The sequence below is a fragment of the Cupriavidus sp. IK-TO18 genome (assembly GCF_015549295.1).
In the GTDB taxonomy this organism is placed as follows: Bacteria; Pseudomonadota; Gammaproteobacteria; order Burkholderiales; family Burkholderiaceae; genus Cupriavidus; species Cupriavidus oxalaticus_A.
In genome coordinates this window covers 1-55,766 of record NZ_JADGMP010000025.1, presented here as the reverse complement: position 1 = coordinate 55,766, position 55,766 = coordinate 1, and the positions used below count along the sequence as shown (strand labels likewise).

Sequence of the window (55,766 nt, the reverse complement as noted above, 5' to 3'; positions counted from 1 at the left end):
GGGGAGGGATACCTGTCTCTGGATGGCAGTATGGAAAGGCGAATTCACGCTGGTTTCCCTCAAATCTCAAATATTCGTCACAAGGCACGGGCGAGAGCGGTCGAGGTTGGGGGCGGGCGGCGGGGGACGACGGGAGAGCAGGCGAGGCCGGCCGCCACGCCGACGGATGGCTTTCCATCCACGAAATGCGTTCTAGAATGATCTAGTGTCTGACGTCTGACGGACACGCGGGGCTGCGCGGGCCGCAAGCCAGGAGGCCCGCGACGGTCTCGCCGACATGCCGCACGTTTTCAACGATGAGGTGACACCATGTCGCGCCAGGTGCTGGTGATCGAGGACGACGCGGATATCGCCGAGCTGGTACGCCTGCAGGTGAGCGGCCTGTCCTGCGACGTGAAGGTGATCAACCACGGCCGGGCGGGACTGGACGAAGCGCTCAGCCATCCCTATGACCTCGTCATCCTTGACCTGATGCTGCCGGGTGCCGACGGGCTGGAGATCTGCCGGCGCCTGCGCGCGGAGCCGCGCTATACCCCGATCCTGATGCTCACGGCACGCTCCACCGAACTCGACAGGGTGCTGGGACTGGAGATGGGCGCCGACGACTACCTGACCAAGCCGTTCAGCGTCCTCGAGCTGACCGCACGGGTCAAGGCGATCTTCCGTCTGGTCGACACCCTGGTCAATCCGCCATCGGATCGTCCCAGAACGGTGCAGGTCAAAGCCCTGCACATTGATATCGACAAGCGCGAAGTGAACGTGCGTGGCGCGCCTATCTGCCTCACCGCCAAGGAATTCCAGCTGCTGCTGTACTTTGCCAGCAATCCGGGACGCGTTTTCAGCCGTGCCCAACTGCTGGACCAGGTCTGGGGCTATAGCCATAGTGGCTACGAGCACACTGTCAGCTCACATATCAACCGGCTGCGCGCCAAGATCGAGCTCGATCCCAATGCGCCGGAGTACATCCAGACCGTATGGGGCGTGGGCTACAAGTTCAGCAACACGTAAGGGGCAGGGGGCCTCATGTTCCGAACCCTGTACGGGAGAGTGGCAATCGTGCTGATGGTGGTGTTCATCACCATTGGCGCGCTGATGATCCTTGCCTCACAGAAGATGATCGAGACGCAGCGCCTGCTCGAACTGGCGACCGACCTCATCATCGGGACGGTTGCCTTCAGCCTTGTGGCGGCGCTGATCGTGTTCCGGCTGTTGACGGTGCGTTTGCGCGTGCTGTCCGACGCCATTGAGGCATTCCGCGCGGGCGGGTTTTCCACGCCGGTGCGACTGGCGCAGGGCAGCCGTGCGGACGACGAGATCCAGAAACTCAGCACGGCCTTCGAGGAGATGTCCGAGCGCATCGTCACCCAGCTTGCGCAGTTGGGACAAGTGGATCAGCAACGGCGCGAACTGCTTGCCAATGTTTCGCACGACCTGCGTACGCCGCTCGCGTCGATGCAAGGTTACCTGGAAATGCTGCTGCTGAAGGCAGAAGAAATGACGCCCGATGACCGCAACCGCTACCTGCAGGTGGCCACCAGGCACTGCGAGCGCCTTGGCAAGCTGGTGCAGGACCTGTTTGACCTGACCAAGCTCGAAGCTCAAGAAGTCCAGCCGCGGCTGGAACGCTTCCCGTTGTCTGAACTGGCGCAGGACGTGGTGCAGAAGTTCGCCCTGGCGGCAAACAAGCGGGGGCTGGCCTTGCTGGCGACGTCGGGTCCGGGCTGCCCTCCGGTGAACGCCGACATCGGCATGATCGAGCGGGTGCTGGAGAACCTGATCGAGAATGCCATGCGCTATACGCCTGCCGGCGGCAAGATCAGCGTCGATGTGCAGCCGGTGGGGGAGCGTGTGGAACTGACCGTGCGAGACACCGGCGAGGGCATCGACGCGAGCCAGGTGCAGGGTGTCTTTGACCGTTACTATCGCGTGGAGCGTACGGAGTCCGATAATGGCAGCCATGTCGGCCTGGGCCTCGCCATCAGCCGGCGTATCGTACAGTTGCACGGCGGCGAGATCCGCGTGTGCAGCGCGCTCGGCCAGGGCACTGCCTTCACGATCGACCTGGAACGAGGATAAGGTCAGGCGGCGCGTACTTCAAAATCATGGATCGTCGCGTCCAGGATGCGACGCTCAAGAAAGCCGGCCAGCGCGAAGTCGGGCGCGACTTGCAGCGCCTGTCGATAAGCCGGCTCCAGCGCGGCACCGCCATGCAGCGCTTCGAGCATGGCGTATTCCCCAACCTCCAATGACTGCGCTTCAACCGCAAAGCCGCTGCGCCTGACCAGCAACCAGTCGCCGCCGCTGCCGGCGTCGATCTCTGCGTCCTCCTCGGCGTCCGGCTGGTTCGACTGCCAGATGCGCAATACGGGGAACGGCGACGCGAGCAAGCGGCAGGCCGGGGCCAGCCGCAGCTGCAGGCACGTCGCCTCGGCCTCGGCGAGTGTGCCTAGGGTGGCGAGGCGATCGAGCGTCAGCGGCGCCGCGTCGGCAGCGTGAAAGGCTTCATGCATGAGCCACTCCAGCCTAGCCACATCAGGCAGGTAGCGCAAGCCAGCAGCCGGCTCGAATTGTGCGAGGAAATCTGGAAAGCTCTGGCCGAAGCGCTGGATATCACCGCTGGTGGAGGGGCAGGCCCGGATATACCGGCCAGCCGTGGCATCAAAGAACCGCTGGCCCACCAGGCACGAAATCACGGGGAATACGGCGCCCAGGGCCTCGCACAGGTTCTGGTGTACGTTGCCCGCGTAGACGTCGAGGCATCGTTGCGCGTCAATGGCCCCATCGACGATATAGCCGGCGAGAGCTGTCGGGTCCTGCCCGAACAGCGCCCGGGCAAAGCGGGTCTGGATCTCATGCAATGAAGGCATCTTCAATCTCCAGCATCTGATCGGCCCTGCGGGCTTCGTCCAGCAGCACTGAGAGCGCGGGAATGTCGGTATCCCACTCGATCAGCGTGGGCAGCGGGCCAAAGCGGGCGAGCGCATGGCGGTAGAGATGCCATACGGGCTCGGCCACGCGCTGGCCGTGGGTATCGATCAGCATGCCATCGATGACGTCAAAGCCAGCCAGGTGGATCTCCCTCACCACGCCCAAAGGGATCGCATCGATATAGCTCAATGCATCGCTACCGTGGTTCATCGCGTTCACGTAGATGTTATTGACGTCGAGCAGGATGCCACATCCTGTCCGCGCTACCAGCGCCGCCAGGAATTCGGGTTCGGCAATCGTGGAGTGAGTGAATCGGAGGTAGCTGGTGATGTTCTCCACCAGCAACGGCTGTTGCAGGTAATCCTGGACTTCCGCCACATGGGCGCACACGATCGCGAGCGATTCTTCGGTGTAGGGGAGGGGCAGCAAGTCATTGAGGTAGCGATCACCGATGCGGCCCCAGCTCAGGTGTTCGGATACCAGCCCTGGCTCGAAGCGCCGGATCAGGGCCGCCAGACGACGCAGGTGATCGCGATCGGGCCGATCCGTCGCGCCCAGGCACAGGCCTACGCCATGCAGGCTCAGCGGGTAGGCGGCGCGCACCTGCGCGAGGTAGTGCAGGGGCTGGCCGCCGTCACCGAAGTAGTTCTCACTATGGACTTCGAACCACCCTGTGCGCGGCGTTTGCGCGAGGACCTGGCGATAGTGTGGTGCGCGCAGGCCGATCCCGGCCCGGGGCGGGACGGCGGCGCCGAAGTCAGGCAAGGGGCTGGTGGATCGCATCGCAAGTCCTGTCGGTCGTGGTTGTCCTCCGTACCACTCTCGCCGACAAAGATCACGAAACCCTCACGGCGCCTTCAATTAACTCCGCCGATCGCAGGGGGAAAGGGCGCTGGCGATGCCGCCGCACTGGTTGGTGACGAATTCGTGGACTATGTTAGGTAGGGCTTGCGGCGACGCGTCACGAGGTACGGAGCCGGCATCGCGTGTTTCCACTGAGGCCGCTTAAGCTGTCAAGCAAAAAGCACTTGTTGTGGATGCCAGGCCGCACCGGTTGGCGCCACAGAAAGAGAGCCAAGATGGGCCTGAAAGCAAAGCTGCTGCTGCCGCCGGCATTGATCAGCCTGGCGCTGGTGGCTTATCTTCTGGTCGGCTGGGTGCCCGGAGCCGGCCCTCCCGGCACGCGTTCGGGCATTGTGCTGGTGGTTGCGGTCGGCTTGGCACTTATGCTCGGCATCCTCGCGCTTGCCGTTCACGCCTTCTGGCGACGTCCGCTGGACGCGTTGTTACGCACTTGCGTCACCTCCGTGGCCTCACGCAATGCGGGCGCCGGGCAGGACAGGTTCCCTGATGAGTTCGAGCAGATTCGCCAGGTCGTTACGGATTTGCGCGCGTGCGTCGAAGCCGCGCAAACCGAACTGGCGTTGTCCGTGCAGCAGCGCCGGCAGCAGGAGGTCGCGCTGCGCTCGAGCGAGGAGCGCTACGCCCTGGCCATGCGTAGCGCCGACGATGGCATGTGGGAATGGAATCTCCAGACCAACGAATTCCATCTCTCCGAGCGCTGGAAGGCCATGCTCGGCTTTGAGGACGACGAACTGCCAGACACCCTGCAGGCCTGGACGGAACGGCTTCATCCCGCCGATCGGGTCGCCGTTGAGCAGGCAATCGCGCGGCACGTCGAGGGTGCAAGCCCGCGCTATCAACAGCAGTGCCGGTTGATGCACAAGGACGGACACTACCGGTGGGTCAATTCCCTGGGCAGCGCCATCCGTCATGCCAACGGCAAGCCATTGCGGTTAATCGGCATGGATACCGACGTGACGCGCATCAAGCGTGTCGAGGACATACTCAGGCACATCGTCGAGGGGACTTCCGGCACTTGTGGCGACGAATTCTTCCGCGCGCTTGTCCGCCATTTCGCTGCCGCGCTCGATGTCCCGTGCGCTTTCGTGACGGAATGCACAGGGTGGCCACCGCGGCGGGTCCACACGCTGGCCTTCTGGTTCAAGGACGCGTTCCGCGACAACGTCGAGTACGACCTGGCCGGCACCCCTTGCGAGGCGGTGTTCGAGCAGGGCTTGCCTGTGTTCTACCCAGAGGGTATCGGCAAGCTGTTTCCGCGGGAGCAGGGCTTCGAATGCTATTACGGTCTGCCGATTCAGGACAGCCAGGGCAAGGTCATCGGCCACATGGCCTTCCTCAACATTCGAAAGATGCATGAGGAAGAAGTCCTGATGGACTACGTGTACCGCATCTTTACCGCGCGCGCCGCCGCAGAGATAGAGCGCAAGGCGGTTCTCGAACACCTGACCCGCACGCAGGTGGCGTCCGCTGACCGGTAGCGCAGCGACGCACTCGCGCGCGCGATGTCCGAGCGCCAGACGGCCCCCGCTAGCGCAGGCTTAAGTCCGTTCTTGCCACCGTCCCACGCCCACGTCGCATGGCAGCCCGTTGATCGCTCCTGGAACGCGATGCGGTGGCACCTCGCATGCCATGGTGCGCCGTGACAAAAATTTGATCTTTAACGGACAAAGCCGTGAGGTCCGTTGCGCACACTACGTACCAAGGACAGGCGATTAGCCTGTTCGAGGCTAAACCCGTCGCGGATCGTCATCAGGCTATCCCAGGCTGCTTGAGTTGCAGCGCACTGATCATATCGGACGGCACTAGGTAGTTGCCTGAAAAGGAGATGGAAAATGTCAAAGCAAATCTTGTTGCTGATGTCGGCGGTTGCCGCCTTCGGCGGCGCCGGTGTCGCGCATGCTGGCATCGGCATGCGTGATGTCTATACCGATGGCGCCAGGATTGGGACGCAAGATATCTATACCAATGGCGGCAGAGCAATCATCGATCGCCCAGACGTGTTCCTGGATGGCGCGAGAATTACTAACCGCGATGGCTTGATCGAGGAAGGCGCTCAAAGGTAATTGCCGCCTGATCAGAACAAACTACGGGGCGCTCCGCATGAGCGCCCCGCGTTGCTACGCAGTTATCACTGCAGAGCAGCCAGGCGCTGACGGCACAGGCTTACGAACTGCTGGGCCGCAGTGGATTGGCCTTGGGTCGGATGAAAGGCAAGGATTGCCCGGAACCGAACGGGCGCGGTGAGTGGTACGCTTCGCAGCCCGAGGGCTACGTAGATACGGGCCACCAATGGATTGGTGATCGCGAGGCCAGCGCCGGCCAAGGCGAGGGAACACTGCGTGTGGCTATAAGGTGTGGTTGCCACGAAACGCGGCTCGATGCCGAGCTCGGCAAAGCACGCTTGCAGCCGGCGTTGCGCAGGATCCGCAGCGTCCAAGCCGATTAACGGTACGTCGATCAGATCCTCGATTCCGACCTTTGCGCGCGTCGCGAAAGGATGCGTCGCGGGCGCGACGCAAACGGCCTGCACTGAATAGAATTCGGACGCAGTCAGACCACTGGTGTCCGCCTCGTCGCCCATGAACGCGATATCGAGTTCGCGTTGAAGCAAGCGTTCGCGCAAGCCCCGCGAGCTGTCGACCTCCAGCTGGCAACGAACGCGGGGATAGCTGTAAATGAAATCGGCCACCGAAGACGGCATCACGCTGGACGCCATGGCGTGCAAGGCCCCCACGCGCAGGACCGTGTCTTCGTGGGAACGCAATTGATCGATCTTGCGTTGCACAGCGTTAAGCCCGACATAGACGCGCTCGACTTCGTCCATCAGCGACGCCGCCTCCGGTGTCGGCACCATACGGCCTTTGGTTCGATCGAACAGTCTTAACCGCGCTGCGTTTTCCAGTTGTAGCACGATCTGTGTCACGGCGGGCTGGCTGATGTGCAACGCTTCGGCGGCCCGGCGCGCCGATCCCAGACGCATCACCATGCGAAACACCTCGATTTGCCGAGCGCTGATCACGATGTCGGCGGCTGTTCCCATATCCACCCTATAAGTTTTACTTAACTTGATTATCGAAACGCCCGCGTTGCCCCAGGGTGCCTTCGCATAGACTCAGGTCACTATCACCTGGGCTTCTACCATGCGCGCCAGCCACTCTCCGCATCTCACCGAACCGCTTGTCAACCCGGCGATGCACGCCCTGCAATGCATTACGTGTCACGCCCAATATCCGGTCAGTGACATGCCGGAAGGGTGCACGGCCTGCGCAAGCGCTGGCCGGCCAAGCAGTCTCGAAGTGGTCTACCACCTCCAGGCACTGGATTTTGCACCAAAAAGCGGAAGTTATATGTGGGGGCATTGGCAGCCCTACCTGGAAGGCGTGTCGCTGGGAGAGGGCGCCACGCCATGCGTGCCGGTTCGGACCCTTGCTTCGCTAGCAGACGTGGCCTCCATCTGGCTCAAGAATGAAGGCGCAAATCCTACGGGATCGCACAAGGATCGCATGTCGGCGCAGGCCGTAAGCCGGGCTCTCGATATTGGCGCGAGCGAGGTGGTACTGGCGTCAAGCGGCAACGCCGCAGTCTCGGCCGCGGCCTATTGCGCCGCCGCGGGTCTGGCCTGCGAAGTCGCGACCTACCAGGCGCTTCCATCCGTGTTTGACGCGGCGTTGCGCTATTACGGCGCACGGCGTGTTATTTGCGACAACGGTCACGCGCGATGGGAACATGTCCGCCGCCGCGTCAAGGAGGCGGGAGCCTTTGCGCTGACCAACTATAGCGTGCCCGCAGTGGGCAGCCCGGTATTTGGTGTTGAAGGTTACCGCGCTGTCGCACTGGAGTGGGTGGTTCAAGGATGCCGCCCCGACCATGTCATGGTGCCAACAGCGCGGGGGGATTTGTTGTGGGGCATCTATAGCGCGCTGCGGGACCTCGTCGCCCTGGGGCACGTCTCGAAGATGCCTCGCCTTTGGGCGATCGAGCCGTTTCCACGGCTTTCGCGCGTGCTGGCGGGCGCGTCGCAGCAGTCCGACTTCCCAGGCGCGACCCAACAATTTTCCACCGCCGGGTCAACCGTTACTGCCCAGCAGGTCCACGCAGTCAGGCAATCGGGAGGTGGCGCGGTGGTCATCGATGACGCTGCAGCACGCGCGGGCACCCGCCAACTCGCTGCCGCCGGTTTTTGGGTCGAACTGTGTGCGGGGGCGGGGCTGGCTGCCGCGCAAGCGCTGCGTGCCGACGGGCGCATCGACAAAGCGGAAGCCGTCATGCTGATGCTGACTGCACGCGGCGAACGCGATCCGGGACAAGCATGATTTCCAAACAACCTGCGGGGCCACTCATGAGCTTGCGTTCTCCATTTATTGCCATCACTTTTTGCCTCTCCTCGCACGTGCCGTCGGCCCTGGCCGCCTATCCTGAAAAGCCGATTCGATTGATCGTGCCCTGGGCTGCCGGTGGCAGTACCGATGCACTGGCCCGTGCGTTGGCACAACGCATGAGCGAAACGATGGGCCAGCCTGTCGTTGTCGACAATCGCGCGGGCGCTTCCGGCCGCATCGGCGCCGACATGTTGGCAAAGTCGGCCCCTGACGGCTACACGCTGGGTGTCATTGAACTGGCGCATACCGTTGCACCGTCCGTGTTCCGCCAGATTTCATACGATGTGTTGCGCGACTTTGCGCCCGTTTCATTGCTTGGCGAGGCACCCCTTGTCTTGTTCGTGGATAGCACGCACTATCGAGCAGGCGACATCCAACGGTTCCTTGCGGACTCACGCAAGGCAGGAATGCCCCTGCAGCTTGCCACAAGCGGGAACGGCACAATTAGCCATCTGGCCGCCAAGATGCTGGAAACCCAGACTGGGATCCCGGTCGATGCCGTGCCATATCGGGGCTCGGCGCCGGCGCTGACCGATGTGTCTGCGCAACTGGTCAAAGGCCATTTCGCAACCCTGGCAAGCGGCAGCAGCCTCCTTGGTGGCAGTAAGATCTCGGCGCTGATGGTGACTGGTCCGGCGCGTGTGTCTTCGCTTCCTGGCGTTCCCACTGCGGCAGAAGCCAAGCTTCCGGGATTGCAGGTCAGCCAATGGTGGGCCCTGGTGGCACCCGCGCGAACACCCTCGACCGTCGTGAGCAAGCTGGCGGGCGAAGTCCGCTCGGCATTGGCGAGTCCGCAGGCCAAAGCACGGCTCGACAGCCAGGGTATCGATCTCAAAGCATCGTCACCTGCTCAACTCGGAGATCGGCTTCGCGAAGAGGTGGATCGTTGGGCGAGCCTGGTGAAACAAGCTGGCATTCAACCCGAATAAGCGGCGTCGGCTGCTTCGTCGCACCCGCCCCCCGCCCCAAGTGATGGACCGCGTCCCGGGGGTAGCTGGCCGCAACCTACCGGGTTCCGTGCCCGGCCAGCACTAGAACGGGAAGCGCGCACAGCGGCCGTGGTGCCTGGGCTGGGCAGGCCACGATGGTGGAGGGCGCCCTTGAAATCCCCCGCGAATGCCTGGCGACTCACCGGTATGCCTGCGGGGCGCCAGCGGCGGAACAGCCGACGTCGTGCATTGAGAGTGGCGTGCTTCACCGTCGGTTGCCGGCCGCGTTGCCCGGCATGCCTGTTGCGAACATCGGACCGGGATGTTCCCGAGCGCTTTGAGCACTGATGGGATTAAGTCCTTATAAATGCAATTAACTGCCCACTAGCGAGTTCTCCAGACTTTGTGTTGCGTCAGGCGAGCTGCGGACCGCCTGACTCTCGGAGTCACATACAACGCGTGGCAACAATCTCAACAAGGCAGTCGACGAGCTGCCGCGACGATCAGCGTCGAAGCCGGCGCGCCGTGTTTGCGCGTCCTGGACGCGACGTCAGGCAGCGTTAGTGCTTGGATGTTTCAGGTGGTCTGTCACGCAAAAGGCTGGTGGGTTCGCCGAGGGCGAAGCCGAAAGCGCGTAGCGGCAGGGCGGCGCACCCATTTTTTGGTCAGTCCTCGCCTGGCTCAACCGGGCGACGGCCATTGCTGCGCGGCATGGAGTACCCGCAGGATCCGGATGGAGGTGGCATCCACGGCGTACACGACCAGGTAGTTGGCCGCCACGACCATCTCGCGCGTGCCCGCGACGCGGCCGGCTCGGTAGAGCTCGGGGTGTTCCGGCAGCCGTGCCGCTTTCGCTTCGAGGCGTCCTTCAGGCTCTGGGCCGCATCCGGATTATCATCCGAGATGTAGTCAACGATGGCGAGAAGATCGGCCCTGGCCCACCGCGTCCATTCAACCGCGCGCACGGCGTTTCCGGTCGATCAGCGCCTGAACGTCGTCCATGACCTGGTCATGCGGGAGCGGCGGGGCCGGGTCGGTCAGCGCTTGCTGGACCTTGGCGCGGAACCAAGCATCATAGGTCTCGGGATCCGTCGTCAGACCGGGCGGCAGCCCGCCCTCCTTGGCGATCCGTGTCAACAGGATGCGAACTGCGTCGGACACGGTTAGCCCGACGCTGGCAAGGTTTTGCGTGGCCCGGGCTTTAAGGTCGTCGTCCACCCGGATGTGCAACATTGAAGTATGCGCCATGGAAATCTCCTATGCTTGGACCTGCATTATGCATCTCAATTGAGATACAACCAAGGGGTGAGCGCGGGACCGTGGTATCCGCATGCGCCACGCCACGTTCAGGCGCGATCACGGTGCCAAGGCGGGGCACTCGAGCTGGGCTGGAGGGGCTGCGGTCGCGCATCTGGCCGCCTCGCCGCGGCCTCCTTGGTCTAGCCCATGGGGCCAACGGGCCCAGCCGACGTCCAGCCAAAATGTGCCCCATTATCAACATAACGCCAGAAGAGCGATTTTTTGCCGGCTGCCGGAAGGTTACGTTAATGGGCGGGGCGGACGTTTGTTGGCGCCGCCAGCCCCTCAGCCGGTCGTCGACGCACCGGGCTCGAAAGAAACGGCAGCATCGAAATGCGCTGGCGAGAACATCTGACGCTCTAGGGCGCAGGCGAGCGGCAGGAAATAAATTATCTGGATGTGGACGCAATTGTTGCCGCATCGCAGGCATTAGGGTTGTCCGGCGCCTTGCTCGCTTGGGGGCACAATCTTGGCCCCGACATCCCTTAGCAGCCGCTGGAAATCGGGCGACGCCAAGATAATCTTGCCCGCGGCTGCCCGAAGCCGGTCGACGGCCTCGGCTGACAGGGAGAACGAGGTGGGCAGTTGGTTCAGGTAGTCCAGCTCCGCCTTGTCTGTCAACTGCGCGAACGATACATCGATAGCGTAGATGGTCGTGTCCGGCGTGCGCAACGTCTTGGATATGGCAGCATCCTTGTTCGCCGCAAAGGCGGAGGACTGACGGACCTGGCGCATGGCATGCCACCGCGCCTGGCTGTCCTTCAACAACTCGGTGGCCTCGTAGGAATAGTGGTCAATCGGAACGCCCGTCGCTTTGACCAGTATTTCCAGCGTACCGGGCGGAGACTCGGATTTGTCCCATGCTGTCCTGGGCGTGGAGAGCGAGTTGACGACAAAAACAACGATCCTGCGTGTACGGTCGAGCGGGCTAGGCTGGCCGACCAGATGCAGCGCTTCGATCAACTCAAGGGAGTCCAGCACGCTGCGCATGCCCAGATTGTCGGAGACACCGCCATCCACGAGATGAATGTAGGGCCGCTCGATACTGTTTTCCAGTTCCGCCTCCTCTTTCAGGTGGCGGGTCGCACGCGCAGCCGGCCGCGGTGCATCGTTCGTATTGATAAACGGCCTGACCCATTCGGGTGCAGCGTAGCCACAGTTGCCCCCGTAGTTGTTAAGCGTCACGGGCGTCAGTACTACGGGGACTGCCGACGAGGCGGCCGCGGCGCGCGCGAGCCGTACTGCATTCAGGTCCGAGCACAGTACGTCGAAGGTGCTCTGGGTGAAGGCCAGGCGGGCGCCTGTGGAAATGTCGGTGGCAGAGGCAATGATGAACGGGCCGTTCGCGCGATCCAGGTCGCCAAAGGTCGCACCGTTGAACAGTATCTCGTCGTACAGATCGGCCGCAAGCTCAGAGCGGCCCCAGCCTCCCGACCACAAGGATGGCCAGTAGGCAGGGTTGAGTGTGCGCCAAGTAATCTCTCCCTGAACGTCGCGCTTGAGGAATCGCTGTTCGTAATCGTCGAAGAGCTTTTCGCCATAGAGCCCATAGGCAAGAGCGGTAAAGCTGCCGCCAGACACGCCGGTAATGACGCCGACATGGTCAAGCAGGCGCGATCGGTTGCCCCTTGGTCCAACGACATCCGTGTTCCGCAGGAATTCGAGCACGCCATAGGAGAAAGCAGCGGCGCGAGTGCCGCCACCTGAAAAGGCCAGGACCACCAGGTTTTCGCTAGTGGCCGAATACTGCGGGCGCGTGGTGAATCGATAGCCGGTATTGGGGTCGGCATGGGCCAGCGGCGGGTTGACTGGCCGGCTCGCGCAGCCGCAGATGAGGAGCGATGCCGCCAGTACCGCCAATGCCGGCTTCGAAAGACGTCTCATGGATTCTCCGGGACGGTCGTGCAGGTCTCTCTCTCTCTCTCTCTCTCTCTCTCTCTCTCTCTCTCTCTCTCTCTCTCTCTCTCTCTCTCTCTTTGCGATGCGCAAACTTGGCTTTCAGGAAACGGGCCACTACCAGCCATTCAGCATAGTCGGAAATCCGGCACGGCTCGATCGCGGCGAGCAGCAGACCGTATTTTTCCGGTCCACTGGGCTGTTGCGATACCACATGAGCGCACGCTGCCTGCGGGGATTTCTGTGACGAAGGGAGCGAGAAACCCAGTGAGCCGGAACTTGCAGGATTACGCCCGCAAACGCTCGCCCACACATCCGGGGAGACGTGGTGCATGGAAGCGTAGCAGGAAGCTAGCACTGCAGTTGAAAGCGCAGTGAGCCGCGGTAGCCCATCCCACTAACAAATCAACGCGTCAACGTCATGCGCCGGTCATCGTCTCTGCCGAGACTTCCCACCCGGCGTCGATACCACCTGGCAGCATCTGCCCACGGTCTTCACCAACCTCGACGTCTATCAGGCGATTCAGCTTATTGTTCATTGCGACGACAAGCTCGAGGTGTCTGCGTTCCGCAGCCAGATTATGCATTTCGAACGGGTCAGTCTGCAGGTCATAAAGCTCCACATCATTGATCCGATAGAGTTCTTCCGGTGTCGTGGGTCGGTTATGCTGCTTGGGCGAGAAGTAGCGAGCGAAACTATACCGTCCATCATGGATGGAACGCACGGCGCCTCGCTTCATCAAATCGGGTCGGATGCCGGCACTCTTTAGCTGGTCCGGTTTTCCGCCTTTCTGGATGTGGTCCACGGCTTTGAAGAGAAAGTCGCCATCGATGTAGGCGAGCATGTTGTAGCAGAACAGCGCACCGTCGCGAACGGTATTCGGATCGGCTTTCTCAGGGGCGCCAAGCACTCCCGAAAAATCCTTCCCGGCCAGCCCCTTGACGATGGAAGCGCGTCTATCGGGGGCAACGCCGGTCATTGCGACCAGCGTCGGCGCAATATCCAGGTGTGACGTTACGGCGCGACATTGCTTGCCACCGGGGTAAGCCGGGTGCGCAATGATCAAGGGAACATTGTTCTGTTCCCGATATGAGACGGCTCCCTTGGCGTGGAGCTGATGGGCGCCGTCCATATCGCCGTGGTCGGACGTCAGAATTACGATAGTCTTGTCGGTAAGGCCTCCCGCATCAAGTTCGGCCAGAATGGCTGCAATATTGCGGTCAACATCGCGCATGCAATTCAGGTAATAGTTATGCCGCCGGCGCCAGCGTGCGTCCTCGTTGGGAATCGCCCCGACCAAGGCATCGTGCGAGCGCAGGAAATCGCGGTGGGCTGGGGGCCGCCCCGGTGCGTCGAGGGCCTGCACCCGGCTTTCCGGGAGCGAGAAGCCCCACTGCCTGGCGTACAGCGGGTCGGCCGGGTCGCGGGCTACGTGCGCGAGACCGCGCATTGCCTGAACCTGGGTGCCGGGAGCGTCGGTATCGTAGAACATCACGTCATGAGGGTTGACGAGATTGACAGCGAGGAACCACGGCTTTCCCTGTGCCGCCAGCTCGCGCCCCTTTCCGCGCAACCAGCTCACGCCCATTGCAGATATTACGCCGTCATGCAGGTAACCGCCGCTGGTGTGGGCGATGATGTCGCCAATACCGATGTAATCGGAGAAGCCATAGGCCTCCATTTCGGCCGTAAAGATCCTGGTCGGCGTACCAAGCTTGTTGACTGTCTCGAATTCCTTGGTGAGATGCCACTTGCCTTTGTAAGCGGTGTAGTAGCCTGCATCGCGTAGCATGTCGCCGAGCGTCCGCATCTCGGTCGACATGCTACTTATCCAGGGGAAGTTGGTGTTGTCGAACATTCGCGTATGCTGGATGTGCTGCCCCGAGTAAATTACGGAACGGGATGGCGTACAGACGCAAGAGTTAATCCGATGGTTGACGAACGTCGTACCTTGCTTCATGAGGCGTTCGTGCGCAGGCAAGCTATAGCCCGCTGGCAATTCTCCCGGCCGGAAATGGCGCTCCTGATCGACAAGGATGAACAGGATATTAAACGGGCCAGGTGTGCGACCATCCTTGTGTTGCGCCGAGTTGCTGGCGTCACGCGCTGCCGCCCACGTGTTGTCGCTCGAGCCGACGCTCAACGCCACGGCTCCCATTCCCGCTGTGCGCAAAAACTCCCGGCGGGTCAGCGCGAAACCCAGTTCCTTGTCACTTGCCATCTCCGCCTCCCTCATCTGTAGCGCGAGTCGCAAGGTGGACTTTCAAGTCACGGCATGCTGTCGGGCAGGTAGGACAAGAGCAGCCTAGCAATATCGCCCTTTGCCAACAAGCCGACTCCCGGCAGCTGCTGCAAGTGGAATGTGGGCTACCACACACAGGATCGGAAGACGTTTTTTGTAGCGTACGACCGGCCGGCTAGTATGGACTCTGCGGGACCAAGAGAATGAAGTGTATTCCTCGCTCCTTCTGGACCGGAAAGTGGCCGCCTTCGCGGCAATTTCATTCTCGTGCGGATCCGAGCCAGAGTACATGGTGTCGATGATCGCGTTCGCCACCATGCTACCGCTGGGATTCCTGAAGGGGGTCATCGTGGCGGTCCTGATGTCGATGCTGCTGCTGATCCGCCGCGTCGCCCATCCGCGCATGGCCAGTTGGGCTGCATTCGGGGTCCGGGCATCTTCACCGACATGGAGCGTCACCCCGCGAACCAGCCCCTTTCCGGTAGAGCTCGTGCGCCAAGTCATGCGGTCGCGCGTCCGGAGCGGTGCCGGCCCGGTTCGGCTGGTGAATTGCGATCTCTCCCTCAGTCCCGTCGTCGACTTGGCGGACGCGCTCATGCTTCTGGCCCGGCACAAGGAACAGCAGGCGGCCGGTGCCGTGCTGCGACTTGTCGGTGCACATGCCCCCACGCGCGACATGCTCCGCACCGAAGGAATGGAGAAGCAGTTGGATCGTCTCGAGCGCCACCTGACGGGGCGGACGCGGTCGATGTTTCCGGGCCGGCATGGGTGCGGTCACCGGACGCCATTGCGCCGGCTGCGGAAGCAGGGCAAATGTGCAGGGCGACAGCAAAAATCGATCAAACGATGCAGCAGATGCAGCGGATGCAGGGAAAGGACCAGCCATGAACAAGGCAGACAAACATAGTCGAGGAACGGAGAGCGAAGGGTATGCCGCAGGATCCTACCTGACCGCCGACGAACGGGCGGCAAAGGGGAGGCTGCTGCGCGACGCAGTGCCACGTACCTCACAAGCCGGATGGACCCCGGCGCCCGACCGCCGAGATCCGGTGACGCTGCTGAAAGAGTCGAATTCAGGTCGGATCATGCAACTAGTACCCATCCGATTCGGCCGCATGTCTGCCTCGCCCTTCGCCTTCTACCGGGGTGCGGCGGCGATCATGGCGGCGGATCTGGCCACCACACCCAACAGCGGAATCCGGGTACAGGCCTGCGGGGACGCGCACCTGATGAACTTCGGCGGCTTCGCCACGCCGGAGCGCAACGTGATCTTCGACATCAACGATCTGGACGAGACGCTGCCGGCACCCTTCGAGTGGGACCTGAAGCGGCTGGCGGCGAGCATCGTCATCGCGGCGGACCATCTGGCGCTGCCAAAGAGTGACGCGGCCCGCGTGGTGACCGACGTCGTGCGCGAGTACCGCGAGCGGATACACAACTACGGCTGGATGCGCGCGCTGGACGTCTGGTACGACCGCATCGACCTGCAGAAGTACGAAGACCGCTCAGGCGACCCCGACGTCGTCGCGGCGGCGCGCAAACGACTGGCCCAGCGCATTGAGATAGAACGGCGCAAGTCCGTGCCCGATCACCTGTATCCCAAGCTCGTCTCGGAAGAGGGCGAGAGGCTTAGGATCAAAGACGAGCCGCCGCTGATCTTCCATCCGTCAGTAGAACTCGCCCCGGGGCTGACGTCGGGCTACGATGAAGCCATCGCATCATACCGAGAGAGCCTGGCAGACCATACACGGGTATTGTTCGACCGCTTTCACTTCTTCGACCTGGCCATCAAGGTGGTCGGCGTCGGCAGCGTCGGCACGATGTGCGGCGTGGGCCTGTTCATGGCCGCAGACAACGATCCGCTGTTCCTGCAGGTGAAGGAGGCGCGGGCGTCGGTGCTGGAGCCGTATGCCGGCAAGAGCGTGTATCCAAATCACGGGCAGCGCGTGATCGTCGGTCAGCGGCTAATGCAGTCCGCGAGCGACGTTTTTCTGGGGTGGACCCGCGGCAAGAACGGCCGTGACTTCTACATCCGCCAGTTGCGTGACATGAAGATGTCCGCCGTCATTGAGGACTGGGATGCCGGCATGCTGAGGCAGTATGGTCGAATGTGCGCCCACGCGCTGGCCCGCGCGCACGCACGGTCCGGCGATGCCGCGATGATTGCTGGGTACATGGGATCAGGCCAGACCTTTGACGACGCGATCTGCGAGTTCGCCACCGAATACAGCTCGCAGAACCGAAGCGACTTCCGCGCCTTCATCGCCGCAATCCGTGAGGGGCGCATCGAGACGAAGGTCGAGGAGGAATAGGCCCGTTGATACCAAAGGGCTCACCGAACGCCTTTCGATATTGTTCCGCGAACCTCGACAAGTGCCTAAATCAACACTTCATGGCAATTTCTGAGACCGAACTGGTTTGCATTGGGGTAATCAAGTCGCGCAGCGCACCATTCAGCCGGACATTCAAGAACCACCGGCTGGGGGTCATTCACACGCTTCGCCGGAAGATCAGTTCGAGGCCGCGCAGGCTGTAGCCACTGCGTTGGGCGATCTGCGCGATCGCGACGTTTGGGTCCTCGCCAGTCATGACGAGTCGTTCGCAGGCAAGAATCAGGTGGTAATGCCGTTCCGCCGCAGTCGTCTTTCCCGGACGAATGCCGACGTTAAATAATGAATCCACATAGCCTGCCAGCAGGGCTCCCGACATGGCGTCGGCGAGATTCGGTCCGATTCCCCCAAATGGCTCCAGCGATCTCGCCAGCGCCATAGCATCGTCTGCAAGGCGCGTCAGCAGAAAGCGCCCGCCCTGCGCAAGGCGCACCGAAGCAGATTCCCTTATTGGCAATACCGGACATTGCCGACCACGAGTCGCTGGTGCCCCATGGTTGCGCGTTGGGCGGACAGCAACCGGTGTTCGAAACGTCCACCGTAGATGACGTCGAACGCCTGCGACGGCTCGAAGCCGGAGTAGGTGTGCCTCAGGTAGGTGAGCGGCAGTTGCACGCCGGACACTCCTGGGGTTTTCGCTTTTCGGATAGCGCACACACGATGTGGTGGCTATTTTGGCTGCAAGGACGGCGACCTCGGGGTACGACGGATGACTGGGAACTACCGCGAAGCCAAAGCAGGGATTCGAGCGCCGGAAGCTCAGCGCGGGCCATTGCGCCGCGAGGAGTTGCGCGGCTTGCTTCTACAGATGCGGCGCACCATTCGGGCATACGGCATCACGCCGGACCAGCTTTTCGGCCCCGATCTGTCGGATCTGGTGCGTTTCCGTGACCCCGAAACCGGCAAGACCTGGAACGGGCTGGGGCGTCCGCCGAACTGGATCCGGGGTAAGGATCGCGACCGATATCGGGTCGGCTGACTTCATGGAAGCCGGCCCACTGGCCCTGTTCAAGGCCGATGGCCAATTGCGCACTTTTCTTAACTCGCAGCTCCAAAAGATTCACTTCCCCATGCCACCGGGACTGCCCGAGACTCACGCGGAGTGAGAGTCGGCCGTCGTATCCGCTGGCCTGTGCCCAGACAAGAAAGCAAAAACCTCAGCAAGGAGTAGCAGTCATGAAGCCCTCCCTTCAGACCTTCACGCGATTCGCCGCCGCGGTGGCCGTACTCTTCTGGTCCAGTGCGTCGTCGGCTCAGACTTCGCGCTACGACGCGCTGATCAATGCCCCCTTCGAGAAGGACTATCCGACACCGGCCGCAGCCAGCCTCCTGCGCGATGAATTGATCTTTCAGCGCGCCGCGCAAGCTTATCTGTGGGCCCTCCCTGCCATGAACCTCTGGGCGATGAAGGAAGGCTCGGAGAAAGTCTTCGGTGCGGGCTACAACGTGCTGCCCACGTGGAAGGAGCGCATCCGGGCGTCGACGCTGGTGACGACACCCAACTCCGACGTCGTCTATGCGATGGGCTATCTGGACCTGAAGAAGGACGGCCCGCTCGTCGTGGAAGCCCCGGCCGGCGTCCAGGGTATCCTCGATGACTTCTTCCAGCGTCCGCTTGTCGGCCCGACCGTGGACGGGCACACGTGGACGGGGGATGTCGGCCTTGCCGGCCCGGACAAGGGCAAGGGTGGCATCTACGTGCTGCTGCCGCCGGACTACAAGGGTGAGCCGCCGAAGGGCAGCGTACCGAAGGGCGCTTTTGTCTATCGTTCGCGTACCTACAACGTATTCCTGTTCTGGCGCACGTTCTTCACAGACCCCAAGGACTTGGCGAAGCCGAACGCGCAGATTGCGGCCACGCGGATTTATCCGCTCGGACAGAAGGCGAGCGCCAGGCCGATGCAGTTTCCGGATGGCAATGCCAAGCCAGCCGACCTGCTGTTCCCGCGCGACGGCGCCTATTTCGACATGCTGTCGCGGTTCATCGACAGTGAATATGTCGATCCGTCCGATCTGGACATGCGAGGTTTCCTCCATACGATCGGCATCGAGAAGGGCAAGCCGTTCTCGCCGACGCCTGAAATCCGGGCGCTGCTCGATCGCGCCGCGAAGTCTGCGTTCAAGATCAGCAAGGTCGTGATCGACGAGATGCTTCCACACGAGCCAGGCGGGAAGTACTATTCGGACCGCCAATGGGTCAACGTGTTTGCCGGCGAGGACACTTCGTTCCAGTCCGCCCGCACCTACACCAATCTGGAGCAGCGCTCCGCCTACTTCACGAGCGCATATTCGGCCAGTCCGGGCATGGTGAAGAACCTTGTCGATGCGGGCGCGAAGTACCCGGTCACGTTCCGCGACAAGGATGGCAATTTCCTCGATGGCGGGCAGTCGTACAAATTGCACCTGCCACCGAACATCCCGGCGAAGAATTTCTGGTCAGCCACTGTCTATGACGCGACGACCGGTTCCGGTCTCGACAACGGCCAGGACCACCCGTCGCTGAACCAGATGGACAAGCCAGTCCAGAACGCCGATGGCTCCACGGACCTGTATTTCGGCCCGACGGCCCCTGCCGGCAAGGAGAAGAACTGGCTTCGCACATTGCCCGGCAAGGGCTATTTCGTGATCCTTCGCCTCTATTCCCCACAGAAGGCGTTCTTCGATCAGACCTGGAAGCCCGGCGACATTGAAAAGCCCAAATGAAGTTCGCAATTCAACTGGTGTTGAATTCATCAAACCGGCAATCGCAACTGCGAGGCAAGGAATGGCTAACGAAGGCGATGTGAACATGACTCGAAGGCTCCTGACAGTGCTGGGCGGTGCCGTGCCCCTGGCTGCTGGTGCTTCGCTGACAGCGATGCCGGGAGCGGTGTCAGCCGCCGAGCCGAAGGACAATTCCCGGCAGCCTGACGGCACGGCCGCGCGGCCCGCGACGGGAGATACGCTGCCACCATTGGGCCTGCCGATGCATCCGGCCTATGCGCAAGTCATTGCCCGTATGGCCTATGTGTGGGGCTGGCCGATGGTTAATATGCTGAACCGGAACTCGCGCATCACGCAGGCCCCGCACCCTGGTCTGCTGAACGGCGTGCTGCCCGCGGCGCCGCGCGGCCAGGTGGGCATGCTTCACGACTATATCGACCCGGCAGAGACCTTCGTGACCTGCCCGAACCAGGACGTTGTCTATGGTCTGGGCTTCTTCTCTCTCGACGAGGAGCCGGTGGTCGCGCAGGTGCCCGACTTCGGTGACCGGTTCTGGGTCTATGCGCTGTATGACGCCCGAACCAACCAGTTCGGCCATGTCGGCAAGCCGTACAAGACACGCCGCGGCTTCTACTTGCTCGTCGGGCCCAACTGGAAAGGCAACAAGCCTGCGGGTATCACCGAGATCGTTCGCTGCCCCACGGCCCTTGCCAATGCCATCCCTCGGGTATTCATGAACGATACGCCGGAGGACAGGAAGGCGATCCAGCCAGTGATCAACCAGGTTGTCTTCTATCCGTTGAAGCAGTTCGACGGCCGCATGAAGATGATCGACTGGGCCAACGCGCCGGCCATCCAGGGACCGAAGTCGGACAGCGGCAGCGGTGAGACCAAATGGGTGATTCCGGACCAGTTCTTCGACCAGTTCGGACAGGTGCTCGATACCGTGCCGCCGCTGCCCGGCGAGGAAGCACTGTATGGGCAATTTCGCTCGATGATGGACGCGGCGAAACGCGACCCGGAGGTAAAGAAGGCGATTGGTGCGATTGCCGCCGACGCGGAACGTGATGTGATTGGGCCGTTCTTCGAGTGGCGCCGAAACGGCCTTCCCGCCGGCAACGGCTGGAACCGCTCCACCAACAATGCGCAGACCGGACTCGACTACTTCGACCGGACGGGGACGGCCAAGTCGAACATGTTCGACAACCGGCCTAACGAGACGCAGTACTTCTACACCGACTTTGACGCTTCAGGCGGCCAGCTCAGCGGCGCCAGTACTTACGAGATCGTCTTCGCCCCAGGCCAGGAGCCACCCGTCAATGGCTTCTGGTCACTAACGCTATACAACGACAAGCACCTCTTCCATGCGAACGATCTCAAGCGCTACTCGCTCGGGACCAAGAACAAGAACCTCAAGCGCAATGCCGATGGCTCGTTGACGCTCTATGCTGGGGCGAAGTCGCCAGGCAGTGACAAGGAGTCGAACTGGCTGCCGGCACCGGGCGGCGCGTTCTCGCTGTACATCCGCGCCTACTGGGGCAAACAGAGCATTTTGGATGGCTCATGGAAGCCGCCTGCCATCCGCAAAGTTGCGTGAGTGTGAGGGCCAGCGCCGACTGCAGGCGGCTGGAGGAGCAGGGCGGCTGCCTCCAGCCGACAGAATGTGACTCGATTCGCCACGGGCTCTGGAGGAAGTCCAGGACGGTCTGGTTCGTCTTCCGCGAGCCGGCGCGCTAGCGTCCGGTGCGATAGGGCCAAGCGAGCAGCGATGTGCAAGGCTCCTGCTCTATAGACATGCGAAACGTCACTTCAATTGAAGCGCTCGATGGCCGGTATCAAAGTCAGGCGGCCACTCGAATGGCGGTTCGCACGATTGAGGGTAGGACCGCAATTGGCCGACTTCGGCTAGTTGAGGGGAGGGCGCCGATAGGCAACGGACGCGTCCGGCAACACGACGCATATCACCTGCGGGGTTGGATGGTCGCCACCGCGAGGCCCGCTCCGGCGAACGCGCACACCGCGGACACCAGCGCAACGGCGCGCAACGCGTCGGTGATAGCTTCGGCTTCCGCCTGCGCCACAGGTGTGTGAGTCGGCAAATGGGCGTCGCCTGCTGCCGGCCCGGCTCGCGCGCCCGGCTCCAGCAACTGCCCGGCCCGGTGTGCGTCCCTGGGAACGTCCAGTTCATCGAGCTGCGCCGATAGCGCCGCCTGGTGCGACCACACGAACACGATGCCGAGGATCGCAATCGCCAGCAGGCTCGCCACACGCGCAACCGCATTGTTGATGCCGGCTGCAACGCCTGCGTGGTCGCTCGGCACCGAGCCCATCACAATCGTCGTGAGTGGCGCAATGGTGATCGTCGCTGATCAATGGCGATAAGCGGCATGGAATTTCCTCTCCAGTCTCGCTCCCGTGCCGGTCGATGGTGACTAGCATAGTAGCGGGAGCGCAGGGCCGCAGATACGGTTGGTCGGGTGCGTGCGAACGCGATGCGCTACCTATTCCGCGGAAGCGAGTCGAGCGAGCTGCCGGCCGCGGCGCCCCTCCTTTGCGCGATCCGCCTCATTAGTCACGAAGCGCCCAATGGCGGAGCGCTAAAACCTGTAAAGCTCACGCCTGGGCCCCCCATTTCAGGCGATGACCTTCTACGCTGCGGCAGCCTCCTCGCGCATGCGGCGGGCTTCGTCTCGCAGGAACTGCTGGTAATCGTCCAGATCGCCGTCGAAGGGCTCGACGCCGCCCTTGGTGACGAGCCAGAACTCGTCACATACGGCGCGCAGCAGCGCCCGGTCGTGGCTGACCAGCATCACGGTGCCTTCAAACTCGTTGAGCGCCATGCCCAGCGCTTCGCGTGTGGACAGGTCGAGGTGGTTAGTCGGCTCGTCGAGCAGCAGCAGGTTGGGGCGCTGCCACACGATCATGCACAACACGAGCCGCGCCTTTTCGCCACCGCTCATCGTGCCAACCGCCTGATGGACCATGTCGCCACTGAAGTTGAAGGTGCCGAGGAAGGTGCGAAGGGATTGTTCGGTGCCACTCTGGCCGGGGGCGCGCATGTGCGCCGGCGTGTCCCTGGCAAGGCGGATCATGTGTTCCAGCGGCGTGTCTAGCGGGCGCAGCACGTCGAGTTCCTGCTGTGCGAAGTAGCCGATATTCAGGCCCTTGCCTTCGCTGATCTCGCCGGCAATCGGCGCCAGCGCGTGCGCAACCGTCTTCACCAGCGTGGACTTGCCCTGGCCGTTGGCACCGAGAATGCCGATGCGCTGCCCCGCCATCACGGAACGGTTGATGTCCCGCACGATGACCGTGGGCGGCGTGCCCGGCAGTGCGTCGGCCGGCGCCGGGTAGCCGAAGGTCGCGTCCAGCATCGACAACAGCGGATTCGGGACGTTGAGCGGCTCCTTGAACTCGAAGTTGAACTCTGCGTCGGCAAGCACCGGTGCGATCTTCTCCATGCGTTCGAGCGCCTTGACCCGGCTCTGCGCCTGCTTCGCCTTCGAGGCCTTGGCCTTGAAACGGTCGATGAATTTCTGCAGGTGGGCGATCTTGTCCGCCTGCTTGGCCATCGCGGCCTGCTGCAAGACGAGCTGCTCGGCGCGCATGTCTTCGAACTTGCTGTAGTTGCCGCCATAGCGCACCAGCTTGGCGTTGTCGACGTGCACCGTCACCTGCGTCACCGCGTCAAGGAATTCGCGGTCGTGGCTTATCACTACCATGGTTCCCTGGTAGCGCTTGAGCCAGGCTTCCAGCCAGACCAGCGCGTCGAGGTCGAGGTGGTTGGTCGGTTCGTCGAGCAGCAGCAGGTCGGACGGGCACATGAGCGCGCGCGCCAGTTGTAGCCGCATGCGCCAGCCGCCGGAGAAACTGTTGACCGGCTGGTCAAGCTGCGCAGCACTGAAGCCAAGGCCCAGGATCAGCGCCTGGGCACGCGCGGGGGCATCGTGTGCGCCGGCGTCGTGCAGGGCCATGTAGGCGTGCGCCATGCGCATGCCGTCGTCGCTGGCCTCGGCGGCGGCGACTTCGGCCTGCGCGGCCAACAGCACGGTATCACCCTCGACTACAAAGTCGGTCGCGCCCTGCTCGGTCTCCGGCATCTCCTGCGCGACCTGGCCCATCTTCCATGCTGCGGGAATCGAGAACTCGCCGCTGTCTTCGTGCAAAGTGCCGTTGAGAAGGCCGAAAAAGGACGACTTCCCGGCGCCATTGCGGCCGACAAGACCAATCTTTTCGCCGGGGTTGAAGGTGACGGACGCGCGGTCGAGTACGACATTGACGCCGCGACGCAGCGTAACATTACGGACGGAAATCATAGGGAGCCACTTCGGAGAGGATTGGCATGATAGCCGACCGGACGTGCAGGGCTGTCACTTTTCTGGCCGCACGCGTGAAGAGCCCTTGCGGTTTGCGGCGCCCGCCGGCAGCAAAGCAAGGCAGCCCCTGGCGCGCCGGGCGTTTCGGGCGTTCCGGCGGCGGGGCCAGCGACCATGGCGGTGAATGACGGCTCCTGGCCGGCGCGGCCGTCTCTGACCGAGTGCGGATTCAACCGGTCGATGCAACAGCTTGATGGAATCGCTCAGCCGGTGTATCGAAGTTTAGTGTCTTGCGCGGGCGTTCGTTGAGCCGCCTGGCGATGGCGTTCAGCTTGGCTTGCGAATAGACCGAGAGATCGGTGCCTTTCGGGAAGTACTGTCTCAAGAGGCCATTCGTGTTCTCGTTGGAGCCGTGTTGCCACGGATGCTGAGGATCGCAGAAGTAGACCTGAATGTCCGTGGCCACGGTGAAACGCTTGTGACCAGCCATCTCCGTGCCACGATCCCAAGTCAGCGACTTGTACAGTTCCTGCGGTAGCTTGCCGGCGTGCTTGATCAGGGCGTTGACTACAGCCTCGGAGTCCTTGCTGGCAATCTTCACCAGCGTCACGAACCGGGTCTGGCGTTCGACGAGTGTTGCAATCTGGCTGTTGGCGCTCCCGAACAGCAGATCGCCTTCCCAGTGTCCGGGTATCGCGCGATCGTCTGCCGTGGCAGGGCGTTCACTGAACGATACGGCATCTCGGATGTTCGTACGGTCGTCGGTCTTCAGTGTGTGTTGGCGCGATCTACGCATGGCTCGAGAACGCCGTAGGTGTTCCAGCAACTCTCTTTTCAGCGCACCACGGGCCTGGATGTAGAGGCTCCGATAGATTGTCTCGTGCGACACCTGATAATCCTTGTTGACCGCATACACGTGCTTAAGCCAACCCGCAATCTGCTCTGGCGACCACTGCAACCGAAGCTTGCTGGCCACCACCTGGGCAAGTGTCCGATTCCTGACGAGCTTACATGCCTTTGGGCGCCGTGCGCGGTCCCAGGCGAGCTGGTCAGCCTGGTTCGCCAGATTGAATCGCGCGGATCTGCGCTAGCAGGAGTGTGCCTGCGTCACGCTCGGCCTGTGCAACCCAGTTGTAAATGGTCTGAGCCGTGGGTTCGAACTCTTTGGCCAGATCTTCGGGGCGGGGACCCGCATGGACCAAGTCAACCATTTGTTGACGGAAGACAGTGCTGTACGGTGGGCGCGTTTTCGGCATGGTGCACCTCCTGCTTACTCAAGATAAGCACTGTCCGAATAAGCGGGTCACCTCCAGATACGCGGATCACTTGTCCAGTGTCAGCAGCGGCGGCAAATCGGAATTCGCCAGAACCTTTGCCTCGTCGCGCGCAATTCCCAACGCTACAAGCAGCAATTCCGCCGTATCGGCGCCGATCTCTCGCCAGGTCCGATGGCCTTCGAGCACCGGTAGCATGGCGGCGATCACCGTTCCGGCCAGCATGGCCACTGCCGAAGGCAGTTGCTCGCGTGTAATCCGGTAGCGGCCGGCTTCGATGCCCTCGCTGAGATTATGGATAGGGTCGGTCGACCACAGCGTCTGAAGTGAAGCACTACTGAATCCGAAGCGGTTCAGGAAGCGCCCCCAGTGCGGTTCCTCATGGGCGCGTCGAAGGTAATGGCGGATGCCGAGGGCCAGGCGCAAGGCGAGGTCGTCCGTGCCCGCGAGGCTTTGGGTGACCCGGATCGTCATCTCGCGCACCAACTGCGCCGCCACCTGCTCGAACAACCCCTCCGTGTCGCCCAGGTTGTTGTAGACCGTGCCGCGCGCGACGCCGGCCGCGGCGGCCAGATCGCTGATGCTCACCCGGGTCACATCCATCTCTGCAAACAGTTTCATCGCCGCGCTGTGAATGCGCTTCTGGGCCGCGCTGAGGGCGGGTTCGGGTGCCGGGGCGGACTCGGCTCCGCCTTGAACAAATTCGTTCATAAAAGGACATCTCCAATAATTCCTGGACGATTATACGCTTGACAACTGTACTTACGACTGAACTATACTGAACACATATGTTCAATATAGAACGTATATGGTGTGTTGCACTATATCCACTCAGCCACCCCAGGAGACATCACATGAGCGTCATCCAAGCCCTCGATCGGAACACCGAAACCCGCGTCCTGCAGGTCGGAAACCGGCAGATCCATTTTGCCGACACGGGTGAAGGCTCGCCGGTGCTGATGCTCCACGGCGGCGGTCCGGGTGCTTCGGGCGTCTCCAACTACGCGCGGAACATTACGGCGCTGGCCGCGCATTTCCGCGTGCTGGTGCCCGACATGCCTGGCTATGGAAAGTCGAGCAAAGGCCTCAACCCGAACGACATCTGGGGCGACCTGGCCGACACTATGCTTGGCCTGCTTGATGCGCTGGGCATCGCCCGCGCGCACGTGGTCGGCAATTCCGCCGGCGGCGGTTGCGCGCTGCGGATGGCGCTTGATCAGCCCGAGCGGATCGGTCGCCTGGTTCTGATGGGCCCGGGCGGCGTAGACGTTTCCAAGGCGCCGCCCACCGACGGCCTGAAGCGCCTCCTCACTTACTACACAGGCGACGGACCCACTTTCGAAAAACTGAGCCGCTTCATCACCGAAGACCTGGTGTACGACGGCAGCCAAGTCCCCAAATCAGTACTGCGCGAACGTTACGAGGCCAGCATCGCCCCGGAGGTGATCGCCAATCCGCCGCTGCGTGCACCTGGGGATCCAGCGGCGCTGGCAAAGCTGGACCTGACGCTCGACCCGCGCCTGCCAGCCCTGGCCAACCCGACCCTGGTGCTCTGGGGCGTGGAGGATCGCGTCAATCCGGTAAGCGGCGGCGCGACACTGCAGAAACTCATGCCCCATTGCGATCTGTACCTCTTCAGCCGCACCGGCCACTGGGTGCAGTGGGAACGGGCCGACGAATTCAATGCGGCGGTAAGCGCCTTCTTGAAGGCGGAAGAGCCTGCCGTCAATGCGGCTATCGTCGGAGCCGCAGCATGAAGTCGAGCTCGACTCCAATCGCGACCAGCTTGTACGGCCGCATCCGCCTGGGATACGTGCTGATCGAGTCGTCCCGGCTGGATGAGTGGCAGCGATTCGCCGGGGAAGGCCTCGGCCTGCACGTCGACGCGCCTCAGGCCGGCGTGCTAGCCATGCGTATCGATGAACACCAGCGCCGGCTTATCGTTTGTCGCGGACCTGCCGAAGATGTGGTGGCTGTTGGCTGGCAACTTGAAGACGAAGCGGTGCTCGAACTCGTGTTGAGCCGCTTGCGCACTGACGGCGTGATCGTGCGGGAGCAATCCGGCGAAGCGGCGGGCCTGCGCGGCGTCAAGCGCTACTGGTCCTTCGAGGGTCCGAAACGCATGGCCTTCGAGCTCTTCGTCCGGCCGATCCTCGGCACTGCACCGCTTCAGATGAAAGCCGGCGGCTTCATCACCGGAGCGGCCGGCATGGGGCACCTCGCAATCTCGACGCGCGAGCCCGAGGCCCTGCTCGCCTTTCTCCAGCGCATTTTCGACGCGCGGATCTCCGACTTCATCGAGGAGCGCGTCAACGGCGTGGTGATGGACATCACCTTCCTGCGCCTCAATGAGCGCCACCACAGCGTCGCCCTTGCCGCGACCCGCGGCAGGCGCATGGATCCTCTGCGCAATCGCATTCACCACCTCAATCTGCAGGTCGCCAGCTTCGACGACGTGGTGGGGGCCTACCGCCGGCTGCGTGAGATGGGCTTTGCCATGGCCAACGGCATCGGCCAGCACCCGAACGACCGCGAACTCTCCTTCTACGTTACGACCCCTTCCGGCTTCGCGGTCGAGTTGGGTTGGGACCCGATCGTCGTCACCGAGGAGGCCGAAGCCGGCTGGCAGACCTGTACCTACCAGGGCATCAGCCTATGGGGGCATTTCCCCGAAAGCCTGACGTTCGGCATGAAGCTGGGCCAGATGGCGCGGGCGCTCGGCTCGCTCACCCGCAAGGAATACACACCAGGGGTTGCATCATGAAGATGGATACCGCAAACCGTTCGTTCGACGACGCGCCGAGCGCGCGCCTGGGCACGCTGGCCGGCGATCGGCAGGGCAGTCGCTCCGACTCGGGAGCCGACAGGCTTCGCGCCGAATCGTGCGAGCCCCACGGCCGTCGCGCTGGGGAATATCACTACGACGTCGTTATCGTCGGCCTTGGGCCGACCGGGCTCACGCTCGCCCACGTGCTCGGCCAGCGCGGCCACAGTGTGCTGGTGCTGGAGCGCGAGCCGCAGTTCTACGGTAATGCGCGCGCGGTCTACACCGATGGTGAATGCATGCGCATCTTCCAGTCCTTCGGTCTGGCGGAGGCGCTCACGGCAGACATGCTGCAGTCCCCGACCGTGCAGTTCGCCATGCCAGACGGCGATGTATTCCTGCAGATGAGTAACCCGAACCGACCTTACGCCTGGGACGCGTCCTACTTCCTATATCAGCCGCGGCTCGAAACCGCGCTTGGCGACGCGTTGGCGCGGTATCCCAACGTCACGGTGCAGCGAAGCCGGGAGCTGACCCGCTTCGAGCAGGACAATGAGAGCGTCACCGTCTTTTACACCACCACGGAGGGCGGCAACTACGGCAAGCCGGCGGTGGCGGAAGTCAAGCTGAAACCCTCGGCGCAGGAATCTGCAGTGCGCGCGCGCTACCTGATCGGCTGCGACGGCGGTCGCAGCCTCGTGCGCACGCAGCTGGGCATCCCCATGCAGGGCAAGAGCTTTCCCGACCCCTGGGTAGTGGTCGACATCAAGGAGAAAGTACGCGGCGACGGCCTGCACCATCTGCCTTATTTCAGCTTCATCTGCGACCCCGCCTGCCCGACAGTGAACTGCGTGCAACCCGATGGGCACCACCGCTTCGAGTTCATGCTGATGCCGGGCCAGAAGCGCGAATACCTCGAAGACATCCATACCGTGCGCAAACTGCTGGCGCGCCATATCGAGGTCGATAAGTTCGAGATCCTGCGCCACCTCGTCTACACCTTCAACGCCCTGATGGCCGAGCGCTGGCGCGAGCGCCGCGTCTTTCTGGCGGGCGATGCGGCGCACATGACGCCTCAGTTCGTCGGCCAGGGCATGAACGCCGGTGTCCGCGACGCCTACAACCTGGGTTGGAAGCTCGATGCCGTGCTGCGTGGCCGCGCTGGCGATCGCCTGCTCGACAGCTACGAGACCGAACGCCGCCCGCATGCCGCGGCAATGACGCGCGAGGCGGTGCGCGTGAAGAGCATCGTGTCGATGACCAGCCCCCTTGGCGCGCGGCTGCGCAACATCGCGTTCAGGCTCGCGTTGAGGCTGCCCGTGGTGGGCAAGTTCATGCGCGAGGGGAACTTCATTCCCTCGGCCACCTACCGTCGAGGGACTTACCACGGGCTCGCGCGGCGCGCGCTGAGCGGGCCGGAAGGACGGCTGATGCCGCAGCCGAAGGTAATCGGTCCCGACGGCAGGGCGCACCGCCTCGACGACTTGATCGGCGCCGAGTATGCGCTGATCGGCGCCGGCGTGGATCCCCGCGCTCAACTTAGCGCGGAGGCACTCGCGGCCTGGCAGACGCTTGGCGCCCGCTTCGTCGTGGTCTACCCGTGGGGTCTACGGCCGCAGGACCCGCGTCAGCGTACGCGACCCGAGGGGCTCATCGAGGTCGAAGACTTCGAATCCACCTGGTTCGCCTGGCTGAAGGCCCAAGGCCACAAGCGCGGCAGCGTCGCGATCCTCCGGCCGGACAAATTCGTGTTTGCGCTAGAACGCGGCGATGGGCTGGCCCGCGCCACGCGGGTCGCGAGCGAACAGCTGCAGCGGGACCGAATGGTCGCCGGCGCGTCGCCTCGTCCCGTGAGCGTCGTCACCCGAGAGGCTGCGTGATGGATAACGCCGCCGACCGCGCAGCGGCCGCGCTGCGTGAAGCGCGCCGAAGCGGTACGCCGATCCCACCGATTTCAGCGGGCTTCGCCATCGCCAGTCTGGAGGCCGCCTATGGGGTGGCCGAAATCAACACGCGGATTCGCGTGGCCGAAGGGGGGCGCATCGTCGGCAGGAAGATCGGCCTCACCTCGCGTGCGGTGCAACTGCAACTGGGCGTTGACCAACCCGACTTCGGCGTGCTGTTCCAAGACATGGAATTCCAGCATGCCCAGGAAGTGCCGATGCGTCGGTTGATGCAGCCCAAGGCCGAAGCCGAGATCGCCTTCGTCGTCGGCCGTGAGCTCGACGCCGGTGTGCCGAGTTGGGCGGAGTTCCTGCGCTGCATCGCCTATGCGCTGCCCGCCATCGAGACCGTCGACAGCGCAATCGCCGACTGGAAGATCACGCTCGCCGATACCGTGGCGGACAACGCGTCCTGCGGCCTCTACGTACTCGGTGACCAGCCCGTGGCGCTAGGAGCGCTCAACCTGGGCGAGTTGGGCATGCAGATGACGTGCAACGGCGAACTGGCCTCGGTTGGCGGCGGCGCCGCCTGTCTGGGGCACCCGCTGCGCGCCGCGTTCTGGCTGGCGCGCACGATGGCTGCGCGCGGCGCGGGCCTTCAGGCAGGCGAGGTGATTCTCTCGGGCGCTCTCGGCCCGATGGTGCGGGTCGTCGCCGGCGACCATATCCACGCACAGATCGGCGCACTGGGCAGCGTCGCCTGCCGCATAGTTTAGGAGATAAGGGAATGACCCGAAGATTGAAAGCCGCCATCGTCGGCAGCGGCAATATCGGCACGGACTTGATGCTCAAGATTCTGCGCCACGGCAAGGATATCGAGATCGGCGCGATGGTCGGCATCGACCCAGCCTCCGACGGATTGGCGCGCGCCGCCCGTATCGGGGTGGCGACTACTCACGAGGGCGTGGCGGGCTTGGCCCGCCTGCCGGTCTTCACCGACATCGACATCGTCTTCGATGCAACCTCGGCCGGCGCCCATGTGAAGAACGACGCCTTCCTGCGCAGCCTCAAGCCCGGCATCCGCCTCATCGATCTGACCCCGGCGGCGATCGGCCCCTACTGCATCCCGGTCGTCAATGGCGCGGCGCATATCGATGCGCCCAACGTCAACATGGTCACCTGCGGCGGTCAGGCGACGATCCCGATGGTCGCGGCGGTCTCGCGCGTGGCCAGGGTCCACTACGGCGAGATCGTCGCCAGCATCTCTAGCAGGAGCGCCGGCCCCGGCACCCGCGCCAACATCGACGAGTTCACCGAGACGACTTCCAAGGCGATCGAGGTCGTCGGCGGCGCGAAGAAGGGCAAGGCCATCATCGTCCTGAACCCGGCCGAGCCGCCCCTGATCATGCGCGACACGGTCTATTGCCTGAGCGAGTCCGCCGACAAAGACGCCATCGCGCGCTCCGTCGAGGAAATGGCCGCGGCCGTGCAGCAGTATGTGCCAGGCTATCGCCTCAAGCAGAAGGTGCAGTTCGACCGCATCCCCGCCGCCGCGCCGCTGCTGGTGCCGGGCGTGGGCCGCGTGAGCGGGCTCAAGACCACCGTCTTCCTGGAAGTGGAGGGCGCCGCCCACTACCTGCCCGCCTACGCCGGCAACCTCGACATTATGACCAGCGCCGCGCTAACCACCGCCGAACGCATGGCCGAATCCATGCTGGCCAGAAGAGCCGCCGCCTGACCTCACCAAGGACACCTCGCCATGAGCAAACGCAAGAAACTCTACATCTCCGACGTGACGCTGCGCGACGGCAGCCATGCCGTGCGCCACCAATACAGTGTCGAGCAGGCCAAGGCCATCGCCCGCGCGCTCGACGAGGCCCGCGTGGACTCGATCGAGGTCGCGCACGGGGACGGGCTGCAGGGCGGCAGCTTCAACTACGGCTTCGGCGCCCACACCGATCTGGAATGGATCGAGGCCGTCGCCAGCGTGGTCAAGCACGCCCGGATCGCCACGCTGCTGCTGCCCGGCATCGGTACCGTGCATGACCTCAAGGCGGCCTACGAGGCTGGCGCGCGCATCGTGCGCGTAGCCACGCACTGCACTGAGGCTGACATCTCGCGCCAGCATCTCGAGTACGCCCGCCACCTCGGCATGGAGGCCGTCGGTTTCCTGATGATGAGCCACATGAACTCGCCGCAGGGGCTGGCCGAGCAGGCCACGCTGATGGAGCGCTACGGGGCTACCTGCGTCTACGTGGTTGACTCGGGCGGCGCGCTGAACATGAACGAAGTGCGCGACCGCATGCGGGCCTTCAAGGACGTGCTGCGGCCAGAGACCGAGACCGGCATTCACGCTCACCATAACCTGAGCCTGGGCGTGGCCAACAGCATTGTCGCGGTGGAAGAAGGTTGCGACCGCGTTGACGCCAGCCTGGCCGGTATGGGTGCCGGCGCCGGCAATGCGCCCCTGGAGGTGTTCATCGCCGCCACCGAACGCATGGGCTGGGACCACGGCTGTGACTTGTACAAGCTGATGGACGCGGCCGACGACATCGTGCGCCCGCTGCAGGACCGCCCGGTGCGGGTCGACCGCGAGACGCTGGCGCTCGGCTATGCCGGTGTTTACTCTAGCTTCCTGCGCCACAGCGAGACGGCGGCGAAGAAATATGGCCTGAAGACCGTCGACGTGCTGGTCGAGTTGGGCCGCCGCCGCATGGTGGGCGGTCAGGAGGACATGATTATCGATGTGGCGCTTGATTTGCTCCGCGAGCGGCAAGGGGCGTAGGTCGGGGAAGCCCACAGCGACGGGCTGTGGTCGACGCGACCATGCCATGCGCTCCTTGTTACATTCGCTCCTATGACCGAGTCACATGGGAATAGCTTGGTTGACCTGCGACGATGAGGGTCGTTCCAAACGTGAGGAGAATTTAGTGGCTGTGATTCTTGTAAGATGCCGAAGTCTGCCGCTGCAAGGGCTCCGCGGGGGCTGTCAGCGTTTTTGTGTTCAGGGCAGCTAAATGCTCACCGTCAACTTAAACTGTTAGCGGATGCGGGCACGTCGCGCAAAAAATGGACTTTCCCGCGTCATACGCTGCGGTCAATCGGGGGCCGGATCCGTGACGTCGGGAACTGCGAGGTCGCGGACGTGCTGTGCCCATAGCTCCCTCGTGAGCGTGAGCACGACCGGACCGATGACGAGCCCCACGAGGCCAAGCGCCTCGAAGCCGCCGAGGCAGCCCATGAGGCCCCAGACGAAGCGCAACCGGGTCCCCTCGCCCGCCACCAGGGGCCGGACGATCTTGTCGCCACAAAACAGGACGACAAAGCCCAGCCCGATGGCGGCGAGCACCGGCGCCGAGGCACCCGCCATGGCAAGTTGCAAGGCCAACGCGATGACTGCCACGTAGCCCAGGAAGGGTACGATGGCGAGTGAGCCGGTCACCGCCGCCCACACGGCGGCATGGGGCACACCGACGACTGCATACGCGACCCCGGTTGCGAATCCATCGAACAGCCCCACGACCAGCATGCTATTCACCGACGCGCGCGCGGCCCGCGTGGCGAGGTCGACATAGACCTCGGCCCGCTCGCCGATGCGCCGGCGAAGCACGCTCCTGATCTGTTCCGCCAGCGATTCGCCTTCCTGATACAGGAAAAACAGGACCAGAACAGTGAATCCGATGATGAGCACGTGGCGAGCCATGAAGTGTCCGAGTGACTGCGCCCAGCCAAGGAGCGCAGTCGCGTCGGTCCGCTGCGTCCACAACAGGAGAGCTCCCGGGTGCGCAAGTTCGCTCTGCCAGCGGGTGGCCAACCAGGGTCCAATCAGAGGCACATTCACCAGCCAGGGAGGCACGGCGATTCCGGTCTTATCGACGGCTGCTATCTCCAGAAGCAGCTCGTAGGCTTCGGTGACCAGCGCGATGAAGGCGAATGTCAGCGGCGCCAGCACGAACGTGGTCATTATCGACGTGAAGAGTAGTGAAGTCGCGCTTCGCGCCATGTGGCGCGGCATGTGAGCCGAGAACCGGAGGTAGAGCGGCCAGCTCGCAATCGCGGTGATGCAGGCCGCCAGCAAAGCCTGTACGAAGCCGTGCAGGATCCAGAGGCACAGGATGACGATCAGTCCCCCGTAGAACCACCCGGCGGTGAGCCGGATGCTGCCGAGGTCCCAGGAAGAAGCACGCCCATCGGGCTGTCGGCGACCGCGTCCCTGAAGTTCGATCGAAGATCGGCCCATGCTTGTCCTCGTAGCCCTCGAGTCCTGTCGTGGAAATTGTACATCCGGTCTCGGACATGCCCGACCCTCGAACCTCGGCTCTTCCAGCGCGCTTGCCGAAGGAGTGCCGGCACCGCGGCCCATGCTCCTGCCCTAAGTGAAGCGTTGCGATCAGGGCCCGAGTTGCGGGCTGTCGGGCGACCGACCGCGCGCCGTCAGGGGTTCACATGACGCCACTGCGCCAACGCATGCTGCATGACATGCAGATCCGCAACCTTGCAGACCCAGAAGTCCTATCTGATTCAGGTATCCAGTTTCGCCCGCCACTTTCGCCGTTCGCCCGAACTGCTGGGTCCCGAGGAGATCCGGGCCTGGCTCGTCTATCTCCGCGAAGAGCGCAAGCTGGCACCCGCCAGTCTCGGCGCAACGATCATATCGGCGGCGCAATTCGCGCAGCGCCGTCGCTAGGATCGCGCCGACTGGCAGCGCGATCAGCACGCCGAAAAAGCCGAAGAGCTGGCCGATTGCAAGTAAAGCGAAGATCACCGAGAGCAGATTCAGGCCGATGCGCTCTCCGACGAAGCGCGGCGTCGGGAAGAAGCCTCAAGGATCTGGCCGATGCCGTATATGAGCGCTACCGCAACGAAGCCGTACGAGGTGCCGAACTGCAGCAGCACGGCGAGGAGCGCAAGCGCGAGCCCGGTCGCGAAGCCGACGTACGGTATGAACACGGCGAGGCCGGTCAAGATGCGGAGGGGCAGGGCGATCGCGAAACCCGCGATCATCAGCGCAATCGGATAGAACGCGGCGAGCACGCCCATCACGAGTAACTGGCCGCGCAGGTATTGCGACAGCATGCGGTCGGTCACAAGCTCCCGTGTCTTGCCGAGCCAGCGCCGCAGTATCAGGCTCTCTATGCGTAGCGCAAGAACAGCAGGCTGCAGATCAGGCTGCAGATCCCTTTTTACAAGGCGCGCGCATTTCCGGGGAAGCGCGCAACGCCGCTGATGTGACCGCCTGGCTCGGGCGCTATGCCGAAAGCAGCACCCACTCAAGGGCAACCGCGCATTCCTTGAGGTAGCGCAAGGTGGTTCGGCCCACGTGTGCCAGTCTTTTTCGAGTGGTTTCACGGAGCCCAGTTTGAACAGCACGCGGGCAGCACAAGAAGCCGAGGAAAGGTCATGAGGACTTAGCGATGAAACGGTTGCAATTCGTATGCAAGCGCCTGGTACAGAGCAGAGAAACCCGTCTTGATCGACCCCGACGTGGTGGAGGTGTTCCACCACGACTTCAACGATCCGAAGTACCGGCCGGCTGCGCTGCTCAAGGAAGTGGTGGCCGCCGGGCACCTCAGCCGCAAGACCGGCCGCGGCTTCTACACGTATGAGGCTGTGAATTGAGCCCTGCACCGAGACCGGAGCTCGCGTCGCTCGGCCGCGGCTCCATTTGGTGGCGCGCTTCGAGCAGGGCTCACGTGCCGAGCACATCTCGCGGCACACGCGCTGCCGCCCGCAACCGGCACACGCAAGGAGGAAGGACACGATGAGCAATCCGGCCAGACAACTCTCCCAGAGCCACGACATCTCCGTGAAGGTCGCGCAGGTACTGCAGACGCGCACGAAGCTTGCGGTGGAGCGCTTCGGCGAGCGGGTACAGAAGGCCTGTGCGGGGCAACCCTCCGGGCCGATGGCGAGCCCCATGATGCCGTGGCAGATGTGGGGGGGCGGTGCGCAATACGCGGTGGACTTCGGCCAGCGCTCCATCCTGCTCTGGGACACGCTGCGCCAGCGCGGCAACAACTTCATCGAGCACGAGCAGCAAGGCTTGCCGCCGGTGCTGCACTTTGACTACGAGACGATCATGGACGGGCGTTCGCTGGAGCGTCCGGTCAACTACGCGCTGGTGCGCATCGTTCCGCCCGAGGGCACGACGATCGATCCCAGGCGCCGCCCCTACGTGATCATCGACCCGCGTGGCGGCCACGGACCGGGCATAGGCGGATTCAAAGACGATTCCCAGGTCGGCGTGGCATTGCGCGCAGGCCATCCGGTGTACTTCGTGATGTTCTTCCCCAATCCTGAACCAGGACAGACGCTGCTGGACGTGTGCAATGCCGAGCGCGAGTTCGTGCACCGCGTGCGCTCGCTGCACCCCGACGCCGAGAAGCCCGCGATCATCGGCAACTGTCAGGCCGGCTGGGCGGCGATGATGCTGGCCGCCTCCGACCCCGACGACATCGGCCCGGTAGTGATCGTCGGCGCGCCGATGTCCTACTGGGGCGGCGCCTGGCGCGAGGGCGAGGGCGACAACCCGATGCGCTACGCAGGGGGACTGCTCGGTGGCACCTGGCTCGCCTCCCTCACCTCCGACCTCGGCGCCGGGAAATTCGACGGCGCCTGGCTGGTGCAGAACTTCGAGAACCTCAACCCTGCGAACACCTTCTGGGACAAGTACTACCGGGTGTTTGCCAACGCCGACACCGAGCCGGCACGCTTCCTCGAGTTCGAACGCTGGTGGGGCGGCTATTACCTCTTGAACGGCGAGGAGATCGAATGGATCACGCAGAACCTCTTCGTCGGCAACAAGCTGTGGTCTGGCACGGTGAAAGCCGGCCCGCGCGGCGCGCTCGACCTGCGCGAGATCAGGGCGCCCATCGTGCTGTTCGCCTCGCTGGGAGACAACATCACGCCGCCGCAACAGGCCTTCAACTGGGTCGCCGACGTCTATGGCAGCACGGACGAGATCAAGGCCAACGGGCAGGTGATCGTCGGTCTGATGCACGAGGAAGTCGGCCACCTCGGCATCTTCGTTTCTGGCCAGGTGGCGAGGAAGGAATACACCCAGATCGTCTCGGTTCTGAAGTCCATCGAGGCGCTGCCGCCCGGCCTGTACGGAATGCGGATCGCGGAGCAGAAGGACGCCGGCGGCAAGCCGGCGTACGAGGTGAGCTTCGAGGAACTGCGCCTGGAGGACGTCGCCGCTCGCCTGAATCGGTTCGAGCGCGCCGATGAACGGCCCTTCGAGGCGGTGAGCGTCGTCTCGGAATTCAACCAGTACGCGTACGAGCTCTTCGGGCGGCCATGGGTCAAGGCGCTAGCAAACGAGTACACCGCCAAGCTGGGGCGCATCTTCCACCCGTTGCGCCTGCAACGCTGGGCGATCTCCGACCTCAACCCCTGGCTGTGGTGGCTGGGGCCGGCCGCCCAGGCCGTGAAGGCCCAGCGCCAGGCGCCGGGGGCCGAGCATCCGGCGCGAGGGATCGAGGAGATGATGTCCGAGCTGACCAGCGCGTCGCTCGACTGCCACCGCGCCCTGCGCGATGCGCTGAGCGAGGCTGCCTTCTTCCTGATCTACGGCAACCTGTTCGCCTTCTACCTCGCCGACGGGCGCGAGGGCGAAACGGAGGCGCAGCAAGCGGCCCCGCGCGAGCTCCCCTTCGTCAAGGAAGCGCTGGCTTCGATCGGGAGCGGCGGCTACGCGGAAGCACTCGCGCGGGTCGCCGTCCTGCTGGCGCGCAAGGGCGAGCCGCTCCCGCTCTCCCGCGTGCAGCTCGCGCAGGAGTTGATCGAAGACTATCGCGAGCTGCTGCCGGATCTGCCGCGCGACCAGGTGCGGCGCATCGGCGGCGAGCAGGCAATCATCGCGCGCTACGAGCCGGAAAAAGCAATCGAGACGCTGCCGCTACTGCTGGCCGAGCATGAGGACCGGGATCGGCTGCTCACGCTGCTGGAGCGCGTGCTCGCCGACGAGCGGGTGCAGGGCATCCAGCCCACGGCCGCGCAGAGGGCGATGCTCGCGCGCATCCGCGGCGTGCTCGGCGAGGCGGGCGGCAGCGGGGCCCTGCGCGCGGTTGGTCGGTGACGGAGCGGTAATCGAGCGAAATGCCGGAAGGGTAGACGTCTATGCGAATCGTGATTCAAAACCTGCCCCATGACGTGTCGGAAGACAGAGTCCGTGAGGCCCTGAGTGCATACGCACCGGTCGAAAAAGTCACACTCATCGTGGAAGGCGACATGCCGACCGCGGTCATCGAGATGGAGATGACGCGCGCGGAGGCCACGGCGCTGGCCCGAAGAATCAGCGGGCATATCTATCACGGCCAGCGCTTGCAAGCTTGGGTGCCGCGGTGGAACGGGTAGCGGCGGCACTCTCGAACGGGCCCGGCGTTCAGCGGCCCACCGCTGAACGCCGGGTGACGAAACCATGGATTGCCGATGCTGGTGGCCGATCGCGATCACATCGCTGTCACCGATCTGGCTCTAAACGCTTACCAACAGGCATTGGAGCCCAAGCGACTGGTCTTGTTGAAGGGCGGGCATTTCGACCCATACCTGTCAGAGCTGACAACCGCTTCGCGGGAGGCGGCGTCAACACCATGGCGTAGAGCGCCCCGGCAGCAACTGAGGAGAGTGAATCATGTCCTTGCGTTATTGGAGAATATCGAGAGCGGCACGACCGATGACGAGATCAAGGCATTCCTGGTCAAGTACGGCCTCCCACCGTTCGACGAAATCGAGCATGTTCCGGGGGACGGATCACGGCCAGCCGTGACGCTGACCTTCCATTCCCTCGATCCGGATGCCTTGCGCAAGCTTCAGCCGCGCATCCACAACATGTTTTGGAAAGGCCACAAGGTCAGCGCGCTGGTCATGGCGGAGCGCTATAGCTGACCTCGCGGAGCAGGGCGAAGCGTGGTGAGGGAGCGTTGCATGAGTATTCTGAACTGGCTGCGCCGGCGTGAGGCCGGCGCGCACCCGCATGACGAGCAAGAGATTGCCGGGTTGACGGAGCGCGTGCTCGGGTTCAGCCCGCGCCTGCGGCTGGTGCCGCGCTATGAGCAACGGCTCGGCCCCGCGATCGCCATGGCGCTCGATTATGTGCAGGACCTCGTAGCCGGCCTTCCCGCGCCACGGGAAGCTAGTGTGGCGGCGTGGGGATCTGACCCCTATATTCACGCTTTCTTCGGCACCGCGCATGACGTAGAGCTCGCCTTCAGCCGCTCATCGGACCTCCGCGAGTTTTTCGAGGCGTCGGCGGGCGCGGAGCAAGCCTACGCCGTGCTGGGCATGACGATGACGGAGCGCCGTACGTTAGGCATGGCCCTCGAAGGAGATTTGATGCGTGCCGAGGTGCCGCAGATCACGGTCAGCTTTAGTGGCCATGAGGTCCGGATTTGCGGCTCGACCGATGCGACGCTGCGCGAGGAGATCGCCCGGCGAATGCTGGATCAGATGGCCCTTCAGAGCCTTGCCAATATTGCGGCCGACACATCGCGGCGCGATGTGCTGGAGCGGGAGCATGGTCTGCTGAAGGCGCGCTTGCGCCTGCTGGAGCGGCAGAGCACCGGTTTGCGTTCGGTGATGGGCGGCGACGAGGAAGCGGACGCCGGGGAACGGGCACGGCTGCGCGAGCAGATCAAACAGAACGACAGGGAACTGGACAAATTGGGCGACAAGTCCGGCGCGCTTGACCGCCAGTTGGAAGGCATAGCGGCGGTGTTCAAGGATGCAAGGTCGTGCTTCTCCATTGAAAGCCAGCGCAGGCGGCTAAGCCTGATGAATGTGCTTTTGCCCGAAGGCAGCACCGTGCCCGGGCATGAACTGGAGTTGCTGACGGCGCGTGTTCCCGGCGATCCGCCGCTAGTCCGGACGTTCGCGCTGGTGCGCTTCGCACGCGCAGCGATGTTGTCGCGCATGAGCCTGCTCGACGAGGCCGAGCGCTTGCTGTAGCGGGGAGCGGGAGAAGGTGGGTGTTTCTGGTGTGTTGAGGTCTCCAAACATGCCTGGGAATGAACTCGAATCATTTGCGGAAATCCTGCCATTCCTGCGCAGGTTCCCATGCCGGTGCATAACGCTCAACGATAGACGTCTACCCTGGGCGAGGGGCCTCCGCATGGCCTTGGCCGCCCGAGCTTCACAGTGTCAGTCTCTGATCTGCGTCAAGCTTTTGGGCTACAGAATGAGTAACGTGATTTCAGGCTGACAGGTAACCGCGGTCGCAGTGCCAGCCGTAATCGTCTGCATAAGAGGCCTGGCGTGGTGGACCGGCTGGCGTTGGGTCTGTGCCGCGAACCCGAATCACGCCGGCCTTCCATTGCACCAGTACCAACTCTGCTGGCGCCGCGCGCAATGCTGCCAACATCTACCATTTTTCACACGACGAGGCGTCCACCCCGCCCTGGTGAAGTAACGGGTCGCTGCAGGGCGGTCGCGTTGACCGTGTCGCTGGCGGTTGTTCTGGCTGGTTGCGCAACACCGGTGATGCAACCCTCGATCGAGGTTCCCGGAAGCTTCGCGGCCACGTCGGCATCTGTAGAGGAGCCCGAGGCCGCCTGGTGGGATAGCTATGGCGATCCGGTGCTGTCCGATCTGGTTCGTCGCGCGGCGCACGAAAACCGGCACATCCGGATCGCGGCGGAACGCGTTCGCGCCGCGCGAGCCGGAGAAACGATCAGCCGGTCGTGGCTCTTGCCGACCGTGATCGTTGTCGCCAACGGCTTCAATCACACGACGACCTACGATACTGCCCTGAAAAACTTCGTGCCCGAAGCGGCGAATACGCGGGCGGGACAGGTCGGTATCGCCGCCTCGTGGGAAGTCGACCTGTTCGGCCGCCTGCGGGCAGGTGCGAAGGCGGCTGCAGCCGATGCGGTCGCAGTCGAGAATACCGCGCGCGGCGTGCGCCTTCTCGTGTTGACTGATGTTGCAACGAACTACTTTACGCTCGTCGGGGCGTTGCGCCAGCTGGAGACCGTGCGCGCGATCTCGGCTGCGCAAGATGAGACGCTGCGCCTGGTGACCGCCCGTGAACGGGTCGGCCTCGCAACACCGTTCGATGTCGAGCGCGTGAAAACAGAAGCATCCAAGACGCACGCGGCGATACCGCCGCTCGAGACGCTTGCTGCGATCTCGCGCCATCATATTGCGGTGCTTGTGGGAGACCAGGCTTTCAACGCCGCGAGCATCACGCCATCTGGCGTCGAAGCCATCGTCCCGCCCGCGCATCCGGGGCAACCGGCCGCCCTGTTGCAGCGCAGACCGGACCTGCTCGTCGCAAGCGCGCAACTCGATGCGGCCAACGCGCGCAGGCAACAGGCGATGGCGGAATGGTTTCCGCGGCTCATTCTCGGTGCAGTGTTCGGCCGTGAGTCGATTGTCCTCAACGGCATTGCGCTCGGTCCTGCGCGATTCAGCAACGTAGCGGGCCTCATCGCAATGCCGATCTTCAATGCGGGGCGGACGCGCTCGATCAACGACATCGCCGAAAGCGGTCAGAAGGAAGCGGTGCTCCACTATGAGGACGCGATCGTGCGAGCGCTCGAGGACGTCGAGAACGCGCTGATCGCGCTCGACGACGAGCGCCAACGGGCGCAACTGCTGCACGACGCAGCGTCGACGGCGGAAGCGGCGCTGGGCCGCGCGCAATCCCTCTACGACCGCGGCCAGATCGATCTTCTGCCGCTGCTCGATGCTCAGCGGACACGGTTGGCCGTCCGTGCGATCGCCAACGACAGCAGCACGCAGTTGCTGCTCGCCAGCGTCCAGCTCTACAAGGCGCTCGGTGGAGGCTGGGAGGTTTTCGAGCCTGCGGCCGCGCCTGACGGCACGCCGGTTTCGGGCAATTCATCAAGTATGGATCGAGACAAGGGGCCATCGTGAAAACCTCCCTACGCGCGTTGTTCGCGGTGTTGCCGAGTGCCGCGATGCTGGTCGCATGCGGATCGAAGCCCGCCCCCGAGGCGCTTCGAGCGGTCCGCACTGCCGAGATCCGCTATGACGATAGCGCGGTGACGGACCGTTACGTCGGCACGGTGCAGTCGCGCCATGTAGTCAACGAGGCGTTCCGTGTCGGCGGCAAGGTCGTCAAGCGCAAGGTCGAGGTCGGTCAGAAGGTTCGCGAGGGCGATGTACTGGCAGTGCTTGACGACACCGACTATCAGCTTGCCGAGGAAGCGGCGCGACAGCAGCTCACCGCGGCCGTGTCACAGGCGAGGTTCGCCGAGTCTGATCGGCAGCGGCTCAATTCGCTCAAAACCGACGGCTCCGTCAGCGTCTCCGACGACGAGAAGGCGCAGACCGGCGCGCAGACAACCTCGGCGACGGCAGAAGCCGAGCGGAAGAAGCTCGAGCTCGCACGCAACCGGCTGAAGTACACGGTGCTGCGTGCGTCGCGGAGTGGCGTCGTCACCGCCGTGCGTTTCGAGGTGGGAGAAGTTGTCGCCGAAGGACAGACGATGGTATCGACCGCGAACGAGGGCGAGCCAGAAATAGTCGCCGATCTGCCGGAAGATCGTCTCGCAACGTTCAGGACGGCGCGATACAAGGCGTGGCTCGCTAGCGCGCCCGAGCAAAGCTTCGAGGTCGAGTTGCGCGAGCTCTCGCCACAGGCCGCGGCGCAAACCCGGACATACCGCGCCCGCCTGAAGCCGGCAGTACCCAGGCTGCTGCCGCTCGGCGCGACCGCTACCCTGCTGGTCGAACGTTCGGCTGGCGATGCCCCGGCAGCAGTGATCCCTGCCTCGGCCATTACGCAGAACAAGGGGCAGCCCGCCGTCTGGGTGGTTCGTCGCGAGGGTTCCCGGCCGGTGGGCACGGTCGATCTGATCAGCGTTTCGGTGCACGGCTATCGCAATGACGATGTGCTCGTTTCCGGACCGCCCGCTGGCGAGCTAGTCGTTACTGCGGGAGTGCAGAAGATGGCCCCGGGCCTGAAGGTCGCGCTTGCAGGCGCTGCGGGCGCCTTGCAAACCGGGCAAACTGTGCCATGAAGCCGTTCAATCTCACCGAATGGGCGCTGAGCCACCGCGCCATCGTGCTGCTCCTGATCCTCGTGGTCGGCATTGGCGGTTCGCTCAGCTTCGCAAAGCTCGGCCAGCTCGAGGATCCGAACTTCTCGGTACCGTCGATGACGGCGCTCGTGATCTGGCCCGGCGCCACTGCGCAACAGGTCCAGGACGCGGTGCTCAACCGCATGGAGAAGAAGTTCGAGCAGCTCGATCATTTCGAGAAAGTCGTGACCTATGCGCGCCAAGGCTACGGCGGCATGACGATCACTGTGAAGGGCGGCACGTCCCATGCAGACCAGCGCGAGGCCTGGTACCAGGCGCGCAAGAAGTTCACCGACATCAAGCTCGAGCTCCCTGACGGCGTCATCGGCCCGATCTTCAACGACGAATACGGCGACGTGACCGGCCTGCTCTATGCCGTCAAAGGAGACGGCATCAGTCAGTGGGAGCTATCCGACGTATCGGAAAATATCAAGCGGCAGCTGCTCAAGGTGCCGATGGTGAAAAAGATCGACATCTATGGCAAGCAGGCCAAGAAGATTTACGTCGAATTCTCGAACGAGCGGCTCGCCGCGCTCGGGATTACGCCGCTGCAGATCGCTGAAAGCCTCAGAAGCCAAAACAGCGTATTGGCCAGCGGACAGATCGACACGCACGGCGATCGCGTGCTTGTGCGCGTGAGCGGCCAGTTCCATAACCTGGACGAAATCCGCAGCGTGCCGATCGCCGCCGGCGGGCGGCTGCTCAAGCTCGGCGACTTCACATCGATCACACGAGGATACGAAGATCCTCCCATTTATACGGTACGCCATAACGGGCAGCAGGTGCTGATGCTCGGCATCACGATGACCGACGACGGCAACATTGTCGACCTCGGCAAGGCGATCGAGCAGGCAGTCGCAAAAGTGCAGCTCGAGCTGCCCTATGGCGTTGAACTCGAGCGGGTGGCCGACCAGCCGACCGTCGTCAGCGAATCGATCTGGGATTTCGAGCGCTCGCTGCTGGAAGCGCTGACCATCGTGCTCGCGGTCTGCCTCATCAGTCTCGGCTGGCGCACGGGAATCGTGGTCGGCATTTCAGTGCCGATCGTGCTCGGCGTCGTCGCCCTGGTCATGCGTGCAATGGGCTGGAATCTCGAGCGCGTCTCGCTCGGGTCCCTGATCATTGCCCTCGGTCTGCTGGTGGATGACGGTATTATCGCGGTCGAGATGATGGTTGTGAAAATGGAGGAAGGGTGGGACCGCGTGAAGGCGGCCGCCTACTCGTACACGGCGACTGCGATGCCGCGGCTGACTGGCGCGCTCATTACGGCTGCCGCCTTCATGCCGATCGGTTTCTCCCAGTCGACCACCGGCGAGTATGCGGGCGGCATTTTCTGGATCGTCGGCACCGCGGTGCTGTTCTCGTGGGTTGTGTCGGGGACCATCACGCCGTATCTGGCCGTCAACATGCTGCCGAAGGACCTCGGAAAGGAGCACCATGGCGGCGACCCGTATGACACGCCTTTCTACCGCAAGCTGCGAACATGGATCGACCTGGCTCTCGTGCGACGCTGGTGGGTCATCGGGGCGACGTTGACCGCGCTCGCCGCTGCGGTCGGCGCGAGCAGGTTCGTACCACAGCAGTTCTTCCCGAGCAGCGCGCGACCCGAGCTGATCGTCGAGCTGCGACTGAAGGAAGGCGCGTCGTTCGCCGCAACCACCGAGCAGGTGAAGAAAATGGAGGCGGTGCTCAAGAAGGACCAGGACGTGCGTTTCTTCACGGCCTACACGGGGGCGGGGCAGCCACGCTTCTATCTCGCCCTCAATCCCGAACTGCCGAACCCGGGCTACGCTGTCTTCGTCGTGATGACGAAAGACACGAAGGCTCGTGAGCGCGTGCGCTCGCGCCTGATGGAAACCGTCAACGAGGAATTCCCGCAAGCGTGGGTTCGAGTCACCCGCCTCGAACTTGGCCCGCCGGTCGGGTTCCCGGTACAGTTCCGCGTCGTCGGCTCGGACACGCAGAAGGTCCGCGAAATCGCCCGCGAGGTCGAAGGAGTGGTGGCGTCGAGCCCCAAAGTGCGCGACATCCAGCTCGACTGGAACGACCCGGTTCGCACGCTAAAGTTCGACCTCGACCAGGACAAGGCGCGCGCGCTCGGGCTGGCTCCGGCCGACGTCACCTTCGTGACCCAAACATTCACGAATGGCGCGACGCTGTCCCACTTGCGCGAGGGGGAGGATCTGATTGAAATAGTCGCCCGTGCGGTGCCTTCCCAGCGGCTCGACCTCGGAGCGCTGAAGGACGTGAGCCTTTATACCCGCGAGGGAACGGTGGTGCCGCTGGCGCAGGTCGCTCGCGTGCGGTACGAAGTTGAAGAGCCGGTGCTCTGGCGCCGCAACCGCGACATGGCGATCACCGTGCGCGCGGACGTGAAGGATGGTGAGCAGGGCGTGTCAGTGACCCAGGAAATCCGGCCGCTCCTGAAGGATATCGAGGTGAAGCTGCCCTTCGGTTACCGCATCGACGTCGGCGGCGCGGTCGAGGAAAGCGACAAGGCCAATCGCGCGCTGATGGCGGTATTTCCCGTGATGCTGGTCACCATCCTGACAATCCTGATGCTGCAGCTTCAGAGCTTCTCGCGCATGACGATGGTCTTCCTCACCGCCCCGCTGGGGCTCATCGGCGTCGTCGCGGCGCTGCTCATTTTCCAGGCGCCGCTCGGGTTCGTCGCCATTCTTGGCATTACCGCGTTGAGCGGGATGATCATGCGAAACTCAGTGATTCTTGTCGACCAGGTGCAGGCGGAAATCGTGCAAGGACGGGACACCTGGACGGCGGTCGTCGATGCCGCCGTGCATCGCACGCGTCCGGTGGCGCTGACTGCGGCGGCCACGGTCCTCGCCATGATTCCGCTGACCCGAAGCATATTTTGGGCGCCTATGGCCATCGCCATCATGGGCGGCCTTACCGTTGCGACCTTGCTGACCATTTTCTTCATGCCGGCTCTGTATGCGGCATGGTTCAACGTTCGACGCACGACCGAACCGCAAGCGCGAAATTCGTCGCCCTCCAATCCTTCCTGAACGGTGGCCGCGCGAACGGAAGACGCGATGCCCAAATCGCGCGCGCCGCTGTCGAGACGTTCAAGTCCCCTCTGCTGCGGCTGCGGCATTGCGGTCTGGAATGCTGAACGAGCAGCCGGCCGACTTGCTCGACGCACAGCTACCCGAGTGGCCCCTGGCGATCGAGTGATCGCCGCGCCTGCCATGCCGCCACCACGCGATCGAGGTTGAAGTACATCCGGCCGCGCCCGAGGGCGTCGCCGAGCGGCGAACGCTGCACCATCGCCAGTACGCCCGGGTTGAGACCAACGAGCCAGAGCTCGATATCCTGCTTGCGCAGTTCCTTTTCCGCTTCCGTCAGCATCTTCAGCGCCGTGTACTCGAGATCGGACACGGCGCGCAAATGGAGCGCGACGATTTGCGGCTGATATTGGTTGATCAGCGTGCGAATCTTATGCCCGACGCGTTCGGCGTTCGCAAAGAATATTGGACCCTCCGGCCGCAACAACAGGAGGCCGGCAAAAGCTTCGTCGTCGGGGTGCTCAGCGGACACAGGGCGGAACACGTTCGTACCCGGCTTGCGGCGCAAGACATGCACCGGTGGATCGGATGTATGGTAAGCAAGCGCCAGAAATGAGACGACAATGGCGGTCAGTATGCCCGGCAGCGTTCCAAACAGCACAACGCCGAAGACCGCAATCACGGCCCAGAGAAACTCCGTGCGCCGCACAGCGGCAATCGCGCGAAATTTCGATGGCTCGATCAGGCCGATCGAATAGACGATGACAACTGCCGCCATTGTGGCTTGCGGCATGAGTCCAATGAAAGGCCCAAGCAGCAGCATCGTGCCTAGCGTGACGGCAGCCGTGACCAGCTCGGAAAGCTGGCTGCGGGCACCGACAAGCCGGTTGACGGCTGTCTGCGTCGTTCCACCGCCGGCCGGCATCGAGCCCAACAGCGCGCCGCCCGCATTAGCCATCCCGATCGCCAGCAACTCCCGACTGGCATTTGGCACGGGTTCCCCGTGCTCAACGAACGCTCGCCCCGATGCGACGGTTTCGGTAAAGCTCATCAGAGCAATGCCCGCAGCAGCCGGCCCGAGTGATGCGAGAAGAGAAAGGTCCGGGATGGCGACGGAAGGCAAGCCTGGCGGCACATGGCCGACAATGTCGACCCCGTGAGATTGCAGATGGAGCAGGCTTACGGCGCCGATCCCGCCCGCCACTGCTAACAGCGGGGCGGGAGCTCGTGGAAAGAAATGTTCGATTGCCACCAGAGCACCTGCTGTCATCACTGCCACAGCGACCGTCGCTGCGCTGGCGTGTGGAATACCCGTGACGATCGCCAGCATGTTTTGGAAAAACGACCCTTTTGGGAAGTGAATGCCGAGCAGCTTCGGCAACTGATCCAGCACGATAACAACCGCGAGACCAGCCTTGAACCCCGTCAACACTGGATCGGAAATGAAGCTGGCAACGAAACCCAACCGCAGGAGCCCTGCGAGCGTGAGGATTGCACCGACCATCAATGTCAATGTTGCAGAGGCTCTTAGCAGGTCAGCTGGGCCCGCGCCCGGGACCGCCCTGGCCAGGGCGGCTGCGGTGAGGATCGCAATCGTTGCGGTGGTGCTCACGCTGAGCGGGCGCGATGTGCCGAGGAAGGCGTAGATCACCATCGGAACGAAGGCCGTGTACAACCCGACTTGCACGGGCAGCCCAGCGACAGTCGCGTAGGCCATGGCTTTCGGAAGGACGACCGCCGCAGCAGAGACACCGGCGACGATATCGGGCTTGATCCACGTCTTCCGATAATCGCGGATCCATTCGGGCAGCGGAACGCGAAAGCCACCGGTGGAACGTGTTGATGACTCTTGTCCCATGGTCGCGCGGATCTAGAAAAGTCGCCTTGTCATACCGGGCTGGTTCTCGATCCCGACGCGAAGCGATCCCGCATCTCGGAGGCGGGCGGCGACCATCTGGCCAACCGCGCCAAACGGGCAAACCGCGACATGGTTGCCCAGCGTTTCCAGCGTGCGTTCCATGACCTTGTTCTCCCAATTAATCATCACGTCGTCGCCCGACAGCATCGCCGTTGGCTGGCGCAACGCGTAGCCCGCGACCACCATCGTGCCGCTAATGGCGACCAGCATGAAAACCTTCTGAGACGTTCAACAGTCCTCATTGCCTGTCAGTTGCAAGGCGACTTCAGAACTTCTCGGGCACTTACCTGAAATGGTGATCCGGTTCACGATAGCCTTCGGGTCTCTGTCGTTGGGGCAACGAAATCTTCTTGCGCGGCAAAGCCGCGTACGGAATCTTGGCGAGGAGATGGCTGATTACGTTGAGCCGCGTGCGCCTTTTGTTATCAGCCTTAGCGATATACCAGGGCGAGTACTCTGGGTCGGTCATGGTGAACATCGCGTCTCGCGCGCGGGAGTAGTCATTCCAGCGGCGATAGGATTCGAGATCCATCGGGGAAAGTTTCCAGATCTTGCGCTCATCGCGAATCCGGGCTTCCAGCCTGCGCGTCTGCTCTTCACGACTGACTTCCAGCCAGTACTTGATGAGGATAAGCCCAGAGTCGATGATAAGCCAGTGCCTTCGGGATGACCACGGACGCAGCCGCCAGTCCTGCGACAACATCCGCTGTTGCCCATTCGCGCCGATTGTCATGCAGCCAGCCGGGCACAGGAAGTCTCACCGCGCCAGATGCCGGGCGACGGGCGCAAAGCGCGCCCGCAAATTCTTCGGGGCGCTGGAACGACGGTGTCTGCCACGTTCCATGGCTGGGATTTCCCCCCAAGTGGGGCTTCGCTGGCGGCTTAGTACTTCTCGGAAACGTACTTGTACGGATAGTCCGGCTCGACGTAGCCTTCCGGCTTTTGCCGCTTCGGCAGCGCCACAGTCTTGCGCGGCATGGCCTGGTAGGGGATCCTGCCGAGCAGGTCGCTGATGAGATTGAGGCGGGCTCTCTGCTTGTCGTCCGACCGGATCACATACCACGGCGCAATGACGGTGTCGGTGGCGCGGAACATGGCATCGCGGGCGCGTGAGTAGTCATACCAGCGGCTGTAAGACTTCAGGTCCATGCCGGACAGCTTCCAGGTCTTGCGACCATCATTGATGCGCGCCTCGAGCCTGCGGGTCTGCTCTTCCGGGGTGACTTCCAGCCAGTACTTGATCAGTATGATCCCGGAGTGGACCGCCGCCTGCTCGACTAGTGGCACGGCCACGAGGAACTCCTTCACCTCTTCTTCCGTGCAGAACCCCATGACTCGCTCGACGCCTGCACGGTTGTACCAGCTGCGGTCAAAGATCACGACCTCTCCGGCAGCGGGCAGATAAGGAACGTAGCGCTGTATATACATTTGCGATTTCTCCCGCTCGGTGGGGGCGGGGAGTGCGATCACACGGAACACGCGCGGACTCACGCGTTCAGTCATTGCCTTGATCGTGCCGCCTTTTCCGGCACCGTCACGGCCCTCGAAGACGATGCAGATCTTGGCGCCGGATTGCACCACCCACTCCTGCAGCCTGACCAGCTCGACGTGCAAGGGGAAAAGGGCCTTTCTGTACTCTTTGGACGACATGGACGTTTTCTGGTCGTCATGCCCGGATTTTTCGTTATGACGACTGGCCTTGCCCTTTTCCTTGCCCATGCTCGTCTCCCTGCGATGCGCATTTGCCAACAGTCCTGTGTGAAGTGCCGCTTACAGTTTGGTCGCAGGGGCAGGCAGAGTCAAATGGCTGTCATACAATCAAACAGTTATGCTGCCGCAGCGCGTTGCCTTCAGCGTCGTCGCAATCGGCGCTGCCGCGCGCTGAAAGGGGCGCCGGTGGGTGTGCAGCAGCCGGGTCAGCACCGTCTCCGGACTTGGCGCCTGCGCCGCCGGAACCGTGCGCAGGCGCCCGCGCTCCCAGTACTCAACCGCCGCGTCGTGTGCGAGCAGCAGCTTGAGCGAGAAACAGGTGTGCCGCATGACGCACAGCGTCCAATGCATGTTCCGACCCGTTGACGGGAACCATAAGTCTCAACATTACCTTGCCATCCTTGATTGCGGATTGATGCGCAGTCCCGGCTATCCAGCGGCTTCGCCTTCGTCGCAGAGTTCCGCCGGTCCCCTGTGATCTGAACTCTTTATAGGAATTGAGACGCAAAGATTGCGTAAAGAAAATATGCCGACTTGCAGCTGCCGCGTAAAGAATTCCGCGATAGTGCAGAAACAGATACCTGCAGGCTGGGCTAAGGAATCGCTGATTAAATCGGTGCGCGAGTCATCGAGGCATTGGGTGAGCGCGTTGTCATAAGCGTGTCCATGATTCAGGTCCTGTGCTGAAGCGACAGATCAGTTTTGCGGAAGCGGAAGGCCACGGCAAGAAGCGTGTGACGCGCCGCCAGCGCTTTCTGACGGAGATGGAAAGCGTGGTGCCGTGGGCGCGGCTGATTGCGGCGGTCGAGCCGTACTACCCCAAAGGCAAACGTGGACGGCCGCCGATCGGCCTGGAGCGGATGCTGGTAACCGTCAGCGGAGCCCGTCTGGCGAGTAGTGGGCGGCGATGAGAAGGTAGGGGCTTCACGATCTTTGGGAGTGAAGCGATGGCCGATCAGCGGGGAGGTAAGAGCGGACGATTTCGGGCAAGGTATGACCGCCACGATGAGGCTTTCTGGCGCGATCTACTGGCGCAATGGGGGCGCAGCGGCGGGAGCATCCGCGCCTGCCTTCTGCCGGCAGCACGGCTTGGCGGTCAGCACTTTCGGTTTGTGGCGCAAGCGCTTGAGCCACGAGCAGCAACCGCCCGTGGCGCCGCCAATGGCATTGACCGCGGACACGGCATTCATCGCCGCGGCAACGGTCGCAGTACCGACCGTCGTGTCGGCGAGCGACCCACTACCGTCGAAGTCTCGCGACCAAGTGGTCGTCACGCTCGGCGGCGCGCGTATCGAGCTGAGTGGGATGCATGCCGAACGCATCGTGCGCTTCGTGCTGGGGCAGTTGGGAGGCGGCCGGTGCTGATCGGCGGCGATGTGCAGGCTTTCATCTGCCGTGACGCGGTCGACATGCGCAAGTCCATCGACGGCCTATCGTATCTGGTGGAGCCGTTGCTGGCCAAGAGTCCGCTGTCCACGTGTATCCTAGCTGCTTCCTTTATTCTTTAACAGGGGCCCGTGAGACATGCCTTCTTCGACCGCAGGCTAAGGTCGAAAACGCATTTCCCGCTGCATGACATTCTGGCTAGTGAGCGAAAAAGTATTCGTCGCACTCCTTATCGTCATTCTGCAGCGGTAATTGTGCCCCACCTTGGTGGGAGGTTGGAATCGTTTCGCTCTACGAAGCAAACTCGCCTTTACTCTTCCAATCGCTCCAGCGCCCAAGGGGCAGGTCGGGACATCAAAGCTACGGCTTATCGGGAGCGAACTATGCCGGCAGAACAGCAATATCGGAGGAAGCGCGCCGGACTCTTGGTTCGTTGACGGGCTTCGTCTGATGGCCTATCGGACAGCATGAAGTACACCATCCGCGCGAGTTTATGCGCAACCGCGGTGTTGGCGCGCGGTTTGTCCGATGCGCGGCAGATGAAATACGTGCCCCGGGCGCCAGAGCGAGGTGCTCGACTGCCAGTGGCTGCAGAAGCTAATGAGCTTGGGGCTGCTGCGCGCGGCCTCTACTCAGAACTCACGCGGTGCTTGTTGTGCAACCTTTGCCCCTCGGAAGGAGGATGGTTCACCAACGGACCATCAAGTAATGTCGGCAGCCGGCTCGCGGCCTCAACGCCATCGCGAGCGGCCAACATTACATTCGGGAGAAGACATGGGTAAGCATTTTTATGGCAAAGCCGCCGATAAAGCGGAAGCTATGCGGTTGGCCAATAGCTATGCAAGAAAATACAGGAAAGGCGTGTGCTACACGCCATCCAAAGAGAAATCGTGCACCTTTGATTCGTCCACAAAGCTCTGGACTTGCATGGCTGCTGCCCATCATCACCCGGGAAGTTGTGGCACTTATGACCTCGACTGTGAAGGGAGCGGCGATTGGGAGGTGCGCATCGGTTGGCCGTTTGGGCAGCAAGGTGAAGCTAGCCCGGCTGGCCAACCGCTCCAGGCCGCAAATCCAGGAGGTGGCCTTGGCGATGTAACATATACAGACGCTGCACCCGAGGACTATGTGGAAGATTGAGGCACCGCCGCGTGGTGTACCTCCTTTCGGCTTGGCCGTGGCAAGGAAGGCCGCGGCATTTGCTGCTGACCATGAGGGCCGCGGCCATGGTCCAGCCCGCCCCGCCCGGCGCATCAATTCCGTAAAGGCTTGGGCGGCGGCGTCTTGATTGCTTGTAAGCGACAGCCACAACGAAACGTCTTCGAGGTAGCGAGCACCAGTGGACACAAGGGATCCCCGTGGTCGGTCATGATCGATGGCAGGTCCGCGGACTGGCGACATGACTAGTTCCGAGTCGATGGGCTTCGATGAGGGTGAGGAGGCCATGACTGCTGCAAGACTCGCCAGCAACCATCGCTGCGCGCGCGATCAAAATTGATCTGCCGACGGTGTGACAAAGGCGCGATAAGGCACAATAGCGTTGTGCTTATCAAGGCACGGATTTCTCTTCCTCGGCTGGCCAAAGGTCAGCGGTGACGGCGGACTTGCGTGGTCCGTTTGTTTCTTCCATTCCTCTATGGCGCTCGCGAGCGGATTCCCACCATCAAGGCGCGTCGAGTGGAATTTTTAGATAGCGCACGCCGTTGGATTCTGGCGTTGGGAATTCACCGGCGCGCATGTTGACCTGCACTGAGGGGAAGATCAGCGCGGGCATCGGTAACGTGGCATCCCGCGCCTCGCGCATCGCAACAAATTCCTCCTCCGGGATGCCATCGCGCACATGGATGTTGTTCGCGCGCTCGTCCGCTACCGTGGTCACGTAGCGTAGTTCCCGGCCGCCAGGCTTGTAGTCGTGGCACATGTAAACGCAAGTCTCTGGCGGGAGGCTCAGCAACTTGCCAATGGAACGGTAAAGAGTGCCTGCGTCGCCGCCCGGAAAGTCGCAGCGGGCGGTGCCATAGTCGGGCATGAATAGCGTGTCGCCGACGAAGGCTGCCATCTCATGGCCGTCGCTGTCGCTGATCACATAGCTCATGCAGGCCGGTGTGTGGCCGGGCGTGTGCAACGCCCGCGCCTGCAGGCTGCCGATGGCAAAGGTATCGCCATCGTTCAGTAGTCGGTCGAACTGGCACCCCTCGCGCGAGAATTCCGGCCCGGCATTGAACAGCTTGCCGAAGACCTTCTGTACTGCGGTGATCTGGTTCCCAATAGCGGTCTGTCCGCCGAGTCTTCGCTTTATATATGGCGCGGCCGAGAGATGGTCGGCATGGACATGAGTTTCGAGAATCCATTGCACGGTCGCATCCAGTTCCTGCACGCGCGCTACCAGCCGGTCGGCGCTGGTGGTGCGGGTGCGGCCGGACTTCGGGTCGTAGTCGAGCACGCTGTCGATAAGGGCGCATTGCCGGCTGGAGCTATCGAGCAAAATGTAGCTTAGGGTCCCGGTATCGGGGTCGAAGAAGGCGTCGACTTCCATAGACGACGAGGAATTTTGGGCTGGTGTCATCGTGGGCTTGTGATCGGAGCGCCGAAATGGCGTCTCGGTGGGCCGGCGCAAGGCCGGCGTTTTCATTAGTCTGCTTACGTTGAGCGCAAAGAGCGGTCAGGGATCTACGCAAGTGCCTTGAACATGTCCTCGACCACCTTCTTGGCGTCGCCGAACACCATCATGGTCTTGTCCATGTAGAACAGCTCGTTGTCCAGGCCGGCGTAGCCGGCCGCCATCGAGCGCTTGTTGACGATGATGGTCTTGGCCTTGTACGCCTCCAGGATCGGCATGCCGGCGATCGGCGACTTGGGATCGGTCTTGGCCGCCGGGTTGACCACGTCGTTGGCGCCCAGCACCAGCACCACGTCGGCCTGGCCGAACTCGCTGTTGATGTCTTCCATCTCGAAGACCTGGTCGTACGGCACCTCGGCCTCGGCCAGCAGCACGTTCATGTGGCCGGGCATGCGGCCCGCCACCGGGTGGATCGCGTACTTCACGGTCACGCCCTTTTCCGTGAGCGCTTCAGTCAGCTCCTTGAGCGCGTGCTGGGCCCGCGCGACCGCCAGGCCGTAGCCCGGCACGATGATGACCGTCTCCGCATTGCCCATCAGGAAGGCGGCGTCATCGGCCGAACCCGATTTCACGTTGCGCTGGGCCTGCCCTGACGGGCCGCTCGCGGCGGCGGCGTCGCCGCCGAAGCCCCCGAGAATCACGTTGAAGAACGAGCGGTTCATGGCCCGGCACATGATGTACGAGAGGATTGCACCGGACGATCCCACCAGCGAGCCTGCTATGATCAGCATTGGGTTGTTCAGCGAGAAGCCGATGCCCGCCGCCGCCCAGCCCGAGTAAGAGTTCAGCATTGACACCACCACCGGCATGTCGGCGCCGCCGATCGGGATGATGATCAGCACGCCCAGCACGAAGGCGATCGCCAGCATGACCAAGAACGGCAGCCAGTCCTGCGTCAGGAAGAATGCAATGCCAAAGCCCACCATTGCCACCGCCAGCAGCAGGTTCAGCCAGTGCTGGCCGGCAAACACCACCGGCGCGCCCTGGAACAGGCGGAACTTGTAGCGCCCGGCCAGCTTGCCGAAGGCGATCACCGAACCGGAGAAGGTGATGGCGCCGACAAAGCAGCCGATAAACAGCTCGATGCGGTTGCCCAGCGGGATGTCATGCGAACCGGCAGCCGTGATGCCGAACGCTGCAGGCTCGGCCACTGCCGCCACCGAGATAAACACCGCGGCCAGGCCGATCAGCGAGTGCATTGCCGCGACCAGCTCGGGCATCTTGGTCATCTGGACCTTCTTCGCCACGTAGGCGCCGATGCCACCTCCCACCACCAGCGCGGCCAGGATCAGTGCCAGGCCGGTGCCCGGCGCGGCGTCGGCCCCGCCGGACAGCAGCTCGCTCCTCAGCTTGAAGATCAGCGCCACCGTCGTGAGCGCCGCCACCACCATGCCGGCCATGCCGAAGACATTGCCGCGCCGCGCCGTGGTCGGGTGTGACAGCCCCTTGAGCGCCTGGATAAAGCAGGCCGACGCGCCCAGGTACGACAGCGTCACCATATTCATCGACAGGCCATTCATTGCGCCACCTCCGCCAGTTTGCCGCCAGGCTGACCCTTGGCTTCAGCCTGCGCCCTGGGTGCCTTCTTCCTGAACATCTCCAGCATGCGTTGCGTGACCAGGAAGCCGCCGAACACATTGACCGCCGCCAGTGCTACCGCCAGCGTGCCCATGGCGCGGCCAACGTAGCCTTCGGTCAGGCCGGCGGCGAGCATGGCGCCGACGATGATGATGGCCGAGATCGCGTTGGTCACCGCCATCAACGGCGTGTGCAGCGCGGGGGTGACCGTCCAGACCACGTGGTAGCCCACGTAGATCGCCAGTACAAAGATGATCAGGTTGATCACCGTGTGGCTAACCATTTCCATCGATATCTCCTTGATTGCCGGTTCAGCTGGCCAGCGCCAGTTGCTCGCGCCGCGTCATCAGGCAGGCCGCGACGATGTCGTCGTCGGGGTTGATCGCGAGCTTGCCGTCCTTGTTGATCAGCAGCTTGAGGAAATCCAGCACGTTGCGCGCATAGAGTGCCGAGGCGTCGGCCGCCACCATGCTGGCCAGGTTGGTATGGCCGATGAGGGTGACGCCATGGCGCTCGACCACTTCGTCGGCCACCGTCAGCGGGCAGTTGCCGCCCTGCGCGGCGGCCAGGTCGACCACCACCGAGCCCGGCTTCATCTGCTGCACGGTCGCTTCCTG

46 protein-coding genes and 8 pseudogenes are annotated in these 55,766 nt (G+C 63.1%); 29 read left to right on the top strand and 25 right to left on the bottom strand.

Translation table 11 applies throughout. From position 1 onward, the window contains the following. Positions 1 to 309 precede the first annotated feature (309 nt). Together IPF36_RS18055 and IPF36_RS18050 are read left to right on the top strand one after the other, a co-directional pair. Positions 310 to 1,008 (top strand): response regulator transcription factor, encoded by a 699-nt coding sequence (locus tag IPF36_RS18055; RefSeq protein ID WP_133098093.1) that lies wholly within the window; start codon positions 310 to 312, stop codon positions 1,006 to 1,008. A gap of 54 nt (positions 1,009 to 1,062) precedes the next feature. Continuing rightward, entirely contained in the window at positions 1,063 to 2,076 is a 1,014-nt protein-coding gene (locus IPF36_RS18050; RefSeq protein WP_243737084.1) for a cell wall metabolism sensor histidine kinase WalK, read from the top strand. Positions 2,077 to 2,078: 2 nt separating this feature from the next. Here IPF36_RS18050 and IPF36_RS18045 read toward each other — a convergent pair whose 3' ends face one another. Together IPF36_RS18045 and IPF36_RS18040 are read right to left on the bottom strand one after the other, a co-directional pair. Further along, on the bottom strand, positions 2,079 to 2,867 hold the full coding sequence (locus IPF36_RS18045; protein WP_133098095.1) for a DUF2063 domain-containing protein: 789 nt from the start codon (positions 2,865 to 2,867) through the stop codon (positions 2,079 to 2,081). Further along, complete coding sequence (locus IPF36_RS18040) at positions 2,851 to 3,711, bottom strand: DUF692 domain-containing protein (RefSeq protein ID WP_195429418.1); 861 nt, start codon at positions 3,709 to 3,711, stop codon at positions 2,851 to 2,853. Before IPF36_RS18040 ends, IPF36_RS18045 begins: the two co-directional genes overlap by 17 nt. Positions 3,712 to 4,007: 296 nt before the next feature. Here IPF36_RS18040 and IPF36_RS18035 point away from each other — a divergent pair, with 296 nt between their 5' ends. Together IPF36_RS18035 and IPF36_RS18030 are read left to right on the top strand one after the other, a co-directional pair. Next, on the top strand, positions 4,008 to 5,270 hold the full coding sequence (locus tag IPF36_RS18035; protein ID WP_195429416.1) for a PAS domain-containing protein: 1,263 nt from the start codon (positions 4,008 to 4,010) through the stop codon (positions 5,268 to 5,270). A 354-nt stretch (positions 5,271 to 5,624) separates the two neighbouring features. Then, positions 5,625 to 5,855 carry a hypothetical protein gene (locus IPF36_RS18030; RefSeq protein ID WP_133098098.1) on the top strand — a complete coding sequence of 77 codons (231 nt, stop codon included), beginning with the start codon at positions 5,625 to 5,627 and terminating at the stop codon, positions 5,853 to 5,855. 65 nt (positions 5,856 to 5,920) lie between these two features. Here the strand turns inward: IPF36_RS18030 and IPF36_RS18025 are convergent, their stop codons facing one another. After that, positions 5,921 to 6,832, bottom strand: coding sequence for a LysR family transcriptional regulator (locus IPF36_RS18025; protein WP_133098099.1), 912 nt, complete (start codon positions 6,830 to 6,832; stop codon positions 5,921 to 5,923). Positions 6,833 to 7,088: 256 nt separating this feature from the next. Between IPF36_RS18025 and IPF36_RS18020 the strand changes: the two genes are divergently transcribed. Further along, a complete protein-coding gene (locus tag IPF36_RS18020) occupies positions 7,089 to 8,105 on the top strand; it encodes a pyridoxal-phosphate dependent enzyme (RefSeq protein WP_368671169.1) in 1,017 nt (338 codons plus the stop codon). A gap of 26 nt (positions 8,106 to 8,131) precedes the next feature. After that, a complete protein-coding gene (locus tag IPF36_RS18015) occupies positions 8,132 to 9,100 on the top strand; it encodes a tripartite tricarboxylate transporter substrate binding protein (protein WP_195429497.1) in 969 nt (322 codons plus the stop codon). A 681-nt stretch (positions 9,101 to 9,781) separates the two neighbouring features. Here the strand turns inward: IPF36_RS18015 and IPF36_RS18010 are convergent. From IPF36_RS18010 to IPF36_RS17995, 4 genes and pseudogenes are all read right to left on the bottom strand, one after another. Continuing rightward, a pseudogene (locus IPF36_RS18010) lies at positions 9,782 to 10,065 on the bottom strand (type II toxin-antitoxin system RelE/ParE family toxin). After that, positions 10,052 to 10,348 carry a type II toxin-antitoxin system RelB/DinJ family antitoxin gene (locus tag IPF36_RS18005; protein WP_022540171.1) on the bottom strand — a complete coding sequence of 99 codons (297 nt, stop codon included), beginning with the start codon at positions 10,346 to 10,348 and terminating at the stop codon, positions 10,052 to 10,054. Before IPF36_RS18005 ends, IPF36_RS18010 begins: the two are co-directional and overlap by 14 nt. Before the next feature lie 480 nt (positions 10,349 to 10,828). Further along, positions 10,829 to 12,283, bottom strand: coding sequence for a patatin-like phospholipase family protein (locus IPF36_RS18000; RefSeq protein WP_195429414.1), 1,455 nt, complete (start codon positions 12,281 to 12,283; stop codon positions 10,829 to 10,831). A 431-nt stretch (positions 12,284 to 12,714) separates the two neighbouring features. After that, positions 12,715 to 14,517, bottom strand: coding sequence for a sulfatase-like hydrolase/transferase (locus IPF36_RS17995; RefSeq protein ID WP_195429412.1), 1,803 nt, complete (start codon positions 14,515 to 14,517; stop codon positions 12,715 to 12,717). Positions 14,518 to 14,746: 229 nt separating this feature from the next. On the opposite strand from IPF36_RS17995, the gene IPF36_RS17990 reads away from it, so the two are divergent. Both IPF36_RS17990 and IPF36_RS17985 read left to right on the top strand, forming a co-directional pair. Further along, positions 14,747 to 15,445: a hypothetical protein gene (locus IPF36_RS17990; protein WP_195429410.1), complete on the top strand. Its 699-nt coding sequence runs from the start codon at positions 14,747 to 14,749 to the stop codon at positions 15,443 to 15,445. Beyond that, entirely contained in the window at positions 15,423 to 16,850 is a 1,428-nt protein-coding gene (locus tag IPF36_RS17985; RefSeq protein ID WP_195429408.1) for a DUF2252 domain-containing protein, read from the top strand. Before IPF36_RS17990 ends, IPF36_RS17985 begins: the two co-directional genes overlap by 23 nt. Positions 16,851 to 17,028: 178 nt before the next feature. Here IPF36_RS17985 and IPF36_RS17980 read toward each other — a convergent pair whose 3' ends face one another. Both IPF36_RS17980 and IPF36_RS17975 read right to left on the bottom strand, forming a co-directional pair. Then, positions 17,029 to 17,361 (bottom strand): hypothetical protein, encoded by a 333-nt coding sequence (locus tag IPF36_RS17980; RefSeq protein WP_195429406.1) that lies wholly within the window; start codon positions 17,359 to 17,361, stop codon positions 17,029 to 17,031. A 14-nt stretch (positions 17,362 to 17,375) separates the two neighbouring features. After that, positions 17,376 to 17,543: a hypothetical protein gene (locus IPF36_RS17975; RefSeq protein WP_195429403.1), complete on the bottom strand. Its 168-nt coding sequence runs from the start codon at positions 17,541 to 17,543 to the stop codon at positions 17,376 to 17,378. A gap of 94 nt (positions 17,544 to 17,637) precedes the next feature. Here IPF36_RS17975 and IPF36_RS17970 point away from each other — a divergent pair, with 94 nt between their 5' ends. The 3 genes from IPF36_RS17970 (at position 17,638) to IPF36_RS17960 (ending at position 21,228) form a co-directional block, all read left to right on the top strand. Beyond that, a complete protein-coding gene (locus tag IPF36_RS17970) occupies positions 17,638 to 17,907 on the top strand; it encodes an H-NS histone family protein (RefSeq protein ID WP_195429401.1) in 270 nt (89 codons plus the stop codon). Positions 17,908 to 18,104: 197 nt separating this feature from the next. Beyond that, positions 18,105 to 19,631 carry a DUF1254 domain-containing protein gene (locus IPF36_RS17965; protein ID WP_195429399.1) on the top strand — a complete coding sequence of 509 codons (1,527 nt, stop codon included), beginning with the start codon at positions 18,105 to 18,107 and terminating at the stop codon, positions 19,629 to 19,631. Between the two features lie 61 nt (positions 19,632 to 19,692). Continuing rightward, entirely contained in the window at positions 19,693 to 21,228 is a 1,536-nt protein-coding gene (locus IPF36_RS17960) for a DUF1254 domain-containing protein (RefSeq protein ID WP_195429397.1), read from the top strand. Between the two features lie 364 nt (positions 21,229 to 21,592). Here IPF36_RS17960 and IPF36_RS17955 read toward each other — a convergent pair. The 5 genes and pseudogenes from IPF36_RS17955 to IPF36_RS17935 all read right to left on the bottom strand — a co-directional run. Continuing rightward, positions 21,593 to 21,994 (bottom strand): annotated as a pseudogene (locus IPF36_RS17955) (MFS transporter); the annotation flags it as partial. A 285-nt stretch (positions 21,995 to 22,279) separates the two neighbouring features. Then, entirely contained in the window at positions 22,280 to 23,944 is a 1,665-nt protein-coding gene (locus IPF36_RS17950; RefSeq protein WP_135706451.1) for an ABC-F family ATP-binding cassette domain-containing protein, read from the bottom strand. Between the two features lie 229 nt (positions 23,945 to 24,173). Continuing rightward, a pseudogene (locus IPF36_RS17945) lies at positions 24,174 to 25,007 on the bottom strand (IS30 family transposase); the annotation flags it as partial. Further along, positions 24,994 to 25,200, bottom strand: coding sequence for a transposase (locus tag IPF36_RS17940; RefSeq protein ID WP_195429395.1), 207 nt, complete (start codon positions 25,198 to 25,200; stop codon positions 24,994 to 24,996). The pseudogene IPF36_RS17945 and the gene IPF36_RS17940, both read right to left, overlap by 14 nt. Positions 25,201 to 25,266: 66 nt before the next feature. After that, positions 25,267 to 25,929 (bottom strand): TetR/AcrR family transcriptional regulator, encoded by a 663-nt coding sequence (locus IPF36_RS17935; RefSeq protein WP_195429393.1) that lies wholly within the window; start codon positions 25,927 to 25,929, stop codon positions 25,267 to 25,269. 143 nt (positions 25,930 to 26,072) lie between these two features. Here IPF36_RS17935 and IPF36_RS17930 point away from each other — a divergent pair, with 143 nt between their 5' ends. From IPF36_RS17930 to dmpG, 6 genes are read left to right on the top strand one after another with little or no spacing between them, the layout of a single operon-like run. Continuing rightward, a complete protein-coding gene (locus tag IPF36_RS17930; protein WP_195429391.1) occupies positions 26,073 to 26,975 on the top strand; it encodes an alpha/beta fold hydrolase in 903 nt (300 codons plus the stop codon). Next, the gene (locus tag IPF36_RS17925; protein WP_195429388.1) at positions 26,972 to 27,982 is read left to right on the top strand and encodes a VOC family protein; all 1,011 of its coding nucleotides are present in this window, start codon (positions 26,972 to 26,974) and stop codon (positions 27,980 to 27,982) included. Before IPF36_RS17930 ends, IPF36_RS17925 begins: the two co-directional genes overlap by 4 nt. Further along, positions 27,979 to 29,862, top strand: coding sequence for a bifunctional 3-(3-hydroxy-phenyl)propionate/3-hydroxycinnamic acid hydroxylase (locus tag IPF36_RS17920; RefSeq protein ID WP_218959622.1), 1,884 nt, complete (start codon positions 27,979 to 27,981; stop codon positions 29,860 to 29,862). The genes IPF36_RS17925 and IPF36_RS17920 overlap by 4 nt, the downstream gene beginning before the upstream one ends. Then, on the top strand, positions 29,862 to 30,641 hold the full coding sequence (locus IPF36_RS17915; RefSeq protein WP_195429386.1) for a 2-keto-4-pentenoate hydratase: 780 nt from the start codon (positions 29,862 to 29,864) through the stop codon (positions 30,639 to 30,641). Before IPF36_RS17920 ends, IPF36_RS17915 begins: the two co-directional genes overlap by 1 nt. Positions 30,642 to 30,652: 11 nt before the next feature. After that, positions 30,653 to 31,603 (top strand): acetaldehyde dehydrogenase (acetylating), encoded by a 951-nt coding sequence (locus tag IPF36_RS17910; protein ID WP_195429376.1) that lies wholly within the window; start codon positions 30,653 to 30,655, stop codon positions 31,601 to 31,603. Positions 31,604 to 31,624: 21 nt separating this feature from the next. Then, positions 31,625 to 32,650, top strand: a complete 1,026-nt coding sequence (gene dmpG, locus IPF36_RS17905; RefSeq protein WP_195429374.1) for a 4-hydroxy-2-oxovalerate aldolase — start codon at positions 31,625 to 31,627, stop codon at positions 32,648 to 32,650. 312 nt (positions 32,651 to 32,962) lie between these two features. Here dmpG and IPF36_RS17900 read toward each other — a convergent pair whose 3' ends face one another. After that, a complete protein-coding gene (locus tag IPF36_RS17900) occupies positions 32,963 to 34,105 on the bottom strand; it encodes an AI-2E family transporter (protein ID WP_195429372.1) in 1,143 nt (380 codons plus the stop codon). A 234-nt stretch (positions 34,106 to 34,339) separates the two neighbouring features. Here IPF36_RS17900 and IPF36_RS17895 point away from each other — a divergent pair, with 234 nt between their 5' ends. Beyond that, on the top strand, positions 34,340 to 34,552 hold the full coding sequence (locus IPF36_RS17895; RefSeq protein ID WP_255519835.1) for a phage integrase N-terminal SAM-like domain-containing protein: 213 nt from the start codon (positions 34,340 to 34,342) through the stop codon (positions 34,550 to 34,552). Here IPF36_RS17895 and IPF36_RS17890 read toward each other — a convergent pair. Next, a pseudogene (locus IPF36_RS17890) lies at positions 34,523 to 35,007 on the bottom strand (AI-2E family transporter); the annotation flags it as partial. The gene IPF36_RS17895 and the pseudogene IPF36_RS17890 sit on opposite strands and share 30 nt — an antisense overlap. A 342-nt stretch (positions 35,008 to 35,349) precedes the next feature. Between IPF36_RS17890 and IPF36_RS17885 the strand changes: the two are divergent. The 8 genes and pseudogenes from IPF36_RS17885 to IPF36_RS17850 all read left to right on the top strand — a co-directional run. Next, positions 35,350 to 35,484 (top strand): annotated as a pseudogene (locus tag IPF36_RS17885) (3-hydroxyacyl-CoA dehydrogenase family protein); the annotation flags it as partial. A gap of 142 nt (positions 35,485 to 35,626) precedes the next feature. Then, entirely contained in the window at positions 35,627 to 37,945 is a 2,319-nt protein-coding gene (locus tag IPF36_RS17880) for a DUF3141 domain-containing protein (protein WP_195429369.1), read from the top strand. Positions 37,946 to 37,986: 41 nt separating this feature from the next. Continuing rightward, complete coding sequence (locus IPF36_RS17875; RefSeq protein WP_195429367.1) at positions 37,987 to 38,223, top strand: RNA-binding protein; 237 nt, start codon at positions 37,987 to 37,989, stop codon at positions 38,221 to 38,223. Positions 38,224 to 38,493: 270 nt separating this feature from the next. After that, positions 38,494 to 38,754 carry an RNA-binding protein gene (locus IPF36_RS17870; RefSeq protein ID WP_195429493.1) on the top strand — a complete coding sequence of 87 codons (261 nt, stop codon included), beginning with the start codon at positions 38,494 to 38,496 and terminating at the stop codon, positions 38,752 to 38,754. Positions 38,755 to 38,793: 39 nt separating this feature from the next. After that, the gene (locus IPF36_RS17865; RefSeq protein WP_195429365.1) at positions 38,794 to 39,813 is read left to right on the top strand and encodes a hypothetical protein; all 1,020 of its coding nucleotides are present in this window, start codon (positions 38,794 to 38,796) and stop codon (positions 39,811 to 39,813) included. 399 nt (positions 39,814 to 40,212) lie between these two features. After that, positions 40,213 to 41,742 (top strand): efflux transporter outer membrane subunit, encoded by a 1,530-nt coding sequence (locus IPF36_RS17860; RefSeq protein WP_195429491.1) that lies wholly within the window; start codon positions 40,213 to 40,215, stop codon positions 41,740 to 41,742. Beyond that, entirely contained in the window at positions 41,739 to 42,851 is a 1,113-nt protein-coding gene (locus tag IPF36_RS17855; protein ID WP_195429355.1) for an efflux RND transporter periplasmic adaptor subunit, read from the top strand. Before IPF36_RS17860 ends, IPF36_RS17855 begins: the two co-directional genes overlap by 4 nt. Further along, a complete protein-coding gene (locus IPF36_RS17850; protein ID WP_195429353.1) occupies positions 42,848 to 45,937 on the top strand; it encodes an efflux RND transporter permease subunit in 3,090 nt (1,029 codons plus the stop codon). Before IPF36_RS17855 ends, IPF36_RS17850 begins: the two co-directional genes overlap by 4 nt. 139 nt (positions 45,938 to 46,076) lie before the next feature. Here IPF36_RS17850 and IPF36_RS17845 read toward each other — a convergent pair whose 3' ends face one another. From IPF36_RS17845 to IPF36_RS17825, 5 genes and pseudogenes are all read right to left on the bottom strand, one after another. Then, entirely contained in the window at positions 46,077 to 47,795 is a 1,719-nt protein-coding gene (locus IPF36_RS17845; RefSeq protein WP_195429352.1) for a SulP family inorganic anion transporter, read from the bottom strand. A 12-nt stretch (positions 47,796 to 47,807) separates the two neighbouring features. Continuing rightward, positions 47,808 to 48,065, bottom strand: coding sequence for a hypothetical protein (locus tag IPF36_RS17840; protein WP_255519828.1), 258 nt, complete (start codon positions 48,063 to 48,065; stop codon positions 47,808 to 47,810). A gap of 73 nt (positions 48,066 to 48,138) precedes the next feature. Further along, a pseudogene (locus IPF36_RS17835) lies at positions 48,139 to 48,504 on the bottom strand (polyphosphate kinase 2); the annotation flags it as partial. Between the two features lie 233 nt (positions 48,505 to 48,737). Then, complete coding sequence (gene ppk2, locus IPF36_RS17830; protein WP_195429489.1) at positions 48,738 to 49,505, bottom strand: polyphosphate kinase 2; 768 nt, start codon at positions 49,503 to 49,505, stop codon at positions 48,738 to 48,740. Between the two features lie 168 nt (positions 49,506 to 49,673). Next, positions 49,674 to 49,916: a hypothetical protein gene (locus tag IPF36_RS17825; RefSeq protein WP_195429508.1), complete on the bottom strand. Its 243-nt coding sequence runs from the start codon at positions 49,914 to 49,916 to the stop codon at positions 49,674 to 49,676. Positions 49,917 to 50,248: 332 nt separating this feature from the next. Here IPF36_RS17825 and IPF36_RS17820 point away from each other — a divergent pair. From IPF36_RS17820 to IPF36_RS17810, 3 genes and pseudogenes are all read left to right on the top strand, one after another. Continuing rightward, positions 50,249 to 50,431 (top strand): annotated as a pseudogene (locus tag IPF36_RS17820) (IS5/IS1182 family transposase); the annotation flags it as partial. A 127-nt stretch (positions 50,432 to 50,558) separates the two neighbouring features. Then, positions 50,559 to 50,930 carry a hypothetical protein gene (locus tag IPF36_RS17815; protein ID WP_255519827.1) on the top strand — a complete coding sequence of 124 codons (372 nt, stop codon included), beginning with the start codon at positions 50,559 to 50,561 and terminating at the stop codon, positions 50,928 to 50,930. 795 nt (positions 50,931 to 51,725) lie between these two features. Then, positions 51,726 to 52,091, top strand: coding sequence for a hypothetical protein (locus IPF36_RS17810; RefSeq protein WP_195429507.1), 366 nt, complete (start codon positions 51,726 to 51,728; stop codon positions 52,089 to 52,091). Between the two features lie 523 nt (positions 52,092 to 52,614). Here the strand turns inward: IPF36_RS17810 and IPF36_RS17805 are convergent. The 4 genes and pseudogenes from IPF36_RS17805 to IPF36_RS17790 form a co-directional block, all read right to left on the bottom strand. Further along, the gene (locus tag IPF36_RS17805) at positions 52,615 to 53,517 is read right to left on the bottom strand and encodes an MBL fold metallo-hydrolase (protein WP_255519834.1); all 903 of its coding nucleotides are present in this window, start codon (positions 53,515 to 53,517) and stop codon (positions 52,615 to 52,617) included. Between the two features lie 104 nt (positions 53,518 to 53,621). Next, complete coding sequence (locus IPF36_RS17800) at positions 53,622 to 55,091, bottom strand: NAD(P)(+) transhydrogenase (Re/Si-specific) subunit beta (RefSeq protein ID WP_195429350.1); 1,470 nt, start codon at positions 55,089 to 55,091, stop codon at positions 53,622 to 53,624. Then, positions 55,088 to 55,438: an NAD(P) transhydrogenase subunit alpha gene (locus IPF36_RS17795; RefSeq protein WP_195429349.1), complete on the bottom strand. Its 351-nt coding sequence runs from the start codon at positions 55,436 to 55,438 to the stop codon at positions 55,088 to 55,090. Before IPF36_RS17795 ends, IPF36_RS17800 begins: the two co-directional genes overlap by 4 nt. Positions 55,439 to 55,460: 22 nt before the next feature. Continuing rightward, positions 55,461 to 55,766 (bottom strand): annotated as a pseudogene (locus IPF36_RS17790) (NAD(P)(+) transhydrogenase (Re/Si-specific) subunit alpha); the annotation flags it as partial.

What these genes read in the sequence shown, in the direction of transcription:
- IPF36_RS17925 (WP_195429388.1), top strand. Translation starts at nt 26,972, where the DNA reads ATGAAGTCGAGCTCGACTCCAATCGCGACCAGCTTGTACGGCCGCATC.
- dmpG (WP_195429374.1), top strand. Translation starts at nt 31,625, where the DNA reads ATGAGCAAACGCAAGAAACTCTACATCTCCGACGTGACGCTGCGCGAC.
- IPF36_RS17970 (WP_195429401.1), top strand. Translation starts at nt 17,638, where the DNA reads ATGACTGGGAACTACCGCGAAGCCAAAGCAGGGATTCGAGCGCCGGAA.
- IPF36_RS17795 (WP_195429349.1), bottom strand. Translation starts at nt 55,438, where the DNA reads ATGGAAATGGTTAGCCACACGGTGATCAACCTGATCATCTTTGTACTG.
- IPF36_RS17930 (WP_195429391.1), top strand. Translation starts at nt 26,073, where the DNA reads ATGAGCGTCATCCAAGCCCTCGATCGGAACACCGAAACCCGCGTCCTG.
- IPF36_RS18040 (WP_195429418.1), bottom strand. Translation starts at nt 3,711, where the DNA reads ATGCGATCCACCAGCCCCTTGCCTGACTTCGGCGCCGCCGTCCCGCCC.
- IPF36_RS17825 (WP_195429508.1), bottom strand. Translation starts at nt 49,916, where the DNA reads ATGCATTGGACGCTGTGCGTCATGCGGCACACCTGTTTCTCGCTCAAG.
- IPF36_RS17985 (WP_195429408.1), top strand. Translation starts at nt 15,423, where the DNA reads ATGAACAAGGCAGACAAACATAGTCGAGGAACGGAGAGCGAAGGGTAT.
- IPF36_RS17810 (WP_195429507.1), top strand. Translation starts at nt 51,726, where the DNA reads ATGGGTAAGCATTTTTATGGCAAAGCCGCCGATAAAGCGGAAGCTATG.
- IPF36_RS17900 (WP_195429372.1), bottom strand. Translation starts at nt 34,105, where the DNA reads ATGGGCCGATCTTCGATCGAACTTCAGGGACGCGGTCGCCGACAGCCC.
- IPF36_RS17860 (WP_195429491.1), top strand. Translation starts at nt 40,213, where the DNA reads ATGCTGCCAACATCTACCATTTTTCACACGACGAGGCGTCCACCCCGC.
- IPF36_RS18000 (WP_195429414.1), bottom strand. Translation starts at nt 12,283, where the DNA reads ATGAGACGTCTTTCGAAGCCGGCATTGGCGGTACTGGCGGCATCGCTC.
- IPF36_RS18055 (WP_133098093.1), top strand. Translation starts at nt 310, where the DNA reads ATGTCGCGCCAGGTGCTGGTGATCGAGGACGACGCGGATATCGCCGAG.
- IPF36_RS18050 (WP_243737084.1), top strand. Translation starts at nt 1,063, where the DNA reads ATGGTGGTGTTCATCACCATTGGCGCGCTGATGATCCTTGCCTCACAG.
- IPF36_RS17800 (WP_195429350.1), bottom strand. Translation starts at nt 55,091, where the DNA reads ATGAATGGCCTGTCGATGAATATGGTGACGCTGTCGTACCTGGGCGCG.
- IPF36_RS17840 (WP_255519828.1), bottom strand. Translation starts at nt 48,065, where the DNA reads ATGCTGGTCGCCATTAGCGGCACGATGGTGGTCGCGGGCTACGCGTTG.
- IPF36_RS17960 (WP_195429397.1), top strand. Translation starts at nt 19,693, where the DNA reads ATGGCTAACGAAGGCGATGTGAACATGACTCGAAGGCTCCTGACAGTG.
- ppk2 (WP_195429489.1), bottom strand. Translation starts at nt 49,505, where the DNA reads ATGTCGTCCAAAGAGTACAGAAAGGCCCTTTTCCCCTTGCACGTCGAG.
- IPF36_RS18015 (WP_195429497.1), top strand. Translation starts at nt 8,132, where the DNA reads ATGAGCTTGCGTTCTCCATTTATTGCCATCACTTTTTGCCTCTCCTCG.
- IPF36_RS18045 (WP_133098095.1), bottom strand. Translation starts at nt 2,867, where the DNA reads ATGCCTTCATTGCATGAGATCCAGACCCGCTTTGCCCGGGCGCTGTTC.
- IPF36_RS17865 (WP_195429365.1), top strand. Translation starts at nt 38,794, where the DNA reads ATGAGTATTCTGAACTGGCTGCGCCGGCGTGAGGCCGGCGCGCACCCG.
- IPF36_RS17910 (WP_195429376.1), top strand. Translation starts at nt 30,653, where the DNA reads ATGACCCGAAGATTGAAAGCCGCCATCGTCGGCAGCGGCAATATCGGC.
- IPF36_RS17880 (WP_195429369.1), top strand. Translation starts at nt 35,627, where the DNA reads ATGAGCAATCCGGCCAGACAACTCTCCCAGAGCCACGACATCTCCGTG.
- IPF36_RS17850 (WP_195429353.1), top strand. Translation starts at nt 42,848, where the DNA reads ATGAAGCCGTTCAATCTCACCGAATGGGCGCTGAGCCACCGCGCCATC.
- IPF36_RS17915 (WP_195429386.1), top strand. Translation starts at nt 29,862, where the DNA reads ATGGATAACGCCGCCGACCGCGCAGCGGCCGCGCTGCGTGAAGCGCGC.
- IPF36_RS17935 (WP_195429393.1), bottom strand. Translation starts at nt 25,929, where the DNA reads ATGAACGAATTTGTTCAAGGCGGAGCCGAGTCCGCCCCGGCACCCGAA.
- IPF36_RS18035 (WP_195429416.1), top strand. Translation starts at nt 4,008, where the DNA reads ATGGGCCTGAAAGCAAAGCTGCTGCTGCCGCCGGCATTGATCAGCCTG.
- IPF36_RS17815 (WP_255519827.1), top strand. Translation starts at nt 50,559, where the DNA reads ATGACCGCCACGATGAGGCTTTCTGGCGCGATCTACTGGCGCAATGGG.
- IPF36_RS17965 (WP_195429399.1), top strand. Translation starts at nt 18,105, where the DNA reads ATGAAGCCCTCCCTTCAGACCTTCACGCGATTCGCCGCCGCGGTGGCC.
- IPF36_RS18030 (WP_133098098.1), top strand. Translation starts at nt 5,625, where the DNA reads ATGTCAAAGCAAATCTTGTTGCTGATGTCGGCGGTTGCCGCCTTCGGC.
- IPF36_RS17845 (WP_195429352.1), bottom strand. Translation starts at nt 47,795, where the DNA reads ATGGGACAAGAGTCATCAACACGTTCCACCGGTGGCTTTCGCGTTCCG.
- IPF36_RS17950 (WP_135706451.1), bottom strand. Translation starts at nt 23,944, where the DNA reads ATGATTTCCGTCCGTAATGTTACGCTGCGTCGCGGCGTCAATGTCGTA.
- IPF36_RS17875 (WP_195429367.1), top strand. Translation starts at nt 37,987, where the DNA reads ATGCGAATCGTGATTCAAAACCTGCCCCATGACGTGTCGGAAGACAGA.
- IPF36_RS17920 (WP_218959622.1), top strand. Translation starts at nt 27,979, where the DNA reads ATGAAGATGGATACCGCAAACCGTTCGTTCGACGACGCGCCGAGCGCG.
- IPF36_RS17995 (WP_195429412.1), bottom strand. Translation starts at nt 14,517, where the DNA reads ATGGCAAGTGACAAGGAACTGGGTTTCGCGCTGACCCGCCGGGAGTTT.
- IPF36_RS18005 (WP_022540171.1), bottom strand. Translation starts at nt 10,348, where the DNA reads ATGGCGCATACTTCAATGTTGCACATCCGGGTGGACGACGACCTTAAA.
- IPF36_RS17805 (WP_255519834.1), bottom strand. Translation starts at nt 53,517, where the DNA reads ATGACACCAGCCCAAAATTCCTCGTCGTCTATGGAAGTCGACGCCTTC.
- IPF36_RS17895 (WP_255519835.1), top strand. Translation starts at nt 34,340, where the DNA reads ATGACATGCAGATCCGCAACCTTGCAGACCCAGAAGTCCTATCTGATT.
- IPF36_RS18025 (WP_133098099.1), bottom strand. Translation starts at nt 6,832, where the DNA reads ATGGGAACAGCCGCCGACATCGTGATCAGCGCTCGGCAAATCGAGGTG.
- IPF36_RS17940 (WP_195429395.1), bottom strand. Translation starts at nt 25,200, where the DNA reads ATGCCGAAAACGCGCCCACCGTACAGCACTGTCTTCCGTCAACAAATG.